Annotated in this window: 57 protein-coding genes, 3 tRNA genes and 2 pseudogenes; 41 read left to right on the plus strand and 21 right to left on the minus strand. The window is 60.7% G+C overall.

Going from position 1 to position 55,972, the window contains the following annotated elements; translation table 11 throughout:
- Nucleotides 1-267 precede the first annotated feature (267 nt).
- On the minus strand, nt 268-3,222 hold the full coding sequence (locus tag JQK88_RS30460; RefSeq protein ID WP_203280388.1) for an Rne/Rng family ribonuclease: 2,955 nt from the start codon (nt 3,220-3,222) through the stop codon (nt 268-270).
- Between the two features lie 671 nt (nt 3,223-3,893).
- On the opposite strand from JQK88_RS30460, the gene JQK88_RS30470 reads away from it, so the two are divergent.
- The 5 genes from JQK88_RS30470 to JQK88_RS30490 all read left to right on the plus strand — a co-directional run bounded on the left by JQK88_RS30470 (nt 3,894) and on the right by JQK88_RS30490 (nt 10,179).
- The gene (locus JQK88_RS30470) at nt 3,894-5,153 is read left to right on the plus strand and encodes an N-acetylmuramoyl-L-alanine amidase (RefSeq protein WP_203280390.1); all 1,260 of its coding nucleotides are present in this window, start codon (nt 3,894-3,896) and stop codon (nt 5,151-5,153) included.
- 213 nt (nt 5,154-5,366) lie between these two features.
- Nucleotides 5,367-7,823: a penicillin-binding protein 1A gene (locus tag JQK88_RS30475; protein ID WP_192252338.1), complete on the plus strand. Its 2,457-nt coding sequence runs from the start codon at nt 5,367-5,369 to the stop codon at nt 7,821-7,823.
- Nucleotides 7,824-7,953: 130 nt separating this feature from the next.
- A protein-coding gene (prfB, locus tag JQK88_RS30480) for a peptide chain release factor 2 (protein WP_112564354.1) occupies nt 7,954-9,085 on the plus strand; the annotation gives its coding sequence in 2 pieces (ribosomal slippage) (nt 7,954-8,019 and nt 8,021-9,085; 1,131 coding nt in all).
- A gap of 40 nt (nt 9,086-9,125) precedes the next feature.
- The gene (locus tag JQK88_RS30485; RefSeq protein WP_203280391.1) at nt 9,126-9,533 is read left to right on the plus strand and encodes a GFA family protein; all 408 of its coding nucleotides are present in this window, start codon (nt 9,126-9,128) and stop codon (nt 9,531-9,533) included.
- A gap of 268 nt (nt 9,534-9,801) precedes the next feature.
- On the plus strand, nt 9,802-10,179 hold the full coding sequence (locus JQK88_RS30490) for a hypothetical protein (protein WP_112564358.1): 378 nt from the start codon (nt 9,802-9,804) through the stop codon (nt 10,177-10,179).
- Nucleotides 10,180-10,312: 133 nt separating this feature from the next.
- Here JQK88_RS30490 and JQK88_RS30495 read toward each other — a convergent pair whose 3' ends face one another.
- Nucleotides 10,313-11,182: an SDR family oxidoreductase gene (locus JQK88_RS30495; RefSeq protein ID WP_203280392.1), complete on the minus strand. Its 870-nt coding sequence runs from the start codon at nt 11,180-11,182 to the stop codon at nt 10,313-10,315.
- 104 nt (nt 11,183-11,286) lie between these two features.
- Here JQK88_RS30495 and JQK88_RS30500 point away from each other — a divergent pair, with 104 nt between their 5' ends.
- The 4 genes from JQK88_RS30500 to JQK88_RS30515 all read left to right on the plus strand — a co-directional run bounded on the left by JQK88_RS30500 (nt 11,287) and on the right by JQK88_RS30515 (nt 14,328).
- Entirely contained in the window at nt 11,287-12,174 is an 888-nt protein-coding gene (locus JQK88_RS30500; protein WP_192252350.1) for a LysR family transcriptional regulator, read from the plus strand.
- Between the two features lie 130 nt (nt 12,175-12,304).
- The gene (locus tag JQK88_RS30505) at nt 12,305-12,673 is read left to right on the plus strand and encodes a GFA family protein (protein ID WP_142864880.1); all 369 of its coding nucleotides are present in this window, start codon (nt 12,305-12,307) and stop codon (nt 12,671-12,673) included.
- 154 nt (nt 12,674-12,827) lie between these two features.
- A complete protein-coding gene (locus JQK88_RS30510; protein ID WP_203280393.1) occupies nt 12,828-13,478 on the plus strand; it encodes a YiaD family glycine zipper/OmpA-like lipoprotein in 651 nt (216 codons plus the stop codon).
- A 241-nt stretch (nt 13,479-13,719) separates the two neighbouring features.
- Nucleotides 13,720-14,328, plus strand: a complete 609-nt coding sequence (locus tag JQK88_RS30515) for a hypothetical protein (protein ID WP_192252357.1) — start codon at nt 13,720-13,722, stop codon at nt 14,326-14,328.
- Between the two features lie 66 nt (nt 14,329-14,394).
- On the opposite strand, the gene JQK88_RS30520 is transcribed toward JQK88_RS30515, so the two are convergent.
- The 4 genes from JQK88_RS30520 to JQK88_RS30535 all read right to left on the minus strand — a co-directional run bounded on the left by JQK88_RS30520 (nt 14,395) and on the right by JQK88_RS30535 (nt 19,465).
- Complete coding sequence (locus JQK88_RS30520) at nt 14,395-15,990, minus strand: DEAD/DEAH box helicase (protein ID WP_203280394.1); 1,596 nt, start codon at nt 15,988-15,990, stop codon at nt 14,395-14,397.
- Between the two features lie 191 nt (nt 15,991-16,181).
- On the minus strand, nt 16,182-16,949 hold the full coding sequence (locus JQK88_RS30525) for an NAD kinase (RefSeq protein WP_203280395.1): 768 nt from the start codon (nt 16,947-16,949) through the stop codon (nt 16,182-16,184).
- Between the two features lie 442 nt (nt 16,950-17,391).
- Nucleotides 17,392-18,426 (minus strand): CHAT domain-containing protein, encoded by a 1,035-nt coding sequence (locus JQK88_RS30530; RefSeq protein ID WP_203280396.1) that lies wholly within the window; start codon nt 18,424-18,426, stop codon nt 17,392-17,394.
- Nucleotides 18,398-19,465, minus strand: a complete 1,068-nt coding sequence (locus JQK88_RS30535; RefSeq protein WP_203280397.1) for a hypothetical protein — start codon at nt 19,463-19,465, stop codon at nt 18,398-18,400. The genes JQK88_RS30530 and JQK88_RS30535 overlap by 29 nt, the downstream gene beginning before the upstream one ends.
- Before the next feature lie 654 nt (nt 19,466-20,119).
- Between JQK88_RS30535 and JQK88_RS30540 the strand changes: the two genes are divergently transcribed.
- From JQK88_RS30540 to JQK88_RS30555, 4 genes and pseudogenes are all read left to right on the plus strand, one after another.
- Complete coding sequence (locus tag JQK88_RS30540; RefSeq protein ID WP_203280398.1) at nt 20,120-21,154, plus strand: extracellular solute-binding protein; 1,035 nt, start codon at nt 20,120-20,122, stop codon at nt 21,152-21,154.
- A 101-nt stretch (nt 21,155-21,255) separates the two neighbouring features.
- On the plus strand, nt 21,256-22,683 hold the full coding sequence (locus tag JQK88_RS30545; protein WP_203280399.1) for an amidase: 1,428 nt from the start codon (nt 21,256-21,258) through the stop codon (nt 22,681-22,683).
- 66 nt (nt 22,684-22,749) lie between these two features.
- Nucleotides 22,750-23,439 carry a TetR/AcrR family transcriptional regulator gene (locus tag JQK88_RS30550; RefSeq protein WP_203280400.1) on the plus strand — a complete coding sequence of 230 codons (690 nt, stop codon included), beginning with the start codon at nt 22,750-22,752 and terminating at the stop codon, nt 23,437-23,439.
- 335 nt (nt 23,440-23,774) lie between these two features.
- Nucleotides 23,775-24,354, plus strand: a pseudogene (locus JQK88_RS30555) (integrase core domain-containing protein); the annotation flags it as partial.
- 166 nt (nt 24,355-24,520) lie between these two features.
- Here the strand turns inward: JQK88_RS30555 and JQK88_RS30560 are convergent.
- Nucleotides 24,521-25,654, minus strand: a complete 1,134-nt coding sequence (locus JQK88_RS30560) for a tyrosine-type recombinase/integrase (RefSeq protein WP_203280401.1) — start codon at nt 25,652-25,654, stop codon at nt 24,521-24,523.
- 275 nt (nt 25,655-25,929) lie between these two features.
- Here JQK88_RS30560 and JQK88_RS30565 point away from each other — a divergent pair, with 275 nt between their 5' ends.
- From JQK88_RS30565 to JQK88_RS30600, 8 genes are all read left to right on the plus strand, one after another.
- Nucleotides 25,930-26,136: an excisionase family DNA-binding protein gene (locus JQK88_RS30565; RefSeq protein ID WP_203280402.1), complete on the plus strand. Its 207-nt coding sequence runs from the start codon at nt 25,930-25,932 to the stop codon at nt 26,134-26,136.
- A 63-nt stretch (nt 26,137-26,199) separates the two neighbouring features.
- Complete coding sequence (locus tag JQK88_RS30570; RefSeq protein ID WP_203280403.1) at nt 26,200-26,457, plus strand: hypothetical protein; 258 nt, start codon at nt 26,200-26,202, stop codon at nt 26,455-26,457.
- A complete protein-coding gene (locus JQK88_RS30575) occupies nt 26,441-27,775 on the plus strand; it encodes an AAA family ATPase (RefSeq protein WP_203280404.1) in 1,335 nt (444 codons plus the stop codon). The genes JQK88_RS30570 and JQK88_RS30575 overlap by 17 nt, the downstream gene beginning before the upstream one ends.
- A 165-nt stretch (nt 27,776-27,940) precedes the next feature.
- On the plus strand, nt 27,941-28,150 hold the full coding sequence (locus JQK88_RS30580) for a hypothetical protein (protein WP_203280405.1): 210 nt from the start codon (nt 27,941-27,943) through the stop codon (nt 28,148-28,150).
- A gap of 341 nt (nt 28,151-28,491) precedes the next feature.
- On the plus strand, nt 28,492-29,376 hold the full coding sequence (locus JQK88_RS30585; protein ID WP_203280406.1) for a hypothetical protein: 885 nt from the start codon (nt 28,492-28,494) through the stop codon (nt 29,374-29,376).
- A 386-nt stretch (nt 29,377-29,762) separates the two neighbouring features.
- The gene (locus JQK88_RS30590) at nt 29,763-30,161 is read left to right on the plus strand and encodes a hypothetical protein (RefSeq protein WP_203280407.1); all 399 of its coding nucleotides are present in this window, start codon (nt 29,763-29,765) and stop codon (nt 30,159-30,161) included.
- A 1-nt stretch (nt 30,162) separates the two neighbouring features.
- The gene (locus JQK88_RS30595) at nt 30,163-30,765 is read left to right on the plus strand and encodes a hypothetical protein (protein WP_203280408.1); all 603 of its coding nucleotides are present in this window, start codon (nt 30,163-30,165) and stop codon (nt 30,763-30,765) included.
- A 167-nt stretch (nt 30,766-30,932) separates the two neighbouring features.
- Nucleotides 30,933-31,436, plus strand: coding sequence for an HK97 family phage prohead protease (locus JQK88_RS30600; RefSeq protein WP_203280409.1), 504 nt, complete (start codon nt 30,933-30,935; stop codon nt 31,434-31,436).
- Between the two features lie 10 nt (nt 31,437-31,446).
- Here JQK88_RS30600 and JQK88_RS30605 read toward each other — a convergent pair whose 3' ends face one another.
- The gene (locus JQK88_RS30605) at nt 31,447-31,638 is read right to left on the minus strand and encodes a hypothetical protein (RefSeq protein ID WP_203280410.1); all 192 of its coding nucleotides are present in this window, start codon (nt 31,636-31,638) and stop codon (nt 31,447-31,449) included.
- Between the two features lie 517 nt (nt 31,639-32,155).
- Here JQK88_RS30605 and JQK88_RS30610 point away from each other — a divergent pair.
- Together JQK88_RS30610 and JQK88_RS30615 are read left to right on the plus strand one after the other, a co-directional pair.
- Nucleotides 32,156-32,533 (plus strand): hypothetical protein, encoded by a 378-nt coding sequence (locus JQK88_RS30610; protein WP_203280411.1) that lies wholly within the window; start codon nt 32,156-32,158, stop codon nt 32,531-32,533.
- A gap of 594 nt (nt 32,534-33,127) precedes the next feature.
- Nucleotides 33,128-34,036 carry a hypothetical protein gene (locus JQK88_RS30615; protein ID WP_203280412.1) on the plus strand — a complete coding sequence of 303 codons (909 nt, stop codon included), beginning with the start codon at nt 33,128-33,130 and terminating at the stop codon, nt 34,034-34,036.
- Nucleotides 34,037-34,126: 90 nt separating this feature from the next.
- On the opposite strand, the gene JQK88_RS30620 is transcribed toward JQK88_RS30615, so the two are convergent.
- A complete protein-coding gene (locus tag JQK88_RS30620; protein ID WP_203280428.1) occupies nt 34,127-34,513 on the minus strand; it encodes a hypothetical protein in 387 nt (128 codons plus the stop codon).
- A 69-nt stretch (nt 34,514-34,582) separates the two neighbouring features.
- Between JQK88_RS30620 and JQK88_RS30625 the strand changes: the two genes are divergently transcribed.
- From JQK88_RS30625 to JQK88_RS30640, 4 genes are read left to right on the plus strand one after another with little or no spacing between them, the layout of a single operon-like run.
- Entirely contained in the window at nt 34,583-34,813 is a 231-nt protein-coding gene (locus JQK88_RS30625) for a hypothetical protein (protein WP_203280413.1), read from the plus strand.
- Nucleotides 34,803-35,678, plus strand: coding sequence for a hypothetical protein (locus JQK88_RS30630; protein ID WP_203280414.1), 876 nt, complete (start codon nt 34,803-34,805; stop codon nt 35,676-35,678). Before JQK88_RS30625 ends, JQK88_RS30630 begins: the two co-directional genes overlap by 11 nt.
- A gap of 2 nt (nt 35,679-35,680) precedes the next feature.
- Complete coding sequence (locus tag JQK88_RS30635; protein WP_203280415.1) at nt 35,681-36,091, plus strand: putative Ig domain-containing protein; 411 nt, start codon at nt 35,681-35,683, stop codon at nt 36,089-36,091.
- A 3-nt stretch (nt 36,092-36,094) separates the two neighbouring features.
- Nucleotides 36,095-37,411, plus strand: a complete 1,317-nt coding sequence (locus JQK88_RS30640; protein ID WP_203280416.1) for a hypothetical protein — start codon at nt 36,095-36,097, stop codon at nt 37,409-37,411.
- Nucleotides 37,412-37,910: 499 nt separating this feature from the next.
- Here the strand turns inward: JQK88_RS30640 and JQK88_RS30645 are convergent, their stop codons facing one another.
- A complete protein-coding gene (locus JQK88_RS30645) occupies nt 37,911-38,120 on the minus strand; it encodes a Flp family type IVb pilin (RefSeq protein ID WP_203280417.1) in 210 nt (69 codons plus the stop codon).
- 357 nt (nt 38,121-38,477) lie between these two features.
- Nucleotides 38,478-38,792 (minus strand): hypothetical protein, encoded by a 315-nt coding sequence (locus JQK88_RS30650; protein ID WP_203280418.1) that lies wholly within the window; start codon nt 38,790-38,792, stop codon nt 38,478-38,480.
- Between the two features lie 159 nt (nt 38,793-38,951).
- Here JQK88_RS30650 and JQK88_RS30655 point away from each other — a divergent pair, with 159 nt between their 5' ends.
- The 3 genes from JQK88_RS30655 (at nt 38,952) to JQK88_RS30665 (ending at nt 40,334) form a co-directional block, all read left to right on the plus strand.
- Entirely contained in the window at nt 38,952-39,563 is a 612-nt protein-coding gene (locus tag JQK88_RS30655) for a Panacea domain-containing protein (protein ID WP_203280419.1), read from the plus strand.
- Nucleotides 39,563-39,952 (plus strand): hypothetical protein, encoded by a 390-nt coding sequence (locus tag JQK88_RS30660; protein WP_203280420.1) that lies wholly within the window; start codon nt 39,563-39,565, stop codon nt 39,950-39,952. Before JQK88_RS30655 ends, JQK88_RS30660 begins: the two co-directional genes overlap by 1 nt.
- Before the next feature lie 82 nt (nt 39,953-40,034).
- Nucleotides 40,035-40,334 (plus strand): hypothetical protein, encoded by a 300-nt coding sequence (locus JQK88_RS30665; RefSeq protein WP_203280421.1) that lies wholly within the window; start codon nt 40,035-40,037, stop codon nt 40,332-40,334.
- A 353-nt stretch (nt 40,335-40,687) separates the two neighbouring features.
- On the opposite strand, the gene JQK88_RS30670 is transcribed toward JQK88_RS30665, so the two are convergent.
- The 3 genes from JQK88_RS30670 to JQK88_RS30680 all read right to left on the minus strand — a co-directional run bounded on the left by JQK88_RS30670 (nt 40,688) and on the right by JQK88_RS30680 (nt 42,781).
- On the minus strand, nt 40,688-41,134 hold the full coding sequence (locus JQK88_RS30670) for a Ros/MucR family transcriptional regulator (protein ID WP_203280422.1): 447 nt from the start codon (nt 41,132-41,134) through the stop codon (nt 40,688-40,690).
- A gap of 960 nt (nt 41,135-42,094) precedes the next feature.
- Nucleotides 42,095-42,478: a hypothetical protein gene (locus tag JQK88_RS30675; RefSeq protein WP_203280423.1), complete on the minus strand. Its 384-nt coding sequence runs from the start codon at nt 42,476-42,478 to the stop codon at nt 42,095-42,097.
- 227 nt (nt 42,479-42,705) lie between these two features.
- Nucleotides 42,706-42,781, minus strand: a tRNA-Thr gene (locus JQK88_RS30680).
- Nucleotides 42,782-42,939: 158 nt separating this feature from the next.
- On the opposite strand from JQK88_RS30680, the gene JQK88_RS30685 reads away from it, so the two are divergent.
- The 3 genes from JQK88_RS30685 (at nt 42,940) to JQK88_RS30695 (ending at nt 44,924) form a co-directional block, all read left to right on the plus strand.
- On the plus strand, nt 42,940-43,107 hold the full coding sequence (locus JQK88_RS30685) for a hypothetical protein (RefSeq protein WP_112567179.1): 168 nt from the start codon (nt 42,940-42,942) through the stop codon (nt 43,105-43,107).
- 273 nt (nt 43,108-43,380) lie between these two features.
- Complete coding sequence (locus JQK88_RS30690; protein ID WP_203280424.1) at nt 43,381-43,689, plus strand: BA14K family protein; 309 nt, start codon at nt 43,381-43,383, stop codon at nt 43,687-43,689.
- A 269-nt stretch (nt 43,690-43,958) separates the two neighbouring features.
- Entirely contained in the window at nt 43,959-44,924 is a 966-nt protein-coding gene (locus tag JQK88_RS30695) for a GNAT family N-acetyltransferase (protein ID WP_192254869.1), read from the plus strand.
- A gap of 1 nt (nt 44,925) precedes the next feature.
- Here JQK88_RS30695 and JQK88_RS30700 read toward each other — a convergent pair.
- Together JQK88_RS30700 and JQK88_RS30705 are read right to left on the minus strand one after the other, a co-directional pair.
- A pseudogene (locus JQK88_RS30700) lies at nt 44,926-46,001 on the minus strand (IS630 family transposase); the annotation flags it as partial.
- A 154-nt stretch (nt 46,002-46,155) separates the two neighbouring features.
- Entirely contained in the window at nt 46,156-46,611 is a 456-nt protein-coding gene (locus tag JQK88_RS30705) for a hypothetical protein (RefSeq protein WP_246501586.1), read from the minus strand.
- Between the two features lie 88 nt (nt 46,612-46,699).
- On the opposite strand from JQK88_RS30705, the gene JQK88_RS30710 reads away from it, so the two are divergent.
- A complete protein-coding gene (locus tag JQK88_RS30710; RefSeq protein WP_192252385.1) occupies nt 46,700-47,056 on the plus strand; it encodes a hypothetical protein in 357 nt (118 codons plus the stop codon).
- Here the strand turns inward: JQK88_RS30710 and bhcR are convergent, their stop codons facing one another.
- The gene (bhcR, locus tag JQK88_RS30715; protein WP_192252388.1) at nt 47,057-47,878 is read right to left on the minus strand and encodes an HTH-type transcriptional regulator BhcR; all 822 of its coding nucleotides are present in this window, start codon (nt 47,876-47,878) and stop codon (nt 47,057-47,059) included.
- A 204-nt stretch (nt 47,879-48,082) separates the two neighbouring features.
- On the opposite strand from bhcR, the gene gcl reads away from it, so the two are divergent.
- The 3 genes from gcl (at nt 48,083) to JQK88_RS30730 (ending at nt 51,724) form a co-directional block, all read left to right on the plus strand.
- Nucleotides 48,083-49,864, plus strand: a complete 1,782-nt coding sequence (gene gcl, locus JQK88_RS30720; protein WP_192252391.1) for a glyoxylate carboligase — start codon at nt 48,083-48,085, stop codon at nt 49,862-49,864.
- A gap of 27 nt (nt 49,865-49,891) precedes the next feature.
- Nucleotides 49,892-50,689, plus strand: a complete 798-nt coding sequence (hyi, locus tag JQK88_RS30725) for a hydroxypyruvate isomerase (RefSeq protein ID WP_203280425.1) — start codon at nt 49,892-49,894, stop codon at nt 50,687-50,689.
- 150 nt (nt 50,690-50,839) lie between these two features.
- Nucleotides 50,840-51,724, plus strand: a complete 885-nt coding sequence (locus tag JQK88_RS30730; RefSeq protein WP_192252397.1) for a 2-hydroxy-3-oxopropionate reductase — start codon at nt 50,840-50,842, stop codon at nt 51,722-51,724.
- Nucleotides 51,725-51,729: 5 nt separating this feature from the next.
- Here the strand turns inward: JQK88_RS30730 and JQK88_RS30735 are convergent, their stop codons facing one another.
- Together JQK88_RS30735 and JQK88_RS30740 are read right to left on the minus strand one after the other, a co-directional pair.
- A complete protein-coding gene (locus JQK88_RS30735; RefSeq protein ID WP_192252400.1) occupies nt 51,730-52,128 on the minus strand; it encodes a hypothetical protein in 399 nt (132 codons plus the stop codon).
- Nucleotides 52,121-52,984, minus strand: a complete 864-nt coding sequence (locus tag JQK88_RS30740) for a TrmH family RNA methyltransferase (protein WP_192252403.1) — start codon at nt 52,982-52,984, stop codon at nt 52,121-52,123. The genes JQK88_RS30735 and JQK88_RS30740 overlap by 8 nt, the downstream gene beginning before the upstream one ends.
- Before the next feature lie 212 nt (nt 52,985-53,196).
- On the opposite strand from JQK88_RS30740, the gene JQK88_RS30745 reads away from it, so the two are divergent.
- Nucleotides 53,197-53,281, plus strand: a tRNA-Tyr gene (locus JQK88_RS30745).
- Nucleotides 53,282-53,308: 27 nt separating this feature from the next.
- Nucleotides 53,309-53,382 (plus strand) — tRNA-Gly (locus JQK88_RS30750).
- Between the two features lie 193 nt (nt 53,383-53,575).
- Here JQK88_RS30750 and JQK88_RS30755 read toward each other — a convergent pair.
- Nucleotides 53,576-54,040, minus strand: a complete 465-nt coding sequence (locus JQK88_RS30755; RefSeq protein WP_142864860.1) for a YidB family protein — start codon at nt 54,038-54,040, stop codon at nt 53,576-53,578.
- A 132-nt stretch (nt 54,041-54,172) separates the two neighbouring features.
- Here JQK88_RS30755 and JQK88_RS30760 point away from each other — a divergent pair, with 132 nt between their 5' ends.
- Nucleotides 54,173-54,430: a GlsB/YeaQ/YmgE family stress response membrane protein gene (locus tag JQK88_RS30760; protein ID WP_192252406.1), complete on the plus strand. Its 258-nt coding sequence runs from the start codon at nt 54,173-54,175 to the stop codon at nt 54,428-54,430.
- A gap of 48 nt (nt 54,431-54,478) precedes the next feature.
- Here JQK88_RS30760 and JQK88_RS30765 read toward each other — a convergent pair whose 3' ends face one another.
- Complete coding sequence (locus tag JQK88_RS30765) at nt 54,479-55,366, minus strand: DMT family transporter (RefSeq protein WP_203280426.1); 888 nt, start codon at nt 55,364-55,366, stop codon at nt 54,479-54,481.
- Nucleotides 55,367-55,662: 296 nt separating this feature from the next.
- On the opposite strand from JQK88_RS30765, the gene JQK88_RS30770 reads away from it, so the two are divergent.
- A partial coding sequence (locus tag JQK88_RS30770) for a GTP-binding protein (protein WP_203280427.1) occupies nt 55,663-55,972 on the plus strand: 310 nt, incomplete at its 3' end.

A 55,972-nucleotide genomic window follows, 5' to 3' on the forward strand; every position in this document is an offset into this window, starting at 1 on the left:
GAATAAGTTTATCCACGGACGGTCTCCCTTGATGAGATCTGCAACGACCTCATTCTGGCACATCACGATGCCGTCGGGGGCCGTCCACCCCAACACATACGAAAAGTACGCTCCGCTCCGGTTCTCGGTACAGCCACCAAATTCTCGACTCGGCCTGACCTGAATCTCGGCAAGTCCTGACGTCGCGCCAAATAACAAAAAGTCCCGCGTCGTGGTTCGAACGACGCGGGTTTTTTGTCAGAAATCTATCTTAATTAGCTGAAAAGCTTAGAAAAAGCCCTTCCGCTGCCACCAGCCGGCACGCTTCGGCTTTTCCTCCGCCTTGGCCTCATCGGCGACAGTCGACGAGACCACCGGCACGACAGGAGCATCGATCGCCACAGGCTTGCGCCGAGTCGGGCGGACATTGGCGGGTGCTTCTTCCTCAGTCGCCGGGGCAGCGGCAGGCGCAGACGTCTGCGCCTCGACCGGTGCAATGTCCTCCACGGCGGCAGCGGCCGGCACTTCGGCTGCCGTCTCGGCGGGGATTTCGGCCGCGGCCTTCTTCGCCCTCGAGGCGCGCTTCTTCTTCGGCTTTTCGGCTGGCGTGTCGTCGTTCGCCGCGGCGGGAGTCGCGGCTTCTTCGACCGCTACCGCCGCGACCGGCTCGCTTGCGGCCGTTTCGGCTTCAGCGGCATCGGCCACCGAGACGTCAGCGGTTTCGCCAGCCTCGGCCTCAGCGCCTTCACCGTCCTCGCGGCGATTGCGCTTGCCACCGCGCTTGCCGCGCCGGCGCTTCTTACCCTGGGCGTCATCCGACGCTTCCACCGTTTCGACGGCACCAACCGGGGCTTCGTCTTGCGGTGCAGCATCGTCGCCGCCCGGAGAGGCAAAGTCGGCGCTTGCCGCAGGGGCCGAAGCGCCTTCGGCGATCTGGCCATGCTCGCGGTCGCGATCCTTGCCGCCACGCCGCCTGCGGCGCTTGCGGCGCTTGCGGTCGCGGCCTTCGCCGTCCTCAGCCGATCTCGGCTGCTGCTGCGACTGCGGCTGCGCCTGGCGCGGCTGCTCGACCTGCACCACAACCTCGTCGTCTTCCTCCTCGATGACGATTTCGTCCTCGGGCTCTTCCGGCTCGACATAGGCGGGCAGGCTGCGCTGCTCGACAAAGCCTTCCGGCTTTTCGGCAATAGCGCCGCGGAAGATGGCATAGTGCTGCACACCGACCGTGTCATCAGCCTCGATGGTGATGGTCAGGCCGAAGCGGCTTTCGAGTTCCACCAAGGTGCCGCGCTTGTGGTTGAGCACATAGAGCGCGGTTGCCGCCGGCGTCCGCACGGTGATGTGGCTGCGCGAATCCTTGAGCAGGAATTCCTCGATCGCCCGCACCACCATCAGCGCCACCGACGAGTCGGAGCGGACATGGCCGGTGCCGCCGCAATGCGGGCAGGGCTTCATGGTCGATTCCAGCACGCTGGCGCGGATGCGCTGGCGTGACATCTCCATCAGGCCGAAATGCGAGATGCGGCCGACCTGGATGCGTGCCCGGTCGTTCTTGAGGTGATCCTTCAGCCGCTTCTCGACGGAGCGGTTGTTGCGGTTCTCCTCCATGTCGATGAAGTCGATGACGATCAGGCCGGCGAGATCGCGCAGCCTCAACTGCCGGGCGACTTCTTCCGCCGCTTCAAGGTTGGTGTGGAGCGCGGTGTCCTCGATCGAGTGCTCCTTGGTGGAGCGGCCCGAATTGACGTCGATGGCGACCAGAGCTTCTGTCTGGTTGATGATGATGTAGCCGCCGCTCTTCAGCGTCACCTGCGGCTGCAGCATGCGGTCGAGCTGCGCCTCGATGCCGTTGCGCACGAAGATTGGCGTCGTGCCGCGGAACGGCTGAACCACCTTGGCGTGGCTCGGCATCAGCATGCGCATGAAATCCTTGGCTTCGCGATAGCCTTCCTCGCCGGAGACAAGAATCTCGTCGATATCCTTGTTGTAGAGGTCGCGCACCGAGCGCTTGATCAGGCTGCCTTCCTCATAAACAAGGGCAGGGGCGGTGGATTGCAGCGTCAGATTGCGGACGTTTTCCCAAAGCCGCATCAGATATTCGTAGTCGCGCTTGATTTCCGCCTTGGTGCGGCTTTCGCCGGCGGTGCGCAGGATCACGCCCATGCCCTGCGGCACTTCGAGATCGGCAACGACTTCCTTGAGGCGCTTGCGGTCGACCGCGCTGGTGATCTTGCGCGAAATGCCGCCGCCGCGTGCCGTGTTGGGCATCAGCACCGAATAGCGGCCGGCAAGCGACAGATAGGTGGTCAGAGCCGCGCCCTTGTTGCCGCGCTCTTCCTTGACCACCTGCACCAGCAGGATCTGCCGGCGCTTGATGACTTCCTGGATCTTGTACTGTCGGCGCACCGGCTTGCGGCGGTTGCGCACCTCTTCCAGCGCATCCTCGGCGCCGACCGATTCAATCTCGTGGTCGTCGGGATGCGAGGACTGCACCTCTTCCAGCATGCCGCGATCATTGTCGCTGGAGGTGGATTCGCCGCTGTGATCAGCCGAAACAGCTTCACCGCTAGCCTCGCTGGAGGCCGCCTCGTCGCCGGCCTCAGCCGGCGGGACGGCTTCGGAGATCACATCCGCCTCGACGCTTGCCGCGATCGATGTCGGGCCGCCTTCTGACGGTTCGGTCTCGGATGTCTCGGTCTCGGAGTTTTCGCTGTCGCTATGCGCGGCGTGATCTTCATGCCCGGCGGTATTGGCCGCGGCATGCTCGGAAGCAGGCTCTTCGGCAAAGGCATCGCTGCCGGTGTCGCCATGTTCGCCGTTTTCATCATCGGTGCCGGCGTCGCGCTTGTGTTCGCCACGCTCGCGGCCTTTGCCGCCGCGCCGGCGGCCGCGCCGGCCGCGATCGCGGCTCTGGCGGTCGTCGCCGTCATTGTCCTCGTTCTCCTCGTCCTCGGCTTCCTGCGCTTCGGCGCGCAGCAGAGCCTGACGATCGGCGACCGGGATCTGGTAATAGTCGGGGTGTATTTCACTGAAGGCGAGGAAACCGTGACGGTTGCCGCCATATTCGACAAAGGCTGCCTGAAGGGAAGGTTCGACGCGCGTTACGCGGGCGAGATAGATGTTTCCTTTGAGCTGCTTCTTGTCCTGGGATTCAAAGTCGAATTCTTCAATACGGTTACCGCGGATAACGACAACGCGTGTTTCCTCCGGGTGGGAGGCGTCTATCAGCATTTTGTTGGGCATTATTACGTTTCCTCCCGGCAGCCGCCAGCCGCAGCTTGCAAGGCAAAGCCCGCTGCTGCGTGTCTGTCATGTGGGTGCCGGATGTCTGGATGGTTGCTGGCCGCCGCTTGAGCGCCATGGCGGTGCCGCCCGCAGCCATAATGGCGCGGTTTGATGCGGACCTTTCCATGATTGCGCTTGAAGCCATCGTCACCAGCAGAACCTTTTGAACCAAAGCCCGGACGAACCGGACCAGCTTGTTTGCTCATACAGAGCCGGCACGGGAACAAACCCGGCCGTTTTCCTCACGCAGGCGATTCCCCCGCCACGGGCGCACACCTGCGAAATTCGTCGCGATCACCTGAAGCCTTTTCGCTGGAAGCGAAAGGAGCCGCCTTTCATCTGACCTGTAGCAGGAAGCTGCGGGAGAAGCGGTTCCAGGATTGCAGTGATCCACCATCGCTTTTATGATTTGACGGGGTGGAAGGCAACCCCGATTTCGGATGCCGGCAAAAAGCAGTGCCGTAACGGAAGCACAGGCCTTAATGCTCAATAAAAGGCTTGGTTAACCTTCTCTGGATACCAATCGTTAATCGAGATGGATACCAATCGTTAATCGAGTCTGCGGCCTGACCGGCATTTCGACCAACCACGCGGGCGCGAGGCGCCAAACCGGGAGCGACTGCAAAGAGATGGGACTGGCGGGCACCACAGACAAGGGCCATGGCCGTGCAGGCCTTTTGCTGCGCGCTGCGATTGTGCTTTTGCTGCTGGCGCTCTGCTTCGGTTTTGCGCCGGGTTCACGCGCGGCTGATGCGCCGCTCGGCGCCACCGCCTACAAGATGGCGGGCGACGCCACCAAGATGCGCATCGTCATCGATTTCGACCGCGAACCCGATATCAAATGGTTCCTGTTGCGCGGCCCCAACCGGCTGGTCGTCGACCTGCCGCGCACACGATTCGCCATCAGCGCGAAGGACGCCAAGGCGCGCGGCCTGGTCAAGGCGGTGCGCTATGGCGATCAAGGCGAGGGATCGCGGCTGATCCTCACCGGCAAGGGACCGTTCTCGGTCGACAAGCTCGACGTGCTCAAGAATGATGACGGAACCGGCTACCGCATCGCCATCGACATGTCGGCGGCCTCGGATCGCGAGTTCGACGAAGCCCTTGCCAACCAGGCGCTGACCACCGGCTCGACCGTCTCCACCGACAAAGGCGCCAGGGTCGGCACCGGGCCGGTCTCCAATCCGGGGCACCGCTTCACCGTCGTCATCGATCCCGGCCATGGCGGCATCGACGGCGGCGCCGAAGGCCTCAACGGCACCATCGAGAAGAACGTCACTCTGGCCTTCGCCACCGAATTGCGCGACAAGCTCGCCGCCGTCGGCAACTACGACGTGTTCATGACGCGCGAGACCGACGAATTCCTGCGGCTCGACGACCGCGTGCGCATCGCCCGCCAGCACGAGGCGGACCTGTTGATCTCGATCCATGCCGATACGATCAGCGTCAAGGGCATCAGAGGTGCCACCGTCTACACCGTCTCCGACAAGGCATCCGACCCGGAAGCGCAGGCGCTGGCCGACCGCGAAAACCTTTCCGACCAGTTCGCCGGCATGGTGATCAAGGACGACAACAAGGAAGTCACCGACATACTGATCGACCTGATCCGCCGCGAGACGCATAATTTCTCGATGAGCTTTGCCCACACGCTGGTCGGCCAGCTGTCCACCAGCGTCGGCCTGATCAACAATCCGCAGCGCTCGGCAGGCTTCAAGGTGCTGAAGGCGCCCGATGTGCCGTCGGTGCTGGTCGAACTCGGCTATCTCTCCAACGCCAAGGACGAGGCGCAGCTGCTCGACGCCGACTGGCGCGGCAAGGCGGCGCAGAGCATCACCAACGCCGTCGCTTTGTTTGCCTCCGCCAAGATGGAAACGGGAACCGGAGGCTGAGGTGGCCGACGCCGCCTACAACCAGAGGCAGCGTTGCACGACGACAACACCGGACGCTTTTATTTCCGGTGGGGGATGCAGAAATCGGGCGCTGCCCCATTTTGTCCACATGGTGGCGACATGGGTTTTCCATCACGGATCGGGACCGTTGCGAAGGCTTGCGCGAGAGGCGGCTTCGTCTAGGAAATTCCCGAACCTCGGACTGGAGCGGGCATGATTCGTCTCATCGGCTATTTCTTTGGTATCGGCACGACGCTGGCGCTTCTGGTCGCCGCGGGCGTGGCGATATACATCAGCCATCTGTCGAAGGACCTGCCCGACTACGAAGTGCTGGCCAAGTACGAGCCGCCGGTGACGACCCGCATCCATGCCTCCGACGGCTCGCTGATGGCAGAATATGCGCGCGAACGGCGGCTCTATCTGCCGATCCAGGCGGTTCCGGACCGGGTCAAGGCGGCGTTCCTGTCGGCCGAGGACAAGAATTTCTACAACCATCCCGGCATCGACATCACCGGGCTTGGCCGCGCCATCTACGTCAACCTGCAGAATGTGGGCTCGGGCAGGCGCCAGGTCGGCGCCTCGACCATCACCCAGCAGGTGGCAAAGAACTTCCTGCTGTCCTCGGACCAGACCTACGAGCGCAAGATCAAGGAGATGATCCTGGCCTTCCGCATCGAGCAGGCGTATTCGAAGGACCGCATCCTCGAGCTCTACCTCAACGAGATCTTCTTCGGTTTCGGCGCCTATGGCGTTGCGGGCGCGGCGCTGACCTATTTCGACAAGTCGGTCAACGAACTCACCGTCGCGGAAGCCGCCTATCTGGCGTCGCTGCCGAAAGGTCCCAACAACTACCATCCCTTCAAGCATGCCGACCGCGCCATCGAGCGCCGCAACTGGGTCATCGACCAGATGGTCGAGAATGGCTACGTGACGCGCGAGGAAGGCGACAAGGCCAAGGCCGAGCCGCTCGGCGTGACGCCGCGCCGCAACGGCTCCTATCTGTTCGCGGGCGAATACTTCACCGAGGAAGTGCGCCGCCAGATCATCGCGCGCTATGGCGAGAACGCGCTCTATGAGGGCGGCCTGTCGGTGCGCACGACGCTCGATCCGAAGATCCAGCTCATCGCCCGCAAGTCGATGCAGAACGGTTTGCTCAAATACGATACGCTGCGCGGCTATCGCGGACCGGTGACGCATATCGACGCTTCCGGCGACTGGGGTGTGGCGCTGGGCGCCGTCAAGGGCTTGGAAGACGTGCCGGAATGGTCGCTTGCCGTCGTGCTCGACAGCTCGGATACCGGCCTTTCCATCGGCCTGCAGCCGAAGCGGCAGATTTCAGGCGATATCGTCAAGGAACGCGTCGAAGGCACCGTCAGCAAGGAAGACATGAGCTTTGCCATGCGCCATGTGGTCGACGGCAAGACGGTCAAGGCCAAGTCGCCGGCCGACGTGCTGCAGCCGGGCGATGTCATTTTCGTGCAGAAGAATGAAGGTTCGGACGGCGCCTATACGCTGCGCCAGGTGCCGGAAGTGGAGGGCGGCCTGATCGCCATGGATCCGCATACCGGCCGCGTGCTGGCCATGGTCGGCGGCTTCTCCTATGCGCAGTCGGAGTTCAACCGCGCCACGCAGGCGATGCGCCAGCCGGGATCGTCATTCAAGCCGATCGTCTATTCGGCCGCGCTCGACAATGGCTATACGCCGGCCTCGGTGATCATGGACGGGCCGATCACCATCCAGAGCGGCAACACGACCTGGACGCCGAAGAACTATGACGGCACGGTCGCCGGCCCCGCGACCTTGCGCTCCGGCATCGAAAAGTCGCGCAATTTGATGACGGTGCGGCTCGCCAACGACATGGGCATGAAGCTGGTGGTGGAATATGCCGAGCGTTTCGGCGTCTACGACCATCTGGCCCCGTATCTGCCGATGGCGTTGGGCTCCGGCGAGACGACCGTGATGCGCATGGTGTCGGCCTATTCGATCATGGCCAATGGCGGCAAGTCGATCAAACCCTCGCTCATCGACCGCATCCAGGACCGCTACGGCAAGACGGTGTTCAAGCAGGACGAGCGCGGCTGCGAAGGCTGCAATGCGTCCGAATGGAACAACCAGCCTGAGCCGGAACTGGTAGACAATTCCGAGCAGGTGCTCGACCCGATGACCGCCTACCAGATCACCTCGATGATGGAAGGCGTCGTCCAGCGCGGCACCGGCGCCACCATCGCCGAACTTGGCCGCCACATTGCCGGCAAGACCGGTACGACCAATGACGAGAAGGACGCCTGGTTCATCGGCTACACGCCGAACCTCGTCGTCGGCCTCTATATGGGCTTTGACACGCCGAAAGGGCTTGGCAAGGGCGCGACGGGTGGTGGTCTGGCGGCGCCTATCTTCAAGGATTTCATGCGCGTTGCGCTGGACGGCACGCCCAATGTCGACTTCAAGGTGCCGGAAGGCATGAACCTGGTCGCCATCAACCGCAAGACCGGCATGCGTGCCGCGGCGGGCGATGCCGGCACCATCATCGAAGCCTTCAAGCCCGGCACCGGCCCCGCTGACAGCTATTGGGTGATCGGCATGGGCGCCGACGGGTCAAATGGCGCAGGTGGACCGCTGTCGCCGCAGGCGACGGAAGCCATCCAGGCGCCCGGCGGCGGGCTTTACTGACGATCTGACTTCTTATGTTGAATGGGCTGGCCTGTTAAGCCGGCCCATTTCGCTTTACAGGCAGCAATGCCGTCCCTATGTATCGCGCCGACCCAAGCGCCACTTCAAAAACAGGACAGAACAACCAGCCATGCGCGCGGAAACGCAGAACATTGTCGATGAGATCAGGCAGGCGATAACCCTGCTGAGGAGGCATCTTTGACTGGGATCAGGCCATAAAGCGGCTTGAATACCTGAATGTGCGGGCTGAGGACGCCAGCCTCTGGAACGAACCACTGGAAGCGCAAAAGCTGATGCGCGAGCGTCAGGGCCTCGAAGAGGGCATCGCCGCGGTCAAGGGCCTGACGCAGGCGCTGGAAGACAATATCGGCCTGATCGAGCTTGGCGAGGAAGAGGGCGACGAGGGCGTCGTCGCCGAGGCCGAAGCCGCCATCCGCTCGATGCAAGGCGAAGCCAAGGCCCGCCAGGTCGAGACGCTGCTGTCGGGCGAAGCCGACGCCAACGACACCTATCTCGAAGTCCATGCCGGCGCCGGCGGCACCGAGAGCCAGGATTGGGCCTCGATGCTTCTGCGCATGTATACGCGCTGGGCCGAGCGGCGCCGCTTCAAGGTCGAGGTGCTGGAAGTCCATGACGGCGAAGAGGCCGGCATCAAATCCGCTACGCTCTTGATCAAGGGCCACAACGCCTATGGCTGGCTGAAGACCGAATCCGGCGTCCATCGCCTCGTGCGCATTTCGCCCTATGACAGCAATGCGCGCCGCCATACGTCCTTCTCCAGCATCTGGGTCTATCCGGTCGTCGACGACAGGATCGAGATCGACGTCTCTGAATCCGACGTGCGCATCGACACTTACCGCTCGTCCGGTTCGGGCGGCCAGCATGTCAACACGACGGATTCGGCGGTCCGTATCACCCATATCGCCACGGGCATCGCGGTCGCCTGCCAGGCAGAACGCTCGCAGCACAAGAACAAGGCCAAGGCCTGGGAAATGCTGCGCTCGCGGCTCTACGAGGAAGAGCTGAAGAAGCGTGAAGCGGTGGCCAATGCCACCGAGGCGTCGAAGAGCGACATCGGCTGGGGCCACCAGATCCGTTCCTATGTGCTGCAGCCCTACCAGCTGGTGAAGGACCTGCGCACCGGTGTCGAAAGCACCAGCCCGTCGAGCGTGCTCGACGGCGATCTCGACGACTTCATGGAAGCCTCGCTGTCGCAGCGCATTGAAGGCGGGGCTGGTGAAGCGGTTGCCGATCTAGACTAAATACGTCCGTATCCTCAGGCGTCGGGCAAATGAGAAGCCGGTGACTCGCAAGCTCAGCGGAAAGTGCTTTTGCGGCGCGGTCCACTATGAGGTGGCGGACGAATTCGTCTATGCCGCGAACTGTCATTGTTCGAACTGCCGGCGCACCACAGGTTCGGCTTTCAAGCCGTTCGCCGGCATCGAACGCGACAAGTTTGCCCTTGCCGAAGGGCATCACGGGCTCATCCATTTCGGCGACGACAGCGGCCACGATGCGCATTGCAGCCGCTGCGGCTCGCTACTCTATTCGCTGGTCCGCGACGGCGCCTATGTCCATGTCGCCATGGGCACGCTGGTCGACGATCCCACCATCCGGCCGACCGCGCATATTTTCGTCGGCTCCAAGGCGCCGTGGTTCACCATCGCCGACGACCTGCCGCAATATGAAGGGCACGCCTCCGACGGCTAACGCCTCTTGGGCGCCGCGTCGTTAATCTCTCGTTAACCAAGCCGGCGCACCCTTTGGAGGGCAGATGTCGGCGCTCGGGGTGCGGCACTGTAGTACCTATGCACTTCTTGCGCCGACCAAGGAATCAGCCCAGCATCCCGGGCTGAGAGTGAAAAAGCATTTATGGCCGGGCGCGGCATATCTGCGAGCTGACGGTTCGGCCACTGGGAAGACACGTTCCAAGAACGGGCAAGCAAACGCTTGATGCTCGCTTGAAAGGAACGTTTCCATGTCTGCTGCCATAGTCCGATCGGCCAGAGCCGTTCAACCGGCTGGCCGACTTCTGTTTTCCCTGTTCGTGATCGGCGCGATCGCGGTGCTGACCGCACCCGGCTTCGCCCATGACGCCAAACCGACGGCGGCGAAGCCGCAAGGCTGGAGTTATCCCTTCGCCTGCTGCGCCAACTATGACTGCCGCACCACCCATACGGGCGAGGTGCTGGAAAAGCCCGAGGGCTATGTCATCGCCGGAACGGGGGAGGTCGTTCCGATGAGCGACAAGCGGGTCAAGGACTCACCCGACGGCGATTTCCACTGGTGCGCGCACCAGGCTGGTCTCGACGCCGGCAAGACGATCTGCCTGTTCGTACCGCCGCGTTCCTACTGACGGCTGTTGACAAAGTTCATCGGAAGGCAGGCCGTAGTTCCAGAACATTTTTGCTGAGAAGGCTGGCGTGTGACGTGAGGCCATCCATGGCACTGGCAAGCGCTTCTCAGCCTTAGGTGTTTTGGTGCTTCCGTCACACGGAAGGAGCGACTGCTGAGGCGAAGTCGCGATATGGGCGCAGTGGGCGGCCCAGAAGCGCCGTCAGGCGCTCGACGTCGCCAGCTTCAGGCAGCATCCCGTCGGTGAAGAAGCGCTCGCCCATCAGGCGCATGTCGTAGGCCATCCAGGCGGGCAAGAACTGCTTGAGATTTTGCTCAAAGCCCTCTGTATTGTCGCCGCTGTAGCTGATTGGGCGGGCAAGCACGTCTGACCAGATTGCGGCAATATCCGTCCCGGTCAGTGTCTGCGGACCGACGAGGTTGATCCGGTCGAGCGCAAGCGGCTCCTCGGACTGTTCGCGGCGCAGCAGTTCAAGAGCGGCGATCTCGGCGATATCACGGGCGTCGATCATGGCGAGACCCTTGGCGCCGATCGGCATTGGGTAGGTGCCATAGCCGGTGATGATGTCTTCGATCATCAGATCGTTCTGGATGAAGTAAGCCGGGCGCAAGATCGTAGCCTTGAAGTCCATCTGCTCGATCATCCGCTCGACGCCGAACTTGCCCGCGAAATGCGGCACGTTCACATAGACGTCAGCGTGGATCACCGACAGATAGACGATCCGCTCGATGCCGGCCGATCGGGCCACGTTCAGCGCGATCAAGGCCTGGGTGAATTCATCCGGTACCACGGCGTTCAAGAGGAACAGCGTGGAAACCCCAGACATGGCTTTGCGCAGCGAATCGACATCGAGAAAGTCGCCTTGCACGACGGATACACCAGCCGGGAAGCTGGCTTTCGACGGATCGCGGACGAGAGCACGGACATCGGCGCCCCGCGTGACGAGGTGTTCGACGACTTGGCGGCCAATATTGCCCGTGGCGCCGGTAACGAGAATGGTCATGGAATTTCTCCTGTCGGGTTGCTTGACAGGGCCAATATGTGTGGCTCACAAAGAGTCCAGTAGACGGAAATTTTAGACACATCGTCTCACTGGCGGGACGCTTCATGGATCTTCTTGCTCTCACCGATTTCAATCTCGTTGCCCGCCATGGTGGCTTCGGCAAAGCGGCAAGGGCCACCGGCCGGCCCAAGGCAACGTTGTCCCGACGCGTTGGAGAATTGGAGAGCAGTCTTGATCTGCGCCTGTTCGAACGGGGCGCGCGTAACCTGAAGCTGACCGAAGAAGGACGGGCGCTCTTCGAGCGGACCGGAACATTGCTTGCCGAACTGGACGAGACGGCTGCAGCGATCGCCTCGGGTGGTCAAAAACCCAAGGGGAGACTGCGGATCAGCGCACCTATGCTTTTTTCTCAGACGGCAATGGGGAGGATCGCGGCGGGTTTTGCCCTTAAATATCCGGAGGTGAGGCTTGAGGTGACGACAGAGGACCGCCATGTCGACATGATCGAGGAAGGCTACGATCTCGTAATCCGGGTCAATCCAGATCCCGACGAAAGCCTGGTCGGACGGGCGTTTCTCCGCGACCGCCTGGTCGTCGTGGCGAGCCCTCACCTTTCTCGCACGACCGGCGGCCCCGCTCCGGGCGTTGCGCGCGGGACAGGCGAACGGCAAACATGGCACGTGAAGACCCAAGGTGACCGGTCGACAATTAAAATCGAGCCGGTCCTTGCTTTGTCGACGCTCATCATGGTCCGGGATGCGGTGCGAGCCGGGGTCGGTGCAGCACGTCTTCCCATTTCGTTGGTGGCCCACGACTTGGCCGACGGCACACTGGTGAATTGGGGGGATATTGACGGCCCCGAGATCTCTCTATGGACGCTCTACCCGTCTCGGCGGCTGCTCAGCGCGCGAGTGTCGGCGTTCCTGGATTTTCTAAGACAGGCTTTCCCAAATGGGACGCCGGACGAACTAGCTGCCTATATTGGCAGGTGACGACGGACCCGCTTCAGCCAGAGCGCCGCTCGGCTCTATCGATCAGAGCCTGCTGACAGACAGTTGTCAGGAGCCTTCCTTTATGGTGCCTTTGCCGCATGGCGGCGGGCAACGGAGAGGAGAGCTTTTCATGACCATCAAGGCCAGCTGTCACTGCAGGGCGACGACATTCGAGGTTTCGCAAGCGCCCGAGACAGTAACGCAATGCACCTGCTCGTTCTGCTCCAAGCGCGGCTCGCTGTGGGCCTACTACGTTCCGTCGCAATTCAAGCTCACCAGCCCGGCAAAGAACGTCTCCGTCTATCAATGGGGATCGAAGACCGTCAAACACGGGTTTTGCGCCATTTGCGGCTGCGGCACCTTCACCGAGACGCCGGACTGGTCGACCGGCAAACCCGACTTCGACAACCCCAAGATCTCGGTCAATTCGCGGCTGTTCGACGATTTCGACCTCGACAAGGTCGAGGTGGTCGTTATCGACGGCAAGAATCTCTGGTAGGCCGTCAATTGCGGCAGAGGCACAAGGGTGGCGCAAGCGGGGGAAAAGCCGCTTTCGCCGTTCCGCTTTTCGCCGTATTTCATGGTACAAGACCCGTGGAAGGGCTGATATGCGCGGGCCGCAAAGGCCGCGGTTTGGAGAGGGACGTTATCTCATGAAAAAGACTGTGCTCGTCGCCGTTGCGACGGCTGTGCTGGTGAGCGCCTGCACGACCACTGATCCATATACCGGCGATCAGAAGATTTCCAACACCGCCGCGGGTGCAGGCCTTGGTGCCCTGGCCGGCGCCAGCCTTGGTCTGCTTGCCGGCGGCAATGACCGCCGCAATGCGCTGATCGGGGCCGGTATCGGCGCGCTGGCCGGCGGCGCCATCGGCGCCACGATGGACCAGAACGAGGCTGAATTGCGCCGCCAGCTGCAGGGCACTGGCGTCAGCGTCACCCGCGCCGGTGACCAGATCATCCTCAACATGCCGTCCGACATCACCTTCAACGTCGACCAGGATGCGGTGAAGCCCGGCTTCTACCAGGTGCTGAATTCGGTGGCGCTGGTGCTGAACAAGTTCCGCCAGACCACGGTCGACGTGTTCGGCCACACTGATTCGACCGGTGGCGACGAGCACAATTTCGATCTGTCGCAGCGCCGTGCTTTGGCGGTCGCCAACTATCTGTCGGGACAGGGCGTCGACTCGCGCCGCTTCGCCGTCACCGGCTTCGGCAAGACCCGTCCGATCGCATCCAACGCAACGTCGGCCGGCCGCGCGCAGAACCGGCGCGTCGAGATCCAGCTTTCGCCGCTCACCTGATCAGGTCGGCATCGACATGCGAAGGCGGCCCCGCAAGGGGCCGTTTTTATTTTGGCTCCTGTGGTCCGCAAAGGGATCTAAAGCATTAGAGTTTTCTAATAATCTCTTTCCGGAGACCTTGGAAAGGATTAGCATTGGCACCGTTCCAGAGAGGGGATGGGGCGGGTACAAACGGCCGCGCAATCATCATCTATTCGGCCCCGGTCTTGCACGGCCAGATCATGAAATCTGGGAGGAATGCATGACAAGAACAACTCGCCTTGGGCGTTGCGGCGTCCTCGTTTTGACAGGTCTAGTCTCCGCGTGGTGCGCAGCCGCCACGGCTCGAGCCGAAGACGCCAACAAGGCCGATATCGAAGCCTTGAAGAAATCGCTCGCCAAATATGAGGACTACACGGCCGCCGTCCGCGACCTTTATCTGTCGACCGTCGGTTGCGTCTACTACTCCGGGGAAAAGATCGCCGGCGCGATGGACTATCCGAAGGGCGCCATGGGCATCCATTTCGTCAATGTCCCGAGTGTCGGTCAGAAACTCGATCCGATGCGCCCCAATGTGCTGATTTACGAGCCGACCAAAAAAGGCTTGAAGTTGGTTGGCGTGGAATGGCTGGTGCCCCTGACGCCAGACACCAAGGAAGCTCCGAAACTCTTTGGCCAGACCTTCATGGGGCCGATGGAAGGGCACTATCCGCTCATTCCGAGGGAGTTCGTCCACTACGACCTTCATGCCTGGCTGTTCAAGGACAACCCGAACGGCATGTTCAGCCCGACGAACCCGAACGTGAGATGCAGCAAGGCCGAGTTTCCGATGCTGGAAAAACCGACCAAGATGATGCCCGGCCCGATGTGACGGGACAGATGTGATCGCGGCAGGCAAGCCGGTGATCGGCTTGCCTTGCCAAACGAAAACCGGAAATCAGACCTTGGCGACGATCTTCATGAAGGCCGGCATGTCATCACCGAAGCCGACGGTGCCGTCATTGTCGTCGCCGCCGCGGTTGTTGCGAGCAGGGCGGCTGTTGCCAGCGCGCTGCGGCCTCGTGTCGCCGCGTTCGGGAGCACGGTTCTCGTTGTTGCGATCGGAGACCTTGCGCTCGCTGTTTTCGGAGCGGATCGCCTCCTTGCGCTGACGCCGTTCGCCAATGTCGGCAACCGCGGCTTCGGCTACGACCGGCTGTTCTTCGCGCGCGGCATCCGCCGGGGCTTCGTCGCTGGGCTTGGCATGGCGCTCGCGCGGCTTGCGCTCGCCGCGATCTTTGCGGTCTTCGTCCTTGCGGCCGGCGCGACGCGGCGCGCCACGGCCACGGCGGGGCGCTTCGTCCTCGCTGCTTTCGCTTGCGACCACCGTCGACAGGTCGCCGTCATGCCACTCGATCTTGTTGCCGATCAGCCGCTCGATAGCGTCGATGTATTTGGTGTCCGACTTGGTGGCGATGGTGAAGGATTTGCCGGAGCGTCCGGCGCGGCCAGTACGACCGATGCGGTGGACATAGTCTTCTGCGTGTATCGGCACGTCGTAGTTGAAGACGTGGCTGACATCGGGGATGTCGAGGCCACGCGCGGCGACGTCGGATGCCACGAGATAGCGCAGCTTGCCGTCGCGGAAATTGGCCAGCATCTGCATGCGCGCACGCTGGTCCATGTCGCCATGCAGCGCGCCGGCGTCGAAATCATACTTCAGCAGCGAGCGGAACAGTTCCGACACTTCGACCTTGCGGTTGCAGAAGATGATGGCGTTCTTCAGTTCGGCGTCTTCTGCCTTCATCAGATTGCGCAGCGTCTCGCGCTTGTCCCATGGCTTTGAGCCCGACTTGACCAGCCGCTGGATGATGTTGGTGGCAGCGGACGCGGCCTTCGAAACCTCGACACGCACCGGTGCGTGCAGGAACTTTTCGGTGAGCTTGGTGATCTCCGGCGGCATCGTCGCCGAGAAGAACAGCGTCTGCCTGGTAAACGGGATCATCTCGCAGATGCGCTCGATGTCGGGGATGAAGCCCATGTCGAGCATGCGGTCGGCTTCATCGATGACGAGAATCTCGACGCCGTTGAGCAATAGCTTGCCGCGTTCGCGGTGGTCGAGCAGGCGGCCGGGCGTGGCGATCAGCACGTCGGCGCCGCGCTCGAGTTTCTTGTCCTGCTCGTCGAAGGAGACGCCGCCGATCAGCAGCGCGATGTTGAGCTTGTGGTTCTTGCCGTATCGGATGAAATTCTCTTCGACCTGCGCGGCGAGTTCGCGCGTCGGCTCGAGGATCAGCGTGCGCGGCATACGGGCGCGGGCCCGGCCTTTTTCGAGGCGGGTGAGCATCGGCAGCACAAAGGAGGCGGTTTTGCCGGTACCGGTCTGGGCGATGCCCAGAATATCCTTGCCGAGCAGCGCATGCGGGATGGCGCCGGCCTGGATCGGCGTCGGCTGCGTGTAGCCGGCATCGGTGACTGCGGAAAGGACCTTGGGCGACAGGCCGAGGTCTGAAAAGGTCAACGCTTCTGGAGCGGTCGTGGTGTCTGAGGACAAGTGTTGTTGTCTTTGGCTGGTTCGGGGAAGCGCAACGGCATCCGTCGCGGCAAGCACAGCGTGCCTGCAAGATTGGTATTGCGATTAGGCGCAAGCCCGCGATTTGTCAACAGAAACGGGCGGGATTGGTGCGATTGTGAAACGTAAGCTTAATCGCGATGCTTAATCAGGTAGTGTCTTTTTGCGCCGGCTCAATAGCGAAACTGCTCGGCGAGAATGCGTTCGTTCCACGAATGGTTGGGGTCAAACAGCAGCGTCGCCGTCGCGCTCAGTGATTCCCGAACCGTGACGGAAGTCACCGCCTTGACCTCGGTGTGGTCGGCGGCGGCGTTCACCGGCCGCTTTTCCGGCTCCAGAATATCGAAGCGAACGGTCGCCTTGTTGGACAACAGGGCACCCCGCCAACGGCGCGGCCGGAACGGGCTGACCGGGGTCAACGCGAGCAGCGGCGCGTCGAGCGGCAGGATCGGCCCGTGCGCCGACAGATTGTAGGCGGTGGAGCCGGCCGGCGTCGCGATCATCACGCCGTCGCAGTTCAGTTCCTCGATCCGGACCTGTTCGTCGACGGCGATGCGGATTTTTGCGGTCTGATAGGATTGGCGCCACAGCGCCACTTCGTTGATGGCAAGTGCTGAAATCGTCTCGCCCTCATGCGTCACCGCCAGCATCTCCAGCGGCCGGATCGTTTCGGCGACGGCGGCGGCGATGCGTTCGGTGAGGCCGCCGACGCGGTATTCGTTCATCAGGAAGCCGATGGTGCCACGGTTCATGCCGTAGACCTTTTTTCCCGTGCTCATCGTGTCACGCAGGGTCTGCAGCAGAAAGCCGTCGCCGCCCAGCGCCACCACCACCTCGGCGTCCTCGAACGAGGTCTGGCCATAGCGGGCCGACAGGCTTTCCATCGCCGCCCTGGCATCGGCGGTGTCGGACGAGACGAAGGCGAAACTGGCGTTGCTCATGACTTCCCGATGGCGGTCGGCGGCGGTTGCGTGGGGTAGCATGGGCAAGCGCATCTGCAAAGGGAGGCCGCGTCCGGTCCCACCGCGGCTGCGCCGGATCGAAATCGGTGGCTCGCGCTTCATGTCGCCGGAGAGGCGAATGTGATGGTTAAGAGCGAGCTTAAACACTCGTAAAGCCCGATCGATCATGTTAGCCGGCAGAGGATGGGTGGCTGGGGGGCTAGCCAGTTGAGACCTGTCTATTGCCGGTGACACGCCTGATTATCGTCTTCCTCGTGATGGGAAGTTTCGCGCTTCTCTTCGCCGAACTTGTGCGGCAGTCCGAGGACATGAGTTCCAGGCCGAGGCCGACGGCCTCACGCTGCGGCGACGCCAGGATGCCATGCCCGCAGAACGCATTGTAGGCTGAAGCCGCAAGCGACCGTCGACGGCGCGGCATCGCTCACTGCGCGACAATCTGAAGATTGGCGTTGCCGTAGAATGTGTAGGCGAGATAGGTCGGATCGCCGGTCTGGTAGAATTCTCTGCGCACATCCTGCAGGATCTCGGCCAGATAGACCGGCCCGTCCTTGATCCGCGTGCTGATGCCGCCATAGAAATCGGTCGAGAAAGCCGCTGCCGCACGGTCGGTCAGTGGCCACATGCCGCCGATGAAACCGGAAGCGCCACCCGCCAGCACCGCCGGACCCCAGCCCTGCACGAAGCCGCCGAGCATCTGAGAGCGACCGGTGTCGCAGGCGTTGAAGAAGTAGGACGGATTGCCCTTGCCATGCGCGGCCGCGATCAGGGCGCTCCATGTATCGGGGTCGAGCGACTGGTCGACGAGATCGATGGCAAAGACCGGCCGTCCACTGCTCGGCTGGTTGACCTCGCCATGACCGGAGAAATGAATGAAACCGGTCGAGACTTCGCCGACCAGTTTTTCGAAGGAGATGAAATCGCCATCGAAGCGGCGGTAGCCGGCAAGCTTGCTCAGCGACGCGATCTCGTCCTCTTGAAAGCGCAGCGACTGTTTGTCGACATAGGAGGGCGCGACAGCCGCGACACCGGTGAAGGTCATGCGGTCGAGCGGGTTGTCTACCTGTGAGACACTGCTGCGCGGCGCCCAGCGCGCCAGCCGGTAGCCCATGCCGAGAAAACCGTCGCCGGTGGCGCCGTCGGCTTTGCGCGGGCGGATCAGTTCCCAGGGCAGCGTCGGGCTGTTCGACGTGATCTGGATCGAATGTAGCTCGCCTTTGCCGCGCAGTGACCAGAACACGTCCTTGAATGCTTTCGGCACATAGTCGCGGTAGAGCGCATCGCCAAAACCTTCGGCGGCCAGCGTGACGAAACGCTTTTGCGCGTCCGGATCGCTGCTTGCCGCAGTTTGCTGCAGCGAAACCGCGCCGCGCAGGCTCAAGCCGAGCTGCAGCAGGCGGCGGTATTGCGAGTCCAGCCATGCCGCCATCTCAGGCGGCGTCGAGAACGTATCGGTCACCGGAACCGGCCAGATGCGGCGAATGGATGATGATCTGCCCAGAACCCAGCCCGCTCGGGTCGTCATAAAGGATGGTCACGTCGAGGCCGGGGACGTCATCGCTGCCTGCACCGCCAAGAGTGATATCGCCTGTCACTGCGGGTTGCGGCGGCGCCGGGGCCAGCATCAGCATGGCTGGCGTGGCGGAGCGCTCGGCTGTGGCGCTCGGAGCGGCTGCCTCGACAGGCGCGGTGCGGCGAACAGTGACGGACCGCGACGCCGATCCGAGGAATTGCCCGGCGCTGTAGATGCGGACGATGAACTGGGCCGGCTTGCTGTCTTTAGCGATCGGCCGCGCCTTGACGTCGAAGCGGACGAAGTCGCTGTCGCCCTGGCGGTAGAGCGTCGTCTGCCGGCTCCATTTGCCACCGTCGGTGAGATCGAAGCCGCTGGCGAACAGATCGATATCGATTGGCCATTGCTCGGCTCCTGCCGGCATCGCCATGGCCAAGGCGCCATCTTCTGTCACCGACGAGCCCGGTGCTGCCTTCACTTTCACTTCAGGCGTCAACTGCTCTTCGGTCAAGGCGATCGAAACAGTCACCGTCTCGCCGGCGACAATCTGATCCGGCGCATCGATGGTGGGGTGGCGCACGACTTCGATGTCAGCGGCACCGGAGGGTGCAGGGGCAGTTGTCGGGGCCGGGGCGGGCCGTGGCGAGCCGCCTCCGTCCCCCAGAGTGATTTCCGCCTGGTCGAAAGGCGGCGGAGATGGCTCGGCGCTAGACTGCGCGTCGGGCTGCGGAGCGGGCTCGGCGGCTTCGTCCTCCTTCGGGTAAGTGTCGCCGAGGTTGTTCTGCGCCGCTGCGGCTTTGGCCGCATCCTCCTGATACTTCCTTTGCTGCTCATACTCTTGCCGGGCCTGCTCTTCAGCTTGCCGGCGCCGATCTTCCTGGCGTTTGTATTTCTCGTATTGGGCAGCTTCCTCGGCACTGTTCCCCCCATGCGTCGGGATTGCCTGAGCCCGGCGCGACGTCCGTCGCCGGCGGCTCTTGGCCACTGCTATCGAAGCTCCCAGAGCCGTAATCGGTGCCGCTGGCGCCCGAGCCTTTACTTCCGGAATCGTAGCTGCCCGGTGATGGGCTGTCGTAGCCGCCGATCTGCGTCGGCGGCTGTGCGAGCTCGGGCGCGCTGGCCATCTGTGCCATTGCATTTCGCTGGTTGGACAGCCAGCTATTGGCGAGAACCACCGCGAGCACCCCGAACGCGCTGGCGAGAACAATCAAGATGACAGTGCTAACGCGCATGTGCCCAAGCCCAGTAGTGGTGAATTCGCCTCTGTTGGCGCGCTATCCGTTCTTCGCCGCGCGCGGCGGAGAAGAACGCCATGGATATCAGCAGCACGACCGCCACGAAAAGGCGCATCACCTTGACCCAAGCCTTTCAGGCCGCAGCGCTTGCGCCACGGCTTGCCCCAATTCATCAAATGGCCCCGACCTTGACCATATCATGTCGCCTTCGCCGGCGCACTGTCGGTGCCGATGACGCAGTTGGGGCGATAAAAAGATATTGACTGTATGTTTAGTAATTAATACCGTTGTGGACATATCGAGTTGGTCAGCCGGCATCCGCCGGTGAATGACCACCAGGACGAAGGGAACATACGGACTCGAGGCGGCAATCCCGCCGGTCCCGACAATGGGAGACAATAAGCATGCAGCTGAAATCCACCGCGACGGCGCTCGGCCTGTCGCTGCTGGCGATGACCGGCATTGCCCGCGCCGACGGCGAACTCCAGATCTACAATTGGGGCAACTACACCAGTCCGGAGCTGATCAAGAAGTTCGAGGAGACCTACAAGATCAAGGTCACCGTCACCGACTACGATTCCAACGACACCGCCTTGGCCAAGGTTCGCCAGGGCGCTTCCGGCTACGACATCGTCGTGCCCTCGGCCAGTGTCATGCCGATCTGGATCAGCGAAGGCCTGCTGCTGGAAACCGATCCCAACACGATGGAGAATTTTAGAAATGTCGATCCGAGATGGGTCGATGTGCCGTTCGATCCCGGCCGCAAATACTCAGTGCCGTGGCAATGGGGCACGACCGGCATCTCGGTCAACAAATCGGTCTATGCGGGCGATCCGAATACGTCCGCGATTTTCCTCGATCCGCCGCCGGAACTCGTCGGCAAGATCAACGTCGTGCCCGAAATGGGGGACATCATGTTCCTGGCCATTGCCTATGAGGGCGGCAAGTACTGCACCGACGACAAGGCGCTGCTGAAGAAGGTGCATGACAAGCTTGTCGAGGCGAAGGGCAAATGGCTATCGCTCGATTACGCTGCCGTTGATGGCCTGGACCGAGGCGACATCGCCGCCGGCGTCAACTGGAACGGCATATCGCTGCGCGAGCGGCTTGAGAACGACAAGATCGTCTACGGCTATCCCAAAGAAGGCTTTCCGATCTGGATGGACAATGTCGCGGTGCTCAAGGACGCCAAGAACGTCGAGAACGCCAAGCTCTTCCAGAATTTCATCATGGACCCGAAGAATGCCGCGCTGATCTCGGCCTTTGCGCACTACGCCAACGGCATCAAGGGCTCCGAGCCCTTCCTGCCGGACGACATGAAGGGAGCGCCTGAAGTGGATGTTCCGGCCGAATTTGCCGACAAGGGCCAGTTCATGCCGGCCTGCCCGACCGACGTCCAGGCGCTCTACACCAGGATCTGGACCGATCTGCAGAAATAGCAGCGCCGTCAACCGAAGCTGACCAACATCCTTCGGGCCGAACCCTGCGGCCCGGCCATTCTTCATGCCAGATGCGGTCCAGCCGCCGCGGGAGATTTGTGATGTCCGATCTCGACCTTTGCTACATGCCCGCCAGCGAGGCGTTGCGGCTGTTCAAGGCGAAGAAACTGTCGCCTGTCGACCTGATGCAGGCCACCATCCGCCGCGCCGAAGCGACCAAGGCGACAATCAACTGCTTCACCTTCACCCAGTTCGACGAGGCGATGAATCTCGCCAGAAAAGCCGAAGCGAAATACGCCAAGGGCGCCAGGACCGGTGCGCTCGAGGGCCTGCCGATCGGCATCAAGGATGAGAGCTACATCAAGGGCAAGCCGACCTCGCATGGCTCGCTGCTGTCGAAGGACGCCATTGGTGGCCACACGTCGACGATGAACGAGCGTATCATGAAGGCCGGCGGCATAGTGCATGCCCGCACGGCGACGCCCGAATTCAGCTGCGCCGGTTACACCTGGTCGAAGCGCTGGGGCGTGACGCGCAACCCCTGGAATCCGGATTATACGCCGGGCGGTTCGTCGGGCGGTTCGGCGGCGACGCTGGCCTCGGGTACATCGTCGATCGCCACCGGCTCGGACATTGCCGGCTCGATCCGTATCCCGGCCTCGGCCTGCGGCCTGGTCGGCTTCAAGCCGCCTTACGGCCGCAACCCCGACGAGCCGCCCTTCAACCTCGACTTCTATTGCCACACCGGGCCGCTGGCCCGAAATGTCGGGGATGCGATCCTGCTGCAGAATGTCATGGCCGGACCGAGCCCGCTCGACATCGCCACGCTGCGCCCGAAACTGCGCCTGCCGCTCGACTACAAGCCGATCAAAGGCTGGAAGATCGCCTTCTCCATGGATCTCGGGTCATTCGAGGTTCACCCTGACGTGCGCAAGAACACGCTCGCTGCCTGCGACGTGTTCCGCTCGCTCGGCGCTACCGTCGAGGAGGTCGACCTTGGCTGGGGCGACGAGGTGCTCAAGGCCGGCATGGCCTATCTGGAGCATCTCTTCGGCGCCTCGCTGGCGCCCCTGCTCGCCAAGCACGGCAAGGACATGACCAGCTATGCCAGGCAGTTTGCGCAGGATGGGCAAAAGTCGAAGGCGACGGATTTTGTCGCGACCCTGGAGGTGGCGGCCAGGATGTACCAGACGCTGGGGCCGTTGCTGGAAAAATACGACGTGCTGATCTGCCCGACAAACGCGCTTCCGGCGGTGCCGGCGGAATTCGATCAGACCAAAGGCAAGGTCGAGATCAACGGCAAGCACGTAAACCCGTCGCTGGGTTGGGTGATGACGACGCCGTTCAACATGCTGAGCCGCTGCCCGGTTCTGTCCGTGCCGTCGGGCCGCGCCGCCAATGGCGTGCCGACCGGCATCCAGCTTGTCGGCCGTACCTACAGCGACGCCGATGTTTTCCGGGCGGCGATGGCCTATGAGACGGCTCAGGGTCAATGGTACACGAATGCCGGGACACGCCCGTCGCTCTGAGTCCCCGAAGAGCCGGCGTGCCAAAGCAGCGGCGGGATGTTTTCGCCGGGGAAAGGCCTGACGACAATGGCGCAACGCAAAGCCACCGCTGAGGCGGGAAAAAGCAAGGCGACCAAGGGTGCAGCGAACGACGCTGCCCCTAAGGACCGCCGGCGCGAGCGCGGCGAAGCGAGCATCCAGCGCATCATCGACGCCACCATCGAACTTATCGCGGAGGAGGGACTGGCGAGCGTCACCATGCAGCGCATCGCCGAGCATGTCGGCTCGTCCAACGCGCTGGTGGTCTTTCATTTTCGCAGCAAGGAGAACCTGTTCCGGGCCGTGCTGCAGTATCTCAGCGATCAGTATGACGCGCTGTGGGTGACGCTGGTGCGGGCGCCCGGCCTGTCGCCGGTAGAAAGAGTGTTGGGCGCGGTCGATTGCGCGCAGCGTTTTGCCCGTCTGCATCCGAAATGGGTTTCGGTCTTCGTCGTGTTTTCCAGCGACCGCAAGAGCATGCAGATCTACAACGAAATCGGCCTGCCCAGCGATCTCGCCTACACCGCCGAAGCCCGCGATCTGCTGATCGAAATCGCCCGTGACGGCGGCTACACCGGCGTCGACATCGACACGTTAGCGGAGAGCCTGAACTATCTGGTTCACGGCGCCTGGTATTGGGATCATCTCAACCCGTCCAGCCGCGACACCGACGTGCTGCGCAAGACGATGTTGCTCTTGTTGCACCAGGCATTTCCGCGGCATTTTGAGTTGGAATGACGGCGGCGGCGCGATTTTCAGCCGAAGAGCCTCTTGAGTTGCAGACAAAAGGTGATACAATCTTAGGGTGTATTATAAGCAATGCAGGTTGTGGTAGGGGGACGGGCGAATGTGGCATTGGGCAATACTGCTGCTGATTGGCGTGCCTGTTTTCTTCGCTGTACGCTCGGCACGATACGGCAGCCATTCAGGCTGCGACGTTCTCCTAGAAGGTCCGACGGTTACGAGTTGGCCTGATGTCGGTGACGCCAGCCGCCGAAAAAGAACCGTCGGCAGTCCTCCTTCGCCAAGGCTTCGGAGGACACTTCATTCCTCTAACGAGCTTTGGGTGGCCTGCCACCCGCACCGACAATGGGGTTCCTTTCGCAAGCCCCAATGCACTGTTCAACCTCAGCAAGCTGTCGGTCTGGTGGCTGCGCCTGGGCATCGACATCGAGCGCATCAAGCCGGGCTGCCCGCAGCAGAACGGGCGCCATGAGCGTATGCACCTCACCCTGAAGAAGGAGACCACCAAACCGGCAGCCGCCAACTTTCTTCAGCAGCAGGCCAAGTTCGACGACTTCATCGACTGCTTCAACAAGGAGCGGCCGCACCAGGCGCTCGGTATGGACTGTCCAGCAGACCGCTATCAGCCGTCACCGCGCCGCTATACTGGCCTGCCTGACCTCGATTATCCGTTTCACGACAAGGCCGTCATCGTCACCACCTGCGGCCGCATCTGCTACAATCGCAAGAAGATCAACCTCAGTATCGTCTTCGCCGGCCAGACCGTCGGCATCAAACAGGTCGAGGACCACATCTGGCTGGCCAGCTTCATGGATTATGATTTGGGATACTTCGATGACGAGACATGTAGGCTCCGAACCACTCCAAAACCCCTTCGGGCCAAAAGTGTTACCCATGTCTCCGATATAAACCGTAACCTATGTGTCCAGAATGGACCGAGCGAAGGCTGGTGCCCCCGGACGGAATCGAACCGCCGACCTTCGGTTTACAAAACCGCTTTTGCGCATTGATTATATTAAGCTATTAGCTTCCGTGTTACATCTGTGTTGCATGGAGTCCATGTTAACGGGCGGAATCAGCCGAGTAGGGCGGTTTCCATTTCGGCGATTTTTGCACGGTCGTCGTCTTCAGTTTTGAACAGATAGCCGTACACATCGTAAGTCATCGCAAGCGATGCATGCCCCATGAGCGACTGCACCTTCTTTGGCGGAAAACCCTGTTCGATGAACAGCGCCGCTGCAGCGTGGCGTAAGGCATGCAGGGAGTATTTCGCATCGAGGATAGGCTTTCCGTCTTCGTCCTTTACGCCTGTTGAAACCGTGACGCCTGCCGCTATCTGAGCCGGCCAAAAGACGCGGTGCAGAAGATTAGCGTGGCCTTCGATGTTACCCTCTCCATTCGGGAACACTAGGTCGTGCTCGCCTTTGGGGCACTCTTTGCGCCATGCCTTGAGCATGGCGACGGTACTATCCGAGATCGGTATATCGCGCGTACCAGCGTCAGACTTGGGCGGTCCGAATTCATTGTAGCGATCGACACGGCGCCGAACATGAATCACGCCGGACTCGATAGCGACGTCGCGCCACTGGAGGCCGCGGAGTTCGCTGGCGCGCATTCCTGTCAGTATAGCAATCCGAATGAATGGGATCCATCGTGCCGCCGTGTGCTTTAGGATGGCGCGCAGCTCATCCTTGGTTGGCATTTCTGGCCGGCGCTTATCACGCGTTGCCGATGGCATCTGAATGTCGCGAGCGGGATTGACGGCGGCGTGACCACGAGACACCGCGTGTTTGAAGATAGAGGTGAGGGCTCCATGAACCTTCGCCAGGGACGACGCGGACATAGTTCCCGTAAGGTCGTCTATGAAAGTCTGGATCGCAGGGGCGGACAGAGCGGCCAGCTTCGTGGCGCCGAATCTTGGTTTTACGTACAACTCGTAGGTCGATTTGTACCGCGCTACCGTTGCGCGCTCCCTGCCATTCTTCTCAGCCTGCGCTAGCCAGAGCTTTGCGGCTTTGTCGACGGTGATGCTTGCGCTATCCGCCACGTGCGTGCCGGCACGTACCTGGCCGCGGGCAGTCAGTAGGAATGCATCTGCGTCGCCCTTCTTCGAAAATTGCTTGTGCCTTCGCTTGCCGCCGCCGTCGCGATAATCGGCCTGCCAAACAATCTTTCCGGAAGGGAGTTCGCGCTTTCGAATCGTGGCCATGTTCGTCTCCGTTGCAAGTTCACGGTATATGACCATCGGTTTTCGTGTAACGCGGAATGATTTGCAACACGCCGCAACGCACTATTTTTTTTGTAACACTTGCTCAAATTTGGTGAGATTCTTATATGTGCCTTACGACCGTGCTTGGTGCGGCGACTGAGCGTATCCCGCCTAAGCGAATGGCGGCCCTAACCCCACTTCACAATCAGTTTGAACGCGCGTCTTGGCGCGTGTGGATTTCCGCGCCCTATGGGCCGGTTACAACGGGGAATTTCATGACAGCAAACGACAACACGCCGCTCGCAACAGACATCCTGCGCGGCGCCGACGCCATCGCCAAGCACTTGGGCTTTCCGCGTCGCGCCATTTATCACCTAGTCTCAAAAGGCGGCCTGCCGCATTTTCGGCTGGGTGAAACCGTGTGCGCCAGGAAGAGCACGCTGGCGAACTGGATTGCACAACAAGAGGCGAGGGCGGCTTAGCCCACCTATAAAAACCTCCCGCGGACCCAACCGCGTAAAAACTCCAGAAACGGAACCCACTCCTTGAAAATCATTGCCTGCCGACCCGAGCCGCCTGGCGGTCTCGGCAACGCTATCGCGCGCGTCGATGTTGAGATCAATGAGGACCTTCGGGTTTTCAATCTGAAACTCTCCAGACGCGGCGATGGCGGTTACGCGGTGTTCGCCCCCAATGCGATGGGCAGCCGTGTCGTGACTTTCTCCCAACCTCTTGTTGCCGAAATCGCCCGCGCTGCTCTTGCCGCGCTCACGGAGCCCTCGCCGCATGACCGCACCACTTGAAATCGACATCGACCTCGCCACGGCATTGGTCGACAAGCGGGGTGGCGGGACAATCCGTATCGACCCGGAAGGCGGCGTATGTGTTTTTCAATATCCCAGCGCGATAAGAAGCCTGCGGTTCGACACGCGATGGCGCAATGGGGTCCAAACCACGGTCGAACACGCTGAGCATGAGACGGTGGCGCCTGAGAATTTTCATGCGTCGTCGCAGGCTGGGGGCAGCCATCGTGCCACCATAAAGGTGGCTGCAAATGACAATCTCCCACTGATCAACCCAGCCGACTGGCACGGCTTGCCCGTGCCCGCTCGCGAATGGTTTCTGGACGGGCTGATACCGCGTCGCCAGGTGACTATCCTGAACGGTGATGGTGGCGTCGGAAAGTCCTTGCTAGCGTTACAGATTGCGTCAGCCAGCGCGCTAGGCTGCGAGACTTTAGGCCTGCAGCCTCTGGCTGGTCGCGTCATGTATTTGGGCGCAGAAGACGAGGCGGACGAGTTTCATCGGCGCCTAGCAGATATCACACACGGCCTGCAGCGTGGTTTCTCGGACTTGGCTGACTTCCGACTTGTGCCGATGGCTGGCCGAGACGCCTTGCTTGCCGTTCCGGATAAGGCAGGCGTGATGCAGCCAACCGACAACATGCTGAATCTGGTGGCTAGCCTAAACGAGTTCCGCCCAGGCTTTTTGGTGCTGGACACTTCTGCAGACTTGTTTGGCGGCGACGAAATTAAGCGCAATCATGTCCGCCAGTTCATCGGTCTGCTCCGCAAGCAGGCGATCGAATTGGATATGGCGGTGCTGTTGCTCTCACACCCTTCGGTCGCGGGCATGCAGACTGGCACAGGATCCTCGGGCAGCACCGCCTGGAGTAACAGCGTTCGCTCGAGGCTATACCTAACCGCGGCGACTGGTGACGGCGTCGACCCAAACGCCCGCGTTCTCACCACCATGAAAGCCAACTACGGCAAGAAGGGTGGAGAGATACGAGTGTGCTGGCACGAGGGCGTGTTTGTGTTGGACGACGGCAAGCCATCGATAATTGCCGGTGTGCTGAGCAAGCGGGCCGACGAGACCTTCAAGAAATTGCTGTCGACATTCAATCGAACCGGCCAGACCCTTTCCGATGTGACCGGCACAAACTATGCGCCAGCGAAGATGGCAAAACACGCGGACGCCAATGGCGTTTCAAAGCGACAGTTCGCCGATGCGATGCAACGGCTTCTGGAGTCCGATGCAATTAGAATCGTAAAGGACGGGCCGCCTTCACGGCAACGAAAGCGGCTCATCCTGGCCTCTGAAGATTACGGAGGGACATGATTCCACCGTAGCCTTCCACCGGGCTACCACCGCCCTACCACCAGCCTAGCCACCACCACCCCTTATACCCCGCTGGCGGTGGAAGCACCTGCCGCCGGTGGAATCCGGCGGGCACTTCAACGCACCAGAACAAAGAAACGAGGAGAACACACATGAAAGCAACACATGACCACCAACGTAATTTCCATCACCCCTTTCGAAGCCGAGTACCCCGTTAAGCAGATGGGCGGCAAGACCAACTGGTTTCCGTGCCAGGTCGTCGGCGTAGTCCATGAAGGATCATACTCCGAAGGGCAGTTCGTCGTGATCACGGAAGGCGACGACGGCCAACTATACACCAGCTCTTTTCCGACAGTGCGGCGGGTAGACGAATGATGGGAGGCGCCAGTGGCTGCAGCAAGAACCGTAGAGACCAATGGCGAGACGGTGCAAGTTCGCCGGATTTCGTGGGCGGCACTATGGAAGATCCGGCCTGACTTGAGGCCGGCGAATGAGAACCAGCGAGGACGATGCGGCGTAGGTAGCCAAGACTCTTCACTAGGAACAGCCCTGGCTACCAGGGCGCCCCCGCCGATTTCGTATGAATATTAGAATTACTTAACGGAAGGTGCGGCGCAACAAAAATGTTGCGTTGCACCAAGATTTTTCTACCGCCCCGCGCATTGCGTAAGCGGACTGCCCGGCCTGGCCGGTTTCTCGAATTGGGATGACCACCCATGAAAACCGACAATGACAACACTCGGTACCGCGGAACTCTTCCGCTGTTGAACTGGCTTAGGAAAAACAACCCCGACTCCGTCCAGGCTGTCGCCCGTGCTCTTGTGAACATGAAGCCTGCCGTACTCGAAAATCCCCACGAAATTGATCGCGAAATACGCCCGACTGTTGGCGAGTTGATGCGATCTGCCAGTGATGCTTTCCGCACCTATGTGCGTGACGGCGTGCTGCATGTGGGAAAAGGCTACAGGCGAGTGGCCGGCAAGGGCTACCGTGGCGACGAGTGGCAATACCTGGGCACCCTCAGCTTCTATCGCGGCGCACTTAGAGAGTGGGGACAGACAAAGGCAGGCAAGAAGCTCAAGCCGAAGGACGACATAAGAGGCAACGGGAAGAACAAGCGAAATCCGGCAAGCTATTTGAAGCTGCGGCCCGCAATACCGCTTCCCGGTGATGCGGTTGGTCTGGAACGCGCGGCATGCTTGCCTACTGGTGCAGGCGGCAACGGTACGTTCTATGATCCGCTTCCAGGCGTCGAGGATGCTCGCGCAGAGCTAGCTCGACTGATGGACACAGCGCCACCTGTCACCAAGTATCCGACCGCTACGGCAAAGGGTGCTCACTTTTTTGGCGGTATCTCGCGTCCGAAACAGGGTGCCAACTCAGGCGCCGTTGGCGTTTGGGACGCTCCTGAGAAGCCCAAGGGCGAGGCTGGCGAGGTGCTGGACGAAGTGGCGGCCGGCGGTTCGTTAAAGTCCCTTGGCGTTCGACTGGGCCACGGCCCGCAGTATGCAGACCGCGCAGCTAAGCGTGCCTTGCTCGATACCGCCAAGATGCTGGTTGCGGTGAATGATAACAGCGGAAAGATATATATCGCCGCCTGACGTGCCATATCGTGGCGCGCTGTAGCGTATATGTATGAGAACAGTGATTTGGGGCGCTCCGGCGCCCCTTTCCATTTGCGCCCGACGCCTCGTCATCGTCGTGCGCAACCCGTCATTGCGGCAGTTCCGCAGGCGGGACCATTCAATTTCCGACAGCGCCGGAAACGCGGCCTTCGTCTTAAGCTTCGGCTTGGCGAAGGCCGTACCCCTTTTTGCGCGTGAACTTGCCACTTTCGAAAATAGGAAAACACATCATGCCTTCCACATCGGAGGCCGTGAACGTGCTCGCTGCGCGTCTTGGCTTCGACAAACCCCGAGTCCGCGCGGTCGCGCGAGCGCTCACCGATGCCGGACGTCTCCCGCCTGGCGCCCCAGCGAGATCCCCAGTGCTCGACATCGGCAACGTTGTGGATCTGCTTATCGGCAGCGCCGTCGACGTGCCGTTGCGTTCGGTCTCCGAGACTGTTGCGAACGTCCGCGATCTAACGCCAGCCGGCACGCCGATCGAGTCTCTACCAGCAAGCCTGCAGTACTCTGCCGGCAACTATCTCGATGCGCTCGCAGACTTGGCAGCGGAGGGATCGAGCGACGTGCGACGCGTTCGCATCGAAGTGGTCTCGTCTTGGCCGGAGATCGACGTACATCAGCCTGACGGCGCGATCAGCCGTTTCGTTGAGCCTGGCGCACTGGCTTCAAATTGGCAGAGTACCGGCCACCGTCGATCGACCGTAATTAATGGTGCGGCCTTTGCCGATGCCGTCCGTGACCTTTTCGCAGGAGCATGACATGGGCCTTTTGAAGAAATCAGAACCTACCAAGCCGGACGCCCCGCTGGAATCTCCAGCTCCTTTCGTCATGCCTTCGCTCGAGGATTCGTCTCCGGCCTACGCAGCGCTAATCGCAAAGCGGCTGGCACTCAACGTCGCCCGGGACAAACTTCAAGCAGAGCGACGTAAGTTGGAGAAAGAGATTGCCCTCGACACCTCCACCGCGCTGCGGCCCGCTATCGCGAACCTGCTAGGCGACGACGAAGATTCGAAGTCGCACAACTTCAAGCGTGTCGCGGAAATTCATCGCGAAGTGGCCAACATCGACAGTGCACTAGAGGTGCTTCGCGAGCGAATCCTAACCGAGCGCGGGAAAGCCAGCAGGATCGTCTATGATGCCGTTCGCCCAGAGTACGGCAGACGCGTTTCTGCGGTAGCCAAGGCACTAGAAGCCGTTCAGGCCGCGCGGCGTGACTATGACGATCTGCGCAACATGTTCGAGGCAGAAGATATCGCCTGGTCCGCTCTCGGCCCTCTAACGTTGGGCTGGCTCGGCGATCCTCGCGACGGCCATATTCCGCGCTTCCTGAACGACGTGCGGGAGGCCGGTTACTATGCTTGAACGTGCAGACACGTCACGCGCCAGGCCCGTCCGGTCGCGAAAAATCACAATGCCAGACGGTAGACTCCGCTATGACTCCACCGACCCTAAGGACATAGCTGCGGAGCTTCGTGCGAAGTCTACTCTCGGCAAGCGTGAGGCGAAACTGAAGGCAGCGGAGGCGAAGGTTGGCCGATAATGTCATCAGCGGTTATGCCGTGCGCTTTGGGGATATTACGACAATCGGCCAATCCTTCCGGGAGCGGATATCGCCTGGAGCGTTCACGGAATCGCTCAAGCGCAACGACATTGTTGCGCTTATCGGGCACGACACCGGCCGCGTCTTGGGTCGAACAAGTTCTGGGACGCTGACGCTCCGAGAGGATCGCATAGGTCTATGGTTCAGCCTGGACGTCGACACCTCAACGCCCTCCGGGCAGGAGGCGCTTGGTACAGTTAGTCGGCAGGACGTGAAAGGCTGCTCTTTCGCTGGGCTGTTCTTGGCGGAGGAATGGCAAGACGGTGGAGATCGACTGCCTCTTCGTACCGTCACAGAGATTGATCTCTACGAGATCACACTCACGGCGTTCCCGGCATATGAAACAACGGATGCGAGCGTCCGTAAGGCACACAACGCGTCAAGCGCCCTGCGTCGCAAGGTCGAGACGATGCATCGCCTGCGCGGGATCTGATAGCGCGCAGCTATTCGGTCTTTGGCGGAACTTCCTTCTTGATCTCTGCCGATGTGGACATATCGGTCTTGTCGACGCTCGCGGTCTTTGTCTGCGTGTCGACAGGCGCCGACGCCTGTACCTTCGAATGCGCGGGGCAATCCGCGGAGGCGGCGGATACTGACAGGCCAAGTGCGGCGGCTATTGCGAGGAGAGTTTTCATCGTCTTCCATCCTCTTCGTTAATGACGCAGCGTAACCCGCCTGGCACTGATCGCAAAATCACATTTGCCACCGGGGGGTATCTCGATCTCTGAGGTCGACTCGCCACTGACCGCTCCGGGCCAATTACACGCGCAAGCGACTCCCCGGTTCATTTCATATTTCAATAGGTGAAACGATGGCCGAAAAGGCAAAAAAGCCGCCTGCGCATTTGTCCGCAGCGGCACGCAAGTGGTTCCGATCTGTAGTCGAGGACTTCGATCTAGAAGACCACGACATGAACTTACTTGTGTTGGCATGCGAGGCGTTGGACCGCGGAGAGCAAGCGCGGCTACGGCTTGCCGTAGAGGGCGTCGTATTTATTGACCGGTTCGGATGCCCGCGCGCCCATCCCTGCGTTGCGATCGAGAGGGATTCAAGGCTGGCCTACGCACGGTTGCTACGAGAGCTTTGCTTGGGCGACGTCGACGGCAAAGAAGCGCCAAGACCGCCCGCTTTGGCCGACAATAGGGGCTATTAATGCCAAGAAAATTCCGCAAATCGAAGCGAAAGCAGACCGTTTCCGATGCTTGGATTATTTGGGCCTGCGACGGGGATCTCCCTCCCGAGCCAGACCCAAGCCACGATGATTGGCTGGGCTTTCAATACTTCGCCACAGAGAAAGAGCTGGAGGATTGCTGGCGCCAGGATGGCGAGCGCGCCATAGCGGCGTGGCTTAAGTCAAATCCTGCCGGCACACGCCCTTCCAATTGGTGGCGGTATGCACTGCCCTATGCTGGTGAGCGTCGGTTCGGCGCTGAGCTAGCGTCACCGTTCTTGGACGATGAGACAGAGGCCGAATACCTCAAGCGGCATGGGCTGCTGTTGAAGGGCGAGCAGCCGGAATATTGCGGCTAGGCCGATTTACTACTGTCGGGGATGGCTAGCCAGTTAATTGCTCGTATGTTACGTGCGGTGGGGACTTTAAGCGGGCGCAAAATTCTTAATGACTGGACCGGTATTATATTCAGCGAACCCTTGGTTCGCGGCGGAAGTCGCTGAAAAGTATCGGAGCGGAAACTATTTCGCGTGGGTGTCAGAATTTTTTGATAGCGAGAGAGACGCGCCCGCTGGGTCATCTGGCGCTCTGATCGCACCTAGTTCCAATCCTCGCAAGATTTACGAAGACCTACTGCATGAATCAAAAGCCCAAGAAGAGCACAGCCGCATCATCCGGGATCACAGGAAGACATTTTGCCGCCTTGCCAAGGGGTGGCTCGCCGACGGTGATCTAACACGAGACCAGCACGACGAAATTGTGGCTAGCGTGAGGGCGCGTTCGTGGAGAATATGGAAGCCTGTTCTTTACATAATCCCAAAGGCAGGAATAGCGGCTAGTCGTATCGAAGAGGTTAGTCGCCGGGAACGTGCCGGCTACGGACCTGAGTACCGCATCGTTGACTTGAAGCGGCATGAGTTCGACATAATTGATCTATCCGGATTGGTGCGACCATGATTGAAGCCTTAAAGCATTATGACGCGAAACAGGCGGCCGGACTTTTGGCGCGTGCTGCGCTTTCGATGGACTACGCTGATGCTCCATCCCCCAGCCCAGAGGGTGAGAAGGACGTAATGGCTCGCGTATTTCAAGAAGTGCGCGCCCATCTTGGGCTCGCGAGTGAGGACGATAGTCCCGAGGCATTGGAAAAAATAACAGCCTTTTTGGACGACGAATCTGATCGGCTACTCCCGCCGGTCGACACTCAGGCTGCCCTACATCGGTTGGCTCTTAGGGGTGATTTGCCGTCAGATCTCTATGAAGTTAAAACTATCAACAACATTGCCGAGATATACGGAAAACATTTCCCCCTTGAGAGAGACGTAATCGAAACAACTATTAAAAGACCGGATGTCGAACAGCATTTCGGACCAAGCCGAAAGCCTGGCGAGCCCGCAATGATTTCTGTTTTTCAAAGACTATTCCGGACTAAGTGGCCACTTAGGGATTTTATTTGTGTGGTTGCTGGTCAACGAGACGGCTTCATAATGAACGTCCATCAGTCATGGCGTATATACCCAGCAAGAGTTGATATAGCCGGAGCAAAAACTCCCATCGACCTGCTGCAACGCTTTGCGGCCCAATATGGTGTTGATTTGGATGTTGATGGCAAGAAGGGTCACTTTATTGTATCAACGACGACTAGGCGTGAATCGAAAGTCCAAATTATTAGCTCATTGCCAAATCAAAGATTCACAGTCAGCCATTTTTCCCAATTGGACAAAGAAACGGGAGCCACTACATCGTCTCTTGTAATTGGGGTGAATAACACAAAATACTTGGCAGCCCTGAAGGAGTTGCGCGTGAAACGAGAGGATATGTTAGACGACTTGGTGAATGAGCCGGTTAAAGCCATGGCATAGGGCTGCCGAAGTGCCAACAAAGGCCCACCTCAACTGCACAACCCGGCCGCCCATGGCGGCCTTTTCTTTTAAGGGATACCACCAAGTCGGCTAGAAACGGGCGAAGTGCCCCGAGCTACGAAGCTTCGCGAGCAAGGTTATGGCTGTGCTGTGATAGTCAACGTGGGCTTGCTCGCTAAGCGGTGACCCGTACCACCCGGCAAGCTCTTCCACCAAAGCGGACGTGTCGCTATCTACTGACGCACACCTAAGCTGCCCGTTTTTGTCCATCACGACTATGGCAGTGCCGGTCGTGCCGTACCCGATCGCCGCCATCCTCTGAACGTCTACGTCACCGTCAACGCGAACGTCGAATAGAACCGATCCGTCGGTTTTTTCCGCGGCGTCAGCCACCCGATCACGAAACGGCTGATTCATACCGTCTGGATTGGCGAGCGTCTGCTCAAACAACGCCAATTCGACATGCCCCGCGACCATAACGGCGACTATGGGCACGCCGGCCCAATCAGCAATCCTACCCGGACCTTTTCACACAGGAATCCCACGATGAACCACCACCAACCCGCCGCGGCGCGAACGATAAGCCGCGCCCATCCGATGATCGCAAGCGATCACGACGAGGGCGGCAAAAGGCCAAGCCCGTTCTTTTCAATTACTCTCGAATTTATGATGTTTCAGTCGCGCTGCCGGGCAATGGGCTTTGACCAAAGGGACATTCTGAATCTCGCCAAAGTGCTAGCTGATCTTTATTTGGAGGCCGCCGACCATGGCAAATGATCTCGGCCTTAGCCTCATCGCTGATGGCCAGGCGGATGGCCAATGGCAGACCTCGAATGATGGTCTGACGCAACTCGCCAACGTTGAAGAGGATATCTACACCGTCGATTTTTCGGGTGGCGATGTCACTCTGACGGCGGCGCAGTTCCGATCCGCAAAGACGTTCGTTCCCAGCGGTCTTTCGGCGACGCGCAGCCTGACAATTCCCGGCGTCAAGCGCGCGTTGTTCCTCGTCCACAATACCGACGCGTCCGACTCGATCACCGTCACGAAGGGATCGACAACGATCAGCGTGGCAGCGGGAAAGATTGGGATCTTCAAGACGGACGGGACAACAAACAGCCTTGACGGCGCGGTGATCGCGGCGTCAGGAGGCGGCGGCGTAGTAGGTGACGTTGTCGGCCCGGCCTCGGCTACGGACAGCGCTTTTGCGCAGTATAACGGCACAACCGGCAAATTGCTGAAGGACGGCATGGCAAAGGCCAGTGACGCCAATGTGCGTGCCGCCGCCAGCGACAAGGTGCTGACCTCAGACCTGATCGAAAGCGCATCGGCATTAGTGGCGCTGACCGATGGTGCAAACATCTCGCTTGATTGGGATGCCGGCATCAATCGCTCGCTGACAATCGGCGGCAACCGCACGCTCGACAACCCGACCAACGGCCAGCCAGGAACATGGCGGACGATCATCATCACGCAAGACGGGGCCGGCACACGGACACTTGCATATGGCAATCAGTACAAGTTTCCAGGCGGCACGGAGCCGGTCCTGACCACGGCGGCGGCATCGGTGGATTTGCTCAACATCCTGTGTGTCACGACATCAAACTTCTATGTCTTCTCTGCCAACGACATGAAGGTATAGCCATGCTGCCGGGATTTTCGAGCGGTATTCGTGTCGGCGGGTTACGATCGCTCTCCCTGTCTGGAACGCCGATCACAACTGCCACCGAAGATATCGCCTATGCCGGCTTCACGGTCACCGCTACCGCCGGCACGCTGCCTTATACCTATTCGCTGGTTGGCAGCTGGCCGACTGGCATCTCCATCAACTCATCAACCGGTGTGGTTTCAGGGACGCCAACTACGCCCGGAACCTACGCCAGCCTTTCGGTGCGCGTGACCGACGGCGTGACCGCAACGGCTGATCTGCCATCCTTTACGATTACCGTCTCCGTGTCAGGCGCTACCCGTCAGGCAATGACTCTAGGCGCCTACGTGAACAGCAATGGCCCGCGCCAGTCGATGGTGCCAGGAACCTACATCAATGAGGCATAGTCAATGACCGCATATTATGTTCGCTCAGGTGCCGCTGGTGCCGGCACAGGCGCCGATTGGACCAACGCCTACACCACGCTTGCCGCTGCGCTCTCGGGCAAAGCGGCCGGCGATATCTTCTATGTTTCCGAGGATCATTCTGAAACGACTGCGGGGCTGACCCTGACGTTCCCCGGAACAGCGGCAAACCCCAGCAAGACGATCTGCGTCAATCATTCCGGGTCGGTCCCGCCTGTCGCTGCGGATCTACGCGCCACGGCTGCGGTGAACTCGTCTGGCGCAAGTACCATGAGCCTGGCGAGCAGCGGTGCGTATATCGATGGCGTGATTTTCACCACGGGCACTGGCTCAAGCAGCACAGCCACGCTCAATGTGGGAAACGGCAACAACCAGATCATAGCAATGAAAAACTGCTCGCTGCGCATCGCCTCGACCGGGGCATCAAGCCGAATAAGGGTTGGTTCTCTGGACTCATGTTACACGGCCTTGGAGAACACCACGCTGTCGTTCGCCGCTACCGGGCAGGCGGTCAATACCGTGGGCAGGATCACGTGGTCCAATACGCCGTCGGCGCTGCTTGGCACGATCCCCACGACGCTTTTCGTCAATGGAGGCAACGCCGACGCCCAGGTGATTGAAGTTCGTGGGGTTGACTTGAGTGCTGCCGGGTCTGGCAAAACCATTGTTGGTGCGGGAACAGGCCCCACAGCGATCTATTCTTTCACCGACTGCAAGCTCAATGCGTCCGTGACGCTAGCCGCGACACCTTCAAACCAAGGCGCCGCAGAAATCGACTATGTCAGATCAGGCGCCAGCGGCGTCAACTATAACCAGGGCCGCATCCGCTACTCGGGCACGCTGACTGAGGAAACAACCATCGTCCACACCGGCGGTGCATCGGACGGAACGACACCCCTGGCTTGGAAGATCGTCACGACCGCTAACGCTTTTTGGACGCTGCCCTTCGAAACCCCTCCGATCGCTATCTGGAACGACATAACCGGCTCTGCCGTGACGGCTGCGATCGAAGGCATCTGGGGCGGTGGGGCCGTTCCTAACAACGACGAGATTTGGGTCGAGGCCGAATACCTCGGCGATGCCTCGTCGCCGCTTGCCTCGTTCGTCAACGACAGTAAGGCGAATGTCATAGCCGCGGGGGCCGGTCAGGATGCAGGCTCCGGGACATGGGGCGGCTCTAGCACCAGCTTCAAGCTTGTGGTGACCTTCACGCCTCAGCAGAAGGGATGGGTGCTGCTCAGGGTCAAAGCGGCCAAGGCGTCGTCAACGTTCTACATCGATCCGAAAGTAACGCTGACCTAACCGGCGATTGCCGTTCCAAGGCCCAAGCTTGCTGGCGCAGGGATTTTAAGCGGTCTGAAGCCGCTCGACAAATCCCGTGCCTGACATTGCCATCAGCCGTGCCGCGGCAAAAGAGGCCAAAATCATGAAAACGGCCGTCACGCTCAGGAAGGCAGACGACGCAACGATGCTTGCGCTTTGGTCATAACAGCTTGCTAATTCCATGACGCTCTACCCTTACCCCACTCAAACCCACTGCATCATGATCCCGCTTCAGGGGAAATTCAAGCAATTGCTAAAATACGGGTAAATGTTGGCGCAGAGCGGCGGCGGGCCATGCAACGGGGGCTGAGTGCGACCAGCACGTAGTCTGCGATATCATTCGTCTGCCAAAAGGGCCGGCGCGATGAACGCCGACCCCCTTGCCGAAAGCAAGGTCACCGAAGCTTTAGGTGAACGAACTTCCGGTCATTGCGCGCGGATCGGGTTAAAATCGACGGCGGCGCGCTTGTTTGATGGTTCAGGTGCCGGTGCCGGCGGCGGCATCGCATGAGCCGACAGAACTGGCCTCCATGGCAGCGCAGAGACCCGTGAACCTGGCGTTCACCCACATGCCGATCGCGATGACCGTCATGATCGCGGCGACCGCGATGATGCCGATAAGGATGGAGTATTCAACCATCGCCGCGCCGGATTCGTCGTCGCGGAATTGCTTTAGAAGCTTAGTCATTTTGGAACCCCTGATTACCCATTTACCCGGACAGAGGTGCCCCTCTAGGTGCTCATCCCCCGGTCCCGATGGGATCCTCTTCCTCAAAACCCGGATAAGTCAACTATCGTTTAATCAATGGTTAACCTTTGGATGCTTGGGCTGTTCCATTTTGTACAGCTAAGTCATTGCCAATCAATAATAAATTCGTGGCTTAACCATCGGGCGCAATCGTGATGCGACCAATGCTTAGGTGCCCTAAGCGCCAGATATATCCCGTTATTTAGCGGACTCTAATCTCAAACTCTGAAAGGAACAGCCACGACCCTGCATTACACAGGGTAAGGACAGCGGCCGGGACGCGCGCTGGTGAGCCTGCTATGTCGGTTTGTCGAGCAGCGGTGCCTTCCGCCTCGGCGGGACATAGGACGTCACCAGCCTCACCGAGTCGGCTTTCACGGTGACGGGGACGCCCAAGTTGATGGTGACCGTTCTCGCATCCGGGTCAATGTGGGTGACGTCACCGATAAGCTCGATCTTCTGCCCGCTGTTCACGTTTGGTGACGTGTCCACAATCGAATGCGGTTGGTGATATGACGGGATCAGCACGCTAACCCTGTCTTCCGTCACGCGCTTCCGTATCGTCGCGGTGATCGCGACCTCATCGCCAACTTTGAAATTACCCCGAGCCATGTCGAGGATTCTGGAGCGACGGGGGCCTTAGTCAAGAGGTTGCTAATGTACGCGCGAGCGCATTTCTCACTGTCGCGCCAGGCGTTTTGTGGCTTTGTAAACGTGTCGGCGGTATAAATGCCATATTCTTGGAGCATCGACTCTGCTACAGGAACCGCAATGGGGGCATCGCTGGGTAGGCCAATGAATAGGCAAAAAGCTGAGGTTGTGCAGCTCAAGCCAAACGTAGACAGGGTTATAGCGGCCGTCGCCTACGCCATCCATGTCGCCGAGAACATGGGTGCAAAGTTCACGCAATACGATGTCGTGAAAAGCATCTTCTTGGCAGACCGCGCCCACCTCAACGAATTTGGTCGCCTCATCTCATCCGATAAGTACGTCGCAATGGAGCATGGCCCAGTGCCAAGCACTGCGTACAACCTCCTTAAAGATGACGAAGCCACGGTAAACCGGTATCGCCTCGATGGGCTGCCTTGGAGGTCTACGGCCGGAGACAATGGCAAGAGATACTATCACAGCGTCGCCGATGTTGCGTGGATTGATGGGGTCCTTTCTCCCAGCGATAAGGCAGCCATTGAAGCTGCGGTGGGTACGATTAGGAGCCTTTCATTTTCGCAGGTTAGAAAGCTCACCCATGAGGACCCCGCGTACGTAGATGCTTGGGAGGAGTCAGAAGACCGCAAACAATTTCCGATGAGTTTGGGTATGCTTTTCGATGCGCCGAACTTTGAGCGGGCTCGTCAGCTCAGCGAGATGTCGACGCTCGACTGATGGCTTATAACCCTGGCGACATCGTGCTCTTTGAGAGCGGCGCCGCGGGGAAAATGAAATTTCACTTGTGCATTTGCGTCCAAGCTGACGGCGATCTCCATAGCTTCATCTATCTCAACTCAGAAGGCGCGGGCTTTCGCGACCAGTTTGCAATCGACTGCAAGCGAATACCTGAACTCGGCGAGTCTCGGACGGGACAGACCGTCTTCGACTGCCCGACCGTGCATCGAAAGAGCTCCGCAAAACTTGCACGGCTCCGCTCGAAACGGATATGCGTGTTGCCGAAGGATGTGGCGGCGGAATTCCTGCCATTCGCGCGTCGCATTACCGCTATGATTGATGCCGACAAAGCAGCGCTGATCGCGTTGCTGGAATCTCTTTCGACCTAAGCAGGCTCGCCTTGCCTTTCACATCGATGTCAGGAATATAATCCTCCCGTTGCGGCGAACCCCTTGAAACGGAGATCGCCAAATGCCCCACACCCTCGCCGATACCCTGGCCGAAAACGAATCCGTCTACGTCAACTGCGGGCATCCGATGTGCTGCAAATCGACCAAGCTCGACATCCAGGCGCTGATCGAGAGGCTCGGGCCGGATCATGGTTCCATGCATTGGGATCTGGTCCGGCTCTTCGGCTGCGCTGATTGCAAGGCCGCAGGCCGCGATCGCCGGCCGGTGTTCTTCACCTGCATTCCCGATTATGAGGGCCTTAACAGGGCTCGCAATCGCGAGTGGAAGCCGACGTTCGAAAGCACCAAGCCGGAAGCTTAGGACGGCGGCCCAGCGCCATGGTTGCGTGCTAGAGGGGACTGGCAGCGAAAGGCCGCTGGGCCTGACCGGCAGGGGCCTTGGACAGGGCGACCGTCCGGCTGCTTAATATATACACCTTTGCTAATATGATCGGTCTTATCAATATGAACGATGGAAGCAGCAAAAAAGGTGAGAAACGCCGGCCACAACCTACACCGTGTCCGCTAGCGAAGCAGCACGTAGGCACCGAGCGCGGCCAAGGCAAGCCGCCATACCGATCATGTCGCGCTGCCGGTAGCGTCAGACCGCGCTGGTGAGCATCGCAGCGGTGACGGCGGCGATGTAGAGCGCTACCGCCAAGGCGATATAATCCGCTAAGCCTTCGCCTTGCGTTTTGAAGGCGCCTTCTCTTTCGAAACTGGTGTTTTCCCGAGCCCTGCAGCCTTTGCCAATTCCGATCGCTTTTCGGAGTAACTCGGCGCCGTCATGGGATAGCTGGCCGGCAGATCCCATTTTGTTCGATAGGCTTCGGGCGTCATGCCGTGCTCGGTCATCAAATGGCGCCGGAGTGATTTGAACTTTTTGCCATCCTCGATGCAGACGATGTGATCCGCGTGCACCGATCGCTTGGGATTGACTGCAGGTTCCTGAGGCTCGGCAGGCGGTGCAAATCCTCCGCTTACCCCCGACAACGACGCGTGAATTGACGCAATCAGGTCCGGCAAGTTGGCCGCCGGCAGGGGGTTGTTGCTAACGTAGGCAGAAACGACTTCCGCCGTCAGCTCGGCTAATTCGGCCGCGTGGTTATGTTCGTCGGTCATGTGTTGGTCCCCTTTGATGAGACCTGTCTAATGGACCGGCTTTATCTGCGCAACCGCACGCCTGGCCCGCTCTCGATGACCTTCAGCCCGCCAGCGCGCGACCGACGGCGATGCCAATGCCGATAGCAATGCCGGTAGCCAGCTTGCCGCCGAGTTCAATGGCAAGGGCGCTGACTGTGTCGCGCCAATCTCTGCGGGGCGCTAAAGCCTTGGCTCATCGAAGGTATGGTCGTGCTTCATGGACGCAGCACTGTATCAGATGCATATGGATTCCACAAAATAACAGTGGAGTCCATATGGATTCCCCGAAATACTTCTAGGCGTTTTCGCCTACTATATGTTGACACTTAAGGCGCTTTCGCCTTAGGCGGGAAGTTGTGTAAACGCCTTGTTTGCTTGACAAAAAATGCGAGAACGCCTAGCTGGAAGGACGTACTTGACGATTACTTGGAATCGATTCATTCTCATCACCGTGCAAATCAGCACGGTTTGGGGAAACATCATGAACATGGAATCGGGAATCGTTGATTCGAGTGTCGCTTTAGAAACCTTGGAACCGCTCAGTGGGCCACCCGCCGACAGCTGGCGTTTCAAGCTAGGCCAGTGCGTCTCACACAAAGACCAAATCTTACCGTCGCTAGTTATGGGGCGGACCAGAACGCGCAAGGGCTTAGAGATATACGGCGTGCGCTCATTTATGCAGGTGGATCCGTGCCGCGATCGCATGATATCAGGCGATAGCCTGGTGGACGTTATACCGGGTAGCGCGCCGTGCTACGAGTGCTTGTTGCATCAGACGGGTATGTGCCCCGGCGACAAGCGGACTGCGGGGTAAGGCACCGCGGTCGAGACAAGAAGCCCGCCTCGCGCGGGCTTCTTGTTTGTGAAGGCGTGACGGCGGCAAGAACGGGGGCGCCCAACATTGTGCCTGAGGGAATCGCTTGAATGTTCCGTCGGACGTTAACAGCGCCAATATACCGAACAGCCGTCGTCGTCGTCGTATTGACCGCGGCTACCTCCCTGTCCCCCGGCCCAAACTAGAAGCCCGACTATTGCCGAGATGACGACGGCCAAGCCGATCTTTCCAGCGAGTGCGCCCCGCCGTTGCCTGGCTGCTTCGCGCGCGTCTGCAGCATCGCGCTCACGTCGGTAAACAGGGTCGGTCCGGTACCGCTTCCTCTCCTGCAGAACACCCATCCAGTGGGTTTGCATATACAGCGCCTGTTCCTCACCCAGAAATCTGTTCACAAGCCCGCGGGTACCATCTTCGCGAACATGATAGAGCGCCCACACCGGCTGTTCGGTATTAGGCGAAAGTTCTTTCTCGATCGCGTAGCTTTCCAATGTCGTTCTCTCCTAAAGGCGCACCTATTGGTGGTAGGTAGATCCGGGCCTACCACCGCGGCGCTCGGTTTGATTGGGTCGTGTTGCACCTATGTTGCACGGACTCTCTGGTAACGGTTGCCAAAGCGCGGGAATCTGCCGTTCTTAGTGCAACGCATTGCAACACGATTTTGCCCGGCCGGGCAACGTCGTCGGCAAGCAAACTATTGAGTTAATTGATATTTTTCTGGTGCCCCCGGACGGAATCGAACCGCCGACCTTCGGTTTACAAAACCGCTGCTCTACCAGCTGAGCTACAAGGGCACGGCGCTCCGGTTAGCATATTTGGTGCGCCAGTAAAGACAAAACTCCGTTTTCGATTGCTAATGGACCCGCCGGGCCGGCTGGCGCCGCCATGCTGAAAACCGCCAATTCCTTTCCTACATATCGTTGAGGTGCAATCGCCTGGTTAGGGGGCTCGCATGATCAGACTTGTCATCATTCTCCCGCTCGTCGTCATCGCCTGGTTTCTCTTGGTCAAGCTCATCAAGGACGTGAAGAGCGCCAACATCGACTGGACCGGTATCGCCACCATCGTCGGTTTTATAGCGATGGCGTTCTGGCTGCGGCATGTCACGGGAATGGGGTGACAGAGAGTGAGTAGGGAATAGTCAGTAGTGAGTAGGGGCTCAAGGAGCTAGGGCAGGATCCAACCTAATCCCTACTGCCTACTCATTAATCGCAAAACCCTCGAACCTTTCGATGTGGCGCTAAGATCCGCCGAGCGACGAGATCCTTGCCTCAGCAGGTTTTTGCCGGCTCGAGAAAAAAATCAAAAACCCGTCGAACCTTTTTCCTCACCGCAACGACAGATGATCAAGAGGCGGATGGATCGCCTCTAGCAACGAAACAAGGAGATCATCATGTTCACGCGCAAAATCGCTTCTGCCCTTATGGCCAGCACCGTCGCCGCCACGTCGCTGGTCGGCACCGTCCAGCCCTCGGCCGCCCACAGCCATCACCACAACCGCGAAATCGGCATCGGCATCGCCGCCGGCGTTGGCGGCTTCGTCCTCGGCAGCCTGCTCAACCAGCAGCCGCGTACCGTCTATGTCGACGACGAGGGTGGTTCCTGGCACGTCCGCCGCTGCGCCAACCGCTACGCCAGCTACGATCCGTATTCGGACACCTATGTCGGCTATGACGGCTACCGCCACTATTGCCACCTCTAACAGGTCGGTTTCAGGCAATGAAGAAGGGGCTCCACAGCCCCTTTTTCATTGTTCACGCAAGAGCGGTTCACCGTTTCACGGAAACGGCGAACCGCTCTAGTGGCAGAAGCCTGACGGATGGTACCAAACGCCAGAGCACCGATCCGGTGGCCGACATCTCCCATGCGACGTGACTATCCCTCTGGAGAAGAGTAGAATTCGGCCCGACCGCAGCGCCCTTTGGGCAGCGCATCGGGCGCTGCATACCTTAGCGAACCAGGGAGGGCGATATGGGAACGGCTGCACCGAGCGTAGCCATCCGCGCGCTAGCCGAGACCGATCTGCCGGAAGCCGAAAGAATTTTCCGGCTGGCCTTTGGCAACTTCTTGGGAGCACCCGAACCAGAGACGTTCTGGTCCGACCGCGACTACGTACGCGGCCGCTGGCAGGCGCCCTACGTCGCCGCCTTCGCCGCGGAAGTGGGCGGTGAACTGGTGGGCTCCAACTTCGCAACCCGCTGGGGCAGCGTCGGCTTCTTCGGACCGTTGACGATCCGCCCCGACCTTTGGGACCAGGGCATCGGCGCGCGGCTCGTCGAGGCCGTCACGGCGAGCTTCGATGAATGGGGCACGCGGCATGCAGGCCTGTTCACCTTCGCCCAGAGCGCCAAGCACGTGGGCCTGTACCAGAAGTACGGCTACTGGGCTCGTTTCCTCACGGCCATCATGTCGGCGCCGGTCCGTCACGACCAGACCGAGCCGGTGCGCTGGTCGCGGTATTCCGATCTGACAGAGGAGCAGAGAGTGGAATGCCTGAAGTCCTGCCGTGACCTGACCGGCGCCCTTTACGACGGGCTCGACCTGGGGGCGGAAATCCAGGCCGTAGAGGCGCAGGAGCTTGGGGAGACGGTCCTGCTCGGCGATACGGCGGGTGCGGGCTTGGACGGTTTTGCCGTCTGCCATCATGGGCCGCGCAGCGAAGCAGGCGACGGTGCTTGCTTCATCAAGTTCGGGACCGTGCGCCCAGGATCGGCGGCTGGCGAGACCTTCGACAGCTTGCTGCATGCCTGCGAGGCGCTTGCCGTAGCGGAGGGGATGCCCAAGCTGCTGGCCGGGGTGAACATGGCCCGCCACGAGGCGTACCGGCACTTGGTCGGGCGTGGCTTTCGAACCGAAATCCAAGGGGTCACGATGCACAGGCCCAATGAGCCGGGTTACAGTCGCGCCGGCGTCTTCGTGCTCGACGACTGGCGCTAGGGATGGAATCTAACGCTTGGTGCCCACGCCTAACGGCAGCGATGATTTCATCCGGATCAGCCGTCCAGGTGAAAGGCTTGGGACGCGCATTGGTTTCAGCGACGTACCGGTTGATGGCCTCCTGAAGATCGACCACCGAACGGAAGACGCCGCGCTTGAGCCGCTGGCGGGTCAGCTTGGCGAAGAAGCCTTCAACGGCATTGAGCCACGAGCAGGATGTCGGGATAAAGTGGAAGGTGAAGCGCTTGTGGCGGTCGAGCCAGGCCCGGACCTTCGAGTGCTTGTGAGCCGCATAGTTGTCGAGGATGACGTGCACGGCTTTATCCACTAGCACCTGGGCTTCAATGGTGTTCAGGAAGCGGATGAACTCCTGATGCCGGTGACGCTGCATGTTGCGCCCAATGACGGTGCCATCGAGCACGTTCAGGGCGGCAAACAGCGTGGTGATGCCATGGCGCTTGTAGTCGTGCGTCATGGTCCCGAGGCGGCCCTTCTTGAGCGGCAGTCCGGGTTGGGTGCGGTCGAGCGCCTGGATCTGGCTCTTCTCATCAGCAGAGAGAACGATGGCACATGAGCGGGTGGATCGACGTAGAGCCCGACCACGTCTCTGAGCTTCTCGCCAAACTTGGGATCGTTAGAGAGCTTGAACTGGCGATAGCGATGCGGCTGGAGACCATGGGCTCGCCAGATGCGCCGTACGGCACTGGCCCTGATGCCACTCTCCCTAGCCATCATGGCGGCAGTCCAGTGTGTTGCCTCGACCGGTGGGTCAGAAAGCGTCAGGTTGACTACCCGCTCGGCCAATATCAGGGCCAAGCGGCTTGATCCGGGAGGGGCGAGTCTTGTCGCGCAGCAGGCCGTCGACACCTTCCTGCATGAAGCGCTCCTGCCAGCGCCAGACGCAGGTCTTAGAGGTGCCGGTCCGGCGCATGATCTCGGTGATGCAGACGCCATCGGCGCTCAGCAGCACGATAACTGCCCCCAGACGCGTTTCTGAGCCGTGTTCCGGTTGCTGGCGACAGCCTCAAGGCGCTGCCGGTCGGAGGGGGTAAGAGTGATGGAAATGCCAGTGCGCATGCCACGGCCTCGCATGCACGCTGGCCAAGAGGAATCCCAGATCGGACTCTTCCGTCAGGCGCAGACCACTAGCTCTTTGTTTTTGCGCAATTCCCAGGGGAAAGCGCTTCGCGCTTTTCCCGGGAAAACCGATCACACTTTTCCTGGAATTGCTCTAGGATTTCTGCGTGTCGATCGGTAACCCTGCCGCGCGGCAGGCATCCGCAATCGCCCCTTGCTGCGTGTTGCCCATCACGGCGAGTTCGAAGCTGTTGTCGGCATCCGGGTAAATCCTGCCAAGGAAAGGCTCGTAGTCAGCAGAGCCGCCGGCAGCGTTCCTGTCATCGACAGAGCCGCATACCACGATCTCTTTGCGGCCGTTCACCGTGCGCTCGCCGGCCAGTATGGGTCCGAACGTCGCTGCCACCGGGTTTTTCAAGTGCTGGCGCACGCCAATGGTGATGGTCTCCTCCAGGGCGAGCGAGACCGCAATGGGATCGGCGCGCTGGCTCGCGGCGGGTTCAGGTCGCGGCGGTGTCGTCGCCACGCAACCGTAAAGCGAAGCGAAGAGCAAAAGCTGGACCGTTTTCCGCATGCTCGCCTTTTTGCATGCTTGCGAAAGCCGCGGCAAGACGGGCAACGTCCATGTGGTCGGCGATGTACAGCGATTTTGCGAAAGTCTAGTCTGCCACCCGAGCGCCAATTGAGGGGAGGGTGGTTTGGACGAGCAGAACCCGAAGGAAGACCTGATCGAGCCGGTTTTCCGCAATGGCACGGTCACCACCGTCGGCATCCTGCTGGCGTTCTCGCTGGGCTTCGTCACCCATTGGGCGGCCAACCCGATACCGTGGCAACTCCATCATTTGCTTGCCGTGGTGCCGATCCTGGTTGGCATCGCCCTGCAGATGCGGGCGCTGTCGTTGCTGCTCGACCTGGATTCGCTCCGCCGGCCAATCTACGAACGCGCCAACCGCATCTTCATGGCCGGCATCATCCTGACCGCCTGCGGCGTCGGGCTGGCGATTCTGCTCGATGTCTTCGAGGTATCGGCGAGGAGCGCGCTGGTCGGGGCTTAGTCAGGTCAGCCTGACGCCGCCGATCATCTTCGTCACCTCCGCGGCCGCGTCGCGCACCAGCGGCCCGATCTCGCCCAGCCGCTCCGGCGTCACCCGCACCGTCGGGCCGGAGACCGAAACACCGCCGATCGGCTCGCCGAATTCGTTGAAGATGGCGGCGGCCACGCAGCGCATGCCGGGATGGCGCTCCTCGTCGTCGACCGACCAGCCGCGATGCTTGATGACAGCCAGATCGTGGGCGAGCGCCGAGATATCCGACAGCGTCTTGTCGGTGAAGCGCTGCAGGCCCGACTTGCGCAGGATGGTCGCGACGCGTTCCGGCTCGAGCTGCGCCAGCACCGCCTTGCCGATGCCCGAGGCATGGAAGGAGCTGCGCGTGCCCGGCCGGAAGAAAGCGCGGATCGCCTGATGGGTCTCGACCTGGCTGACGAAAACGACGCAATCGTCCTCGGCGACGCCGAGATTGGCGGTTTCACCGGTCTTTTCCATCAATTCCTGCATGACGACGCGGGCGCGGTCGACCAGCTTGCGCCGGCGCAGGAAGGCCGCGCCCATGCGGTAGGTCTCGACGCCAATCGACCATAGCTGGTCCGATGTATCGAACTCGACCATGCCGTGGTTCTGCAACGTCGTCAGCATGCGGTAGGCGGTGGAGGCGGCGAGCTCGCTGCGCGCCGATATTTCGCTCAGCGACAGGCCGCTGCCTTCTGCAACAATGGCCAGGATGCGCAAGGCGCGGTCGAGCGACTGCACCGAACCGGCCTCGGAGGGTCCGTGAAAGGCGCGGGGACGGCCGCGCTGGCGTTTTTCGCTGGTTTCCATGGCGGCATTGTCGCCGATTTCCCTAAAAGCACAATGAAAAAGTTTTTCACCGATTTTTCGATCTGGATTCATGAAAAACGAAAAATCCAGCAAAATCAGTCAATAGTTGCTGTTTTCTAGAAATGAAAAATTATTTTGAAAAAATTGAAAAATGGCCAGCGCGCTGGCATTGTCAGCCAACCAACAATCTTGCGGAGGCTGGACATGGCCAGGATGCGCGCTGTCGATGCAGCGGTTCTCGTTCTCGAAAAGGAAGGCATTTCCTGCGGCTTCGGCGTGCCGGGCGCGGCGATCAATCCGTTCTATTCGGCGCTGAAGGCAAGGGGCTCGATCCGTCACATACTGGCGCGCCATGTCGAAGCCGCCTCGCATATGGCCGAAGGCTACACCCGGGCCAAGGCTGGCAATATAGGTCTGTGCATCGGCACATCCGGCCCGGCAGGCACCGATATGATCACCGGGCTCTATTCGGCGGCGGCGGATTCGATCCCGATCCTGTGCATCACCGGGCAGGCGCCGCGGGCACGGCTGAACAAGGAGGATTTTCAGGCCGTCGACATCGCCGCCATCGCCGCACCGGTCGCCAAATGGGCGGTTACGGTCATGGAGCCCTATCTGGTGCCGATGGTGCTGCAGAAGGCGTTTCATCTGATGCGCTCGTCGCGGCCGGGTCCGGTGCTGATCGACCTGCCGGTCGACGTGCAACTGGCCGAGATCGAGTTCGACATCGACGCCTATGAGCCGCTCGTCCCGTTCAAGCCGGCCATGTCGCGCGCCCAGGCCGAAAAGGCGCTGACGATGCTCAACGCGGCGGAAAAGCCGCTGATCGTCGCCGGCGGCGGCATCATCAATGCCGATGCGTCGGATCTGTTGATCGAGTTTGCCGAGATTACCGGCGTTCCGGTCATCCCGACGCTGATGGGCTGGGGCGCGATTCCCGACGATCACCGGCTGATGGCCGGCATGTGCGGACTGCAGACCTCGCACCGCTACGGCAATGCGACGATGCTGGAAGCCGATTTTGTCTTCGGCATCGGCAACCGCTGGGCCAACCGCCACACCGGTTCGGTCGATGTCTACACCAAGGGCAAGAAATTCATCCATGTCGATATCGAGCCGACCCAGATCGGACGCGTCTTCGCCCCGGATCTCGGCGTCGTCTCCGATGCGGGTGCGGCACTCAAGATTTTGCTCGACGTCGCCACCGAATGGAAGACGGCGAGAAAACTGCGCGACTGGTCGGGCTGGGCGAAGGAGTGCCAGGGCCGCAAGAAGACGATGAAGCGCAAGACGCATTTCGACCAGGTGCCGCTGAAGCCGCAGCGCGTCTACGAGGAGATGAACAAGGCGTTCGGCCGCGACACCACCTACGTCACCACGATCGGCCTGTCGCAGATCGCCGGCGCGCAGTTCCTGCATGTCTACAAGCCGCGCAACTGGATCAATTGCGGCCAGGCCGGCCCGCTCGGCTGGACGCTGCCGGCAGCGCTTGGCGTGCGCGCCGCCGATCCGGACCGCACCATCGTGGCGCTATCGGGCGATTACGACTTCCAGTTCATGATCGAGGAACTGGCGGCCGGCGCGCAGCACAAATTGCCCTACATCCATGTCGTCGTGAACAATGCCTATCTCGGCCTGATCCGCCAGGCGCAGCGCGGTTTTTCGATGGATTTCGAGGTCAGCCTCGCCTTCGAAAACGTCAACCGCACAGACGATCCCGAGGCCGGCTATGGCGTCGACCATGTCGCGGTCGCCGAAGCGATGGGCTGCAAGGCGGTGCGGGTGCGCAAGCCGGAAGAGTTCGCTGGCGCGTTCAAGGAAGCGCAGCGGCTGATGAAGGAACATCAGGTGCCGGTGGTACTCGAATTCATCCTCGAACGCGTCACCAACATTTCCATGGGCACGGAAATCGACAAGATCACCGAATTCGAAGACCTTGCCGAAAGCCATGAGGATGCGCCGACGGCCATCGTCCTCCTGGATTGAGCTTTGGCGGGAAGAAGGAGAAAAAGAATGGCGCGTTTTTCAGCCAATCTGTCGATGCTGTTTGGCGAGCACGAATTCCTCGACCGCTTCGACGCCGCCGCCCGCGCTGGCTTCAAGGGCGTCGAATATATCGGCCCGTATGATCACGCGCCTGACGTGGTCGCGGCGCGGTTGAAGAAGAACGGGCTCAGCCAGGTGCTGTTCAACCTGCCGGTCGGCGACTGGGGCAAGGGCGAGCGCGGCATTGCCGTTTTGCCCGACCGCGTATCGGAGTTTCGGCAAGGCATCACCAAGGCGATCTCTTACGCCCACGCACTAGGCTGCGAACAGGTCAATTGCCTCGCCGGCATCGCGCCGCAAGGGGCGGATCGTTCGGTGCTGGAAAACACCTTCGCCGAGAACCTGGCGTTCGCGGCGGAGAAACTGGAGCAGGCCGGCATCCGGCTGCTAATCGAGCCGATAAACACCCGCGATATCCCGGGGTTCTTCCTCAACTATTCGGACCAGGCGCTGGCGTTGATCGACCGCGTCGGCTCGAAGAACCTGTTCCTGCAATACGACATCTATCACATGCAGATCATGGAGGGGGATCTTGCCCGTACCATCGAGGCTAACCTTGGCCGCATCGCGCATATCCAGCTTGCGGACAATCCCGGCCGTCACGAGCCGGGGACGGGCGAGATCAATTACCCCTTCCTCTACGAGCACATCGACAGGATTGGCTATTCCGGCTGGGTTGGGGCGGAATACAAACCGAAGGCGGGAACGGAGGCTGGCCTGGGGTGGTTCCGGGAGCTCAACGGGCAGGGGAGTGCCGCGGCTTAGGCCCCCTCATCCGGCCCTTCGGGCCACCTTCTCCCCGAGGGGAGAAGAGAACGCCAAGGCTGGCGCCAGCCTCTTCTCCCCGACGGGGAGAAGGTGGCCGCGTAGCGGCCGGATGAGGGGGCGTTTCACACAGGCATTTGGAGAGAAATTATGGAAACCATCGGCTTCATCGGCCTCGGCATTATGGGCGCGCCGATGGCGGGGCATCTGCTCGATGCCGGCTATACTGTCATTGCCAGCGACCACCGCTCGAAACCGCCGGCTGACCTGATTGCCAAGGGGCTGAAGACCGTCACCGGCCATAACGCCGTGGCGAAGGCGGCTGATATCATCATCACGATGGTGCCTGACACGCCTCAGGTTGCAGAGGTTCTGTTTGGCGACAACGGCGTCGCATCCGGTCTCAGCAGGGGCAAGCTGGTCATCGACATGAGCTCGATCTCGCCGATCGAGACCAAGACCTTTGCCAAAAAGATCAACGATCTCGGTTGCGACTATCTCGATGCGCCGGTGTCGGGCGGTGAGGTCGGCGCCAAGGCGGCGTCGCTGACCATCATGGTTGGCGGTGAGGAGAAATCCTTCGAGCGCGCCAGACCCGTCTTCGACAAGATGGGCAAGAACATCACGCTGGTCGGGCCGAACGGCGTCGGCCAGACCACCAAGGTCGCCAACCAGATCGTGGTTGCGCTGACCATCGAAGCAGTCGCCGAAGCGCTGGTCTTTGCCGCAAAAGCCGGCGCCGATCCGGCCAAGGTCCGGCAGGCGCTGATGGGCGGGCTGGCGGCCTCGCGCATCCTCGAAGTGCATGGCGAGCGCATGGTCAAGCGCACCTTCGCGCCGGGTTTTCGCATCGAACTGCACCAGAAGGACCTCAACCTGGCGCTGGAAGGCGCCAAGGCGCTCGGCGTCTCCTTGCCCAACACGTCGACCACGCAGCAGCTGTTCAACGCATGTGCGGCAAATGGCGGGGCGAAGGAGGATCATTCGGCGCTGGTTCGCGCGCTGGAGCGGATGGCCGCGCACGACCTGGGGTGACGAAGCTATTCGACCTTAACGGTTGGAGTGGCGGCGGCGATCATCTCAATGCAGTCAGAGTCTGTCGCAACAACATAAGACCATCCGTTCGAACATGCGAACGAGATTGGGCTTTCCGTCGACCAGGGGCCATTCTTGACCTTAAAGGTCGTGGCGCCGGGACGGCCTCCGAGATCTCGGGTCTTTGCCCAAAATTCGCCAAGCCCATGCTCATCAATGACGCGAAAGGCCGAAGTTTCAGCACAAATTCGATAGATGAGGCCGGTATCGGTCGACTCTACTCGACAGACGAGTTCGCCAGTTTTCGTGGCGTACGCAACATCGAGAATCTCTACGTGTTCGTCTTCGAACGGTGTGGTCCACGCTCCGAACTCGAATTTCCCATCACCAAAACCGCTACCCATTCGAGCTGCCCTTAAGCCATGCCCGCGCCGCATAGAGGCTCACCGCCGCCGCGTTCGACACATTGAGCGAACGAATCGCGCCGGGCATGTCGAGGCGGGCGAGCGTCGTCACCGTCTCGCGCGTCTTCTGGCGCAGGCCCTTGCCTTCGGCGCCGAGCACCAGCGCGATCTTGTCGCCTGAAAAACTCGTCTCGAGCTCCGCCGGACCGTCCGAATCGAGGCCAATGGTCTGGAAGCCGGCCTCGTGCAGCTGTCCCAGCGCGTCGGCCAGGTTCTTCACCTCGATCTGGTCGATATGCTCCAGCGCGCCAGAGGCGGATTTGGCCAGCACGCCGGATTCCTGCGGGCTGTGGCGGGCCGTGGTAATCAGCGCGCCGGCGCCGAAGGCGACCGAGGAACGCAGGATGGCGCCGACATTGTGCGGGTCGGTGACCTGGTCGAGCACCAGCACCAGTTTCGTGTCGCCAAGCGCGTCGAGGCGTTTCGGCTTCAGCGGCTCGGCTTCGATCAGCACGCCCTGATGGACAGCGTCCGAGCCGGTGATCTTGTCAATGTCCCTGGGCTCGACCAGCTCCGCCTTGAACGGCAAAGCAGCGAGATCGGCAATCGCCAGCCGTTCGGCGGCGTTGCGCGTCACCAGCATCTTTTTGATCCGGCGGCGCGGATTGTCGAGCGCGGCCCGCACCGTGTGCAGGCCATAAAGCCTGACCAGCCCGTCGGGAGCGTTCTCGCCCGGCGGCACCGGCTGGCGCGGTCGGAAGGCCGGCGCGCCGCCTGCCTTCTCGTCGCGGTGGGCGCGACGCAGCTTGGCGTAGTGGGTGTCTTTGGCGGTCTTGGGCGTGTTGTCATTGCTCATGGCCGGCTTCTATAGCCGTGTCGCAAGGGCATGGATACAGGCAGAAAGCCGGCGTGCCGGGCGGGCTGTCAAATTCAGCGCATTTTGCCCAGACGTGCGGTTGACACCCACTGGCCTTGCCGCCATAAGGCGCTTCGCTGATTTCGGAGAAAACCTTCGGGTTCAAACCGGATCGGCGAGAATGCCTCGTTGCAAGGCTTCGACGGCAGGCTGGAGAGGTGCCCGAGTGGTTAAAGGGGACGGACTGTAAATCCGTTGGCTTAGCCTACGTTGGTTCGAATCCAACCCTCTCCACCACTGCCAGCCCGTCAGCCTTGAAGCGAAGCGGGTATAGCTCAGTGGTAGAGCAGCAGCCTTCCAAGCTGAATATGCGGGTTCGATTCCCGCTACCCGCTCCAAACTTCCCCAATCCGCATCAGATTTCAGCGAATATTTCGACGACGTTGCCGTCAGCGATTTTTCGGTTTCCGTCTACACGCCGGTCGAAACATCGACCGCCGACCGGTTCATGGCATTGGTGAAGGCGACGCCCGACAGCCGCAAGGCGGTGCCGGGCGTCTTGGCTGAAAATGCTGGAGCGAAAGCGGCGCCCTAGCTGTTGAAAGCCGACGCAACCTGGTGCTGCTGCGGCACCTGTCCGTTCGGCGTCAGCTTGTCGACAATGCCGGGCAGGGCGGTGGACAGCTGCTTGAGCAGTTCCTGCTCGTCGAGCCCGGTCCTTTGCGCGATCTCGCGGATGACCTGCGGGCCGATAGCCTTGCCAAGATCATTGGCGTTGATCGGCTGGTTCTGCCCGGTGCCGACCCATGAATCGGCGACATTGCCGTGGCCGGCATCCTTCAACTTGTCGAGCAGCCCGCCCAGTCCGCCGAGCAGGCCGCCATCGCCGGAAGCCGTGGTCCCGGTGGGGGCGGGCGTTTGAGGCTGGGCGGCGGGCTCGTCGGTCTGTTCGGCACTTCTTCCGCTCAGCATCTTTCCGACCAGCAGCGCGCCAAGCGCGATCATCAGCGGTTTGGTGATGTTGCCGCCGGGTACGGCGTTGTCAAAAAGTCCCATAGGTCCAATCCTCCATAGCGACCAAGCCCCGTCCCATTGGCTAGAATGGAGCGCGGGGGCCGAATTTCAAGTTGGCTTGAGCTTTTGACAATCATGTGACCATGATCGGCCGGCGGGGGAATGGAGAGGAAAATGGGCATCATCAGCTGGATCATCCTCGGCGTCATCGCCGGCTTCATCGGCAGCAAGATCGTCAACAAGACCGGCCAGGGCCTGATCATGGATATCGTGCTCGGGATTGTCGGCGCCATTGTCGGCGGGCTGATCTTCAGCGCCTTCGGCGCCGCGGGCGTGACCGGCCTCAACATCTGGAGCCTGATCGTCGCCGTGATCGGCGCGGTGGTCGTGCTGTGGGCCTATCATCAGATCAGCGGCAAGCGGGCGCTTTAAGCGCCAGTTCTGTCGATCTGACTGGCTGCCGATACGTTGCCGTGAAGGCTAGGCAACGACGGTCAGCCTGCGCTTGCGTTCATCCAGCGACACGATGGTAAGTCCGCTCGCCACCACCAGCAGGATGCCGCACACGGCCAAGGCATTCGGGAATTGCCCGAACACCAGCACACCTGAAATGACTGCCCAGACGGTGAAGCAGTAGTAGAACGGCGCCACGACGCCGGTCGGGCCGACGCGATAGGCCATGAAGATGAAGAAATGGCCGAAGATCAGGAAGAACCCGGCGCCGGCCATCAACAGCAGGTGACGGGCTTCCGGCATCACCCAGCGCTCGGAAACCAGATGCGCGGCACCTGCGCCGATCAGCACCACCACGACGGCGGAAATGGCGACGATCATTCCCGGCACCTCGGCCGGGACCCGCCTGCCGGCGAGATCGCGCGCGGCCGACAGGGCGGCGTTGCCGAGCGCCAGCAAGGCATAGACCGAGATGCCTTCCATGGTCGGCTGCGCCACCATGACCGCGCCGACGAAGCCGAGCCCGATCAGCGCCATGCGCACGCCGCCGATCCGCTCGCCGAACAGGATGGAGGAGCCGACCAGCATCAGGAGCGGGGTGATCTGCCCGAGCGCGGTTGAATCGGCGATCTGCAGGTTGGCCAGCGCCACCACGTAGCAAAGGATCGCCGCCAGCTCGAGCAGGTTACGGCGCAGCACGCGCCCGTCGAAGATCAGCGGGATCTGTTTGCCGTAGCCCAGCAGATACAACAGCGGCATGCCCCACAGCGTGGCCGCGACCCCGCGCAGGAACAGCACCTCGTAGGACGGCAAGCCTGCGGTGGCGAGCTTCATCATCGTGTCGTTGACGAGGTAGGACCCCGTCGAAACGATCATGAACAGCGGGCCGCGTATTGATGTGGGGATGAAATGCATCGGACGAGCAAATCAGACCGGCGCGGCAGCGGCAATGGGCCAGACGTGGGCTGCCAATCCAGCAGGGAAGGGCCAGGACATAGCCGGGAGTTGCAGACACGCGCTGAAGCGGGCGCCCCCATTTCATTTCCCGTCGCGCGTTCCTATATCAGCGCCATATCCCCGCAATCGGATCATCGGTTCGGGCCGAGTGGACAGCGCACCCGGCCACAAGGCACTTGTGTTTTTCGGCCGTAGTCGCTAATCGCCCCGCATTCGACTGAACTGAAGGTCAAGGCCGTCCAAGGAAAGAGACTATGGCAAAAGGTAAATTCGAGCGCACTAAGCCTCATGTGAACATCGGCACGATTGGTCACGTTGACCATGGCAAGACGTCGCTGACGGCGGCGATCACGAAGTATTTTGGCGAATACAAGCGCTATGACCAGATCGATGCGGCGCCGGAGGAGAAGGCTCGCGGCATCACCATCTCGACGGCGCACGTCGAATACGAGACGGCCAATCGCCACTACGCCCACGTCGACTGCCCCGGACACGCCGACTATGTGAAGAACATGATCACCGGCGCCGCGCAGATGGACGGCGCGATCCTGGTCGTTTCGGCTG

It is taken from the genome of Mesorhizobium caraganae, from assembly GCF_016836705.1.
Lineage (GTDB): Bacteria > Pseudomonadota > Alphaproteobacteria > Rhizobiales > Rhizobiaceae > Mesorhizobium > Mesorhizobium caraganae.

Bases quoted from the DNA above. Each gene is read 5' to 3' on its own strand.
- JQK88_RS30460 (WP_203280388.1), bottom strand. From the start codon at position 3,222: ATGCCCAACAAAATGCTGATAGACGCCTCCCACCCGGAGGAAACACGC.
- JQK88_RS30470 (WP_203280390.1), top strand. From the start codon at position 3,894: ATGGGACTGGCGGGCACCACAGACAAGGGCCATGGCCGTGCAGGCCTT.
- JQK88_RS30475 (WP_192252338.1), top strand. From the start codon at position 5,367: ATGATTCGTCTCATCGGCTATTTCTTTGGTATCGGCACGACGCTGGCG.
- JQK88_RS30490 (WP_112564358.1), top strand. From the start codon at position 9,802: ATGTCTGCTGCCATAGTCCGATCGGCCAGAGCCGTTCAACCGGCTGGC.
- JQK88_RS30495 (WP_203280392.1), bottom strand. From the start codon at position 11,182: ATGACCATTCTCGTTACCGGCGCCACGGGCAATATTGGCCGCCAAGTC.
- JQK88_RS30500 (WP_192252350.1), top strand. From the start codon at position 11,287: ATGGATCTTCTTGCTCTCACCGATTTCAATCTCGTTGCCCGCCATGGT.
- JQK88_RS30505 (WP_142864880.1), top strand. From the start codon at position 12,305: ATGACCATCAAGGCCAGCTGTCACTGCAGGGCGACGACATTCGAGGTT.
- JQK88_RS30510 (WP_203280393.1), top strand. From the start codon at position 12,828: ATGAAAAAGACTGTGCTCGTCGCCGTTGCGACGGCTGTGCTGGTGAGC.
- JQK88_RS30515 (WP_192252357.1), top strand. From the start codon at position 13,720: ATGACAAGAACAACTCGCCTTGGGCGTTGCGGCGTCCTCGTTTTGACA.
- JQK88_RS30525 (WP_203280395.1), bottom strand. From the start codon at position 16,949: ATGAGCAACGCCAGTTTCGCCTTCGTCTCGTCCGACACCGCCGATGCC.
- JQK88_RS30540 (WP_203280398.1), top strand. From the start codon at position 20,120: ATGCAGCTGAAATCCACCGCGACGGCGCTCGGCCTGTCGCTGCTGGCG.
- JQK88_RS30545 (WP_203280399.1), top strand. From the start codon at position 21,256: ATGTCCGATCTCGACCTTTGCTACATGCCCGCCAGCGAGGCGTTGCGG.
- JQK88_RS30550 (WP_203280400.1), top strand. From the start codon at position 22,750: ATGGCGCAACGCAAAGCCACCGCTGAGGCGGGAAAAAGCAAGGCGACC.
- JQK88_RS30560 (WP_203280401.1), bottom strand. From the start codon at position 25,654: ATGGCCACGATTCGAAAGCGCGAACTCCCTTCCGGAAAGATTGTTTGG.
- JQK88_RS30565 (WP_203280402.1), top strand. From the start codon at position 25,930: ATGACAGCAAACGACAACACGCCGCTCGCAACAGACATCCTGCGCGGC.
- JQK88_RS30575 (WP_203280404.1), top strand. From the start codon at position 26,441: ATGACCGCACCACTTGAAATCGACATCGACCTCGCCACGGCATTGGTC.
- JQK88_RS30580 (WP_203280405.1), top strand. From the start codon at position 27,941: ATGACCACCAACGTAATTTCCATCACCCCTTTCGAAGCCGAGTACCCC.
- JQK88_RS30585 (WP_203280406.1), top strand. From the start codon at position 28,492: ATGAAAACCGACAATGACAACACTCGGTACCGCGGAACTCTTCCGCTG.
- JQK88_RS30595 (WP_203280408.1), top strand. From the start codon at position 30,163: ATGGGCCTTTTGAAGAAATCAGAACCTACCAAGCCGGACGCCCCGCTG.
- JQK88_RS30605 (WP_203280410.1), bottom strand. From the start codon at position 31,638: ATGAAAACTCTCCTCGCAATAGCCGCCGCACTTGGCCTGTCAGTATCC.
- JQK88_RS30610 (WP_203280411.1), top strand. From the start codon at position 32,156: ATGCCAAGAAAATTCCGCAAATCGAAGCGAAAGCAGACCGTTTCCGAT.
- JQK88_RS30615 (WP_203280412.1), top strand. From the start codon at position 33,128: ATGATTGAAGCCTTAAAGCATTATGACGCGAAACAGGCGGCCGGACTT.
- JQK88_RS30620 (WP_203280428.1), bottom strand. From the start codon at position 34,513: ATGGTCGCGGGGCATGTCGAATTGGCGTTGTTTGAGCAGACGCTCGCC.
- JQK88_RS30625 (WP_203280413.1), top strand. From the start codon at position 34,583: ATGAACCACCACCAACCCGCCGCGGCGCGAACGATAAGCCGCGCCCAT.
- JQK88_RS30630 (WP_203280414.1), top strand. From the start codon at position 34,803: ATGGCAAATGATCTCGGCCTTAGCCTCATCGCTGATGGCCAGGCGGAT.
- JQK88_RS30635 (WP_203280415.1), top strand. From the start codon at position 35,681: ATGCTGCCGGGATTTTCGAGCGGTATTCGTGTCGGCGGGTTACGATCG.
- JQK88_RS30640 (WP_203280416.1), top strand. From the start codon at position 36,095: ATGACCGCATATTATGTTCGCTCAGGTGCCGCTGGTGCCGGCACAGGC.
- JQK88_RS30645 (WP_203280417.1), bottom strand. From the start codon at position 38,120: ATGACTAAGCTTCTAAAGCAATTCCGCGACGACGAATCCGGCGCGGCG.
- JQK88_RS30650 (WP_203280418.1), bottom strand. From the start codon at position 38,792: ATGGCTCGGGGTAATTTCAAAGTTGGCGATGAGGTCGCGATCACCGCG.
- JQK88_RS30655 (WP_203280419.1), top strand. From the start codon at position 38,952: ATGGGGGCATCGCTGGGTAGGCCAATGAATAGGCAAAAAGCTGAGGTT.
- JQK88_RS30660 (WP_203280420.1), top strand. From the start codon at position 39,563: ATGGCTTATAACCCTGGCGACATCGTGCTCTTTGAGAGCGGCGCCGCG.
- JQK88_RS30665 (WP_203280421.1), top strand. From the start codon at position 40,035: ATGCCCCACACCCTCGCCGATACCCTGGCCGAAAACGAATCCGTCTAC.
- JQK88_RS30670 (WP_203280422.1), bottom strand. From the start codon at position 41,134: ATGACCGACGAACATAACCACGCGGCCGAATTAGCCGAGCTGACGGCG.
- JQK88_RS30685 (WP_112567179.1), top strand. From the start codon at position 42,940: ATGATCAGACTTGTCATCATTCTCCCGCTCGTCGTCATCGCCTGGTTT.
- JQK88_RS30690 (WP_203280424.1), top strand. From the start codon at position 43,381: ATGTTCACGCGCAAAATCGCTTCTGCCCTTATGGCCAGCACCGTCGCC.
- JQK88_RS30695 (WP_192254869.1), top strand. From the start codon at position 43,959: ATGGGAACGGCTGCACCGAGCGTAGCCATCCGCGCGCTAGCCGAGACC.
- bhcR (WP_192252388.1), bottom strand. From the start codon at position 47,878: ATGGAAACCAGCGAAAAACGCCAGCGCGGCCGTCCCCGCGCCTTTCAC.
- gcl (WP_192252391.1), top strand. From the start codon at position 48,083: ATGGCCAGGATGCGCGCTGTCGATGCAGCGGTTCTCGTTCTCGAAAAG.
- hyi (WP_203280425.1), top strand. From the start codon at position 49,892: ATGGCGCGTTTTTCAGCCAATCTGTCGATGCTGTTTGGCGAGCACGAA.
- JQK88_RS30730 (WP_192252397.1), top strand. From the start codon at position 50,840: ATGGAAACCATCGGCTTCATCGGCCTCGGCATTATGGGCGCGCCGATG.
- JQK88_RS30735 (WP_192252400.1), bottom strand. From the start codon at position 52,128: ATGGGTAGCGGTTTTGGTGATGGGAAATTCGAGTTCGGAGCGTGGACC.
- JQK88_RS30740 (WP_192252403.1), bottom strand. From the start codon at position 52,984: ATGAGCAATGACAACACGCCCAAGACCGCCAAAGACACCCACTACGCC.
- JQK88_RS30755 (WP_142864860.1), bottom strand. From the start codon at position 54,040: ATGGGACTTTTTGACAACGCCGTACCCGGCGGCAACATCACCAAACCG.
- JQK88_RS30760 (WP_192252406.1), top strand. From the start codon at position 54,173: ATGGGCATCATCAGCTGGATCATCCTCGGCGTCATCGCCGGCTTCATC.
- JQK88_RS30765 (WP_203280426.1), bottom strand. From the start codon at position 55,366: ATGCATTTCATCCCCACATCAATACGCGGCCCGCTGTTCATGATCGTT.